General features: G+C 66.4%; 56 protein-coding genes and 1 pseudogene (2 of these 57 only partly in view). 16 read left to right on the top strand and 41 right to left on the bottom strand.

The genetic code is table 11. The annotated features are described in order from the left end of the window. From rplB to P9A17_RS04940, 6 genes are all read right to left on the bottom strand, one after another. Positions 1–48, bottom strand: partial view of a 50S ribosomal protein L2 gene (gene rplB, locus P9A17_RS04965; protein ID WP_278037479.1) — the 5' portion only. The gene continues 792 nt to the left of window position 1, outside the view; the window shows 48 of its 840 coding nt (coding positions 1–48); it begins with the start codon at positions 46–48; its stop codon lies beyond the left edge, outside the window. Between the two features lie 21 nt (positions 49–69). Then, on the bottom strand, positions 70–372 hold the full coding sequence (rplW, locus tag P9A17_RS04960) for a 50S ribosomal protein L23 (RefSeq protein WP_278037478.1): 303 nt from the start codon (positions 370–372) through the stop codon (positions 70–72). Then, a complete protein-coding gene (gene rplD, locus P9A17_RS04955; protein ID WP_278037477.1) occupies positions 372–1,025 on the bottom strand; it encodes a 50S ribosomal protein L4 in 654 nt (217 codons plus the stop codon). Before rplD ends, rplW begins: the two co-directional genes overlap by 1 nt. Continuing rightward, complete coding sequence (gene rplC, locus P9A17_RS04950) at positions 1,025–1,675, bottom strand: 50S ribosomal protein L3 (protein WP_278037476.1); 651 nt, start codon at positions 1,673–1,675, stop codon at positions 1,025–1,027. Before rplC ends, rplD begins: the two co-directional genes overlap by 1 nt. Before the next feature lie 14 nt (positions 1,676–1,689). Further along, complete coding sequence (gene rpsJ, locus P9A17_RS04945; RefSeq protein ID WP_003883485.1) at positions 1,690–1,995, bottom strand: 30S ribosomal protein S10; 306 nt, start codon at positions 1,993–1,995, stop codon at positions 1,690–1,692. A gap of 337 nt (positions 1,996–2,332) precedes the next feature. Then, positions 2,333–3,877 (bottom strand): carboxylesterase family protein, encoded by a 1,545-nt coding sequence (locus tag P9A17_RS04940; RefSeq protein WP_278037475.1) that lies wholly within the window; start codon positions 3,875–3,877, stop codon positions 2,333–2,335. Positions 3,878–4,003: 126 nt separating this feature from the next. Between P9A17_RS04940 and P9A17_RS04935 the strand changes: the two genes are divergently transcribed. Further along, positions 4,004–5,254, top strand: coding sequence for a cytochrome P450 (locus tag P9A17_RS04935; protein WP_278037474.1), 1,251 nt, complete (start codon positions 4,004–4,006; stop codon positions 5,252–5,254). Here the strand turns inward: P9A17_RS04935 and P9A17_RS04930 are convergent. Continuing rightward, positions 5,220–5,840: a TetR/AcrR family transcriptional regulator gene (locus P9A17_RS04930; protein WP_278037473.1), complete on the bottom strand. Its 621-nt coding sequence runs from the start codon at positions 5,838–5,840 to the stop codon at positions 5,220–5,222. The genes P9A17_RS04935 and P9A17_RS04930 overlap by 35 nt on opposite strands. Before the next feature lie 89 nt (positions 5,841–5,929). Between P9A17_RS04930 and P9A17_RS04925 the strand changes: the two genes are divergently transcribed. Both P9A17_RS04925 and P9A17_RS04920 read left to right on the top strand, forming a co-directional pair. Continuing rightward, positions 5,930–7,498: an MFS transporter gene (locus P9A17_RS04925; RefSeq protein ID WP_278037472.1), complete on the top strand. Its 1,569-nt coding sequence runs from the start codon at positions 5,930–5,932 to the stop codon at positions 7,496–7,498. 2 nt (positions 7,499–7,500) lie between these two features. Then, positions 7,501–8,160: an aspartate/glutamate racemase family protein gene (locus P9A17_RS04920; protein WP_278037471.1), complete on the top strand. Its 660-nt coding sequence runs from the start codon at positions 7,501–7,503 to the stop codon at positions 8,158–8,160. Here the strand turns inward: P9A17_RS04920 and mftG are convergent. From mftG to mftA, 7 genes are all read right to left on the bottom strand, one after another. Continuing rightward, on the bottom strand, positions 8,144–9,553 hold the full coding sequence (gene mftG, locus P9A17_RS04915) for a mycofactocin system GMC family oxidoreductase MftG (protein WP_278037470.1): 1,410 nt from the start codon (positions 9,551–9,553) through the stop codon (positions 8,144–8,146). The two genes, P9A17_RS04920 and mftG, sit on opposite strands and share 17 nt — an antisense overlap. Then, a complete protein-coding gene (gene mftF / locus P9A17_RS04910) occupies positions 9,553–10,965 on the bottom strand; it encodes a mycofactocin biosynthesis glycosyltransferase MftF (protein ID WP_278037469.1) in 1,413 nt (470 codons plus the stop codon). Before mftF ends, mftG begins: the two co-directional genes overlap by 1 nt. Next, on the bottom strand, positions 10,962–11,705 hold the full coding sequence (mftE, locus tag P9A17_RS04905) for a mycofactocin biosynthesis peptidyl-dipeptidase MftE (RefSeq protein ID WP_278037468.1): 744 nt from the start codon (positions 11,703–11,705) through the stop codon (positions 10,962–10,964). The genes mftF and mftE overlap by 4 nt, the downstream gene beginning before the upstream one ends. A gap of 112 nt (positions 11,706–11,817) precedes the next feature. Then, entirely contained in the window at positions 11,818–13,002 is a 1,185-nt protein-coding gene (gene mftD / locus P9A17_RS04900; protein ID WP_278037467.1) for a pre-mycofactocin synthase MftD, read from the bottom strand. Between the two features lie 2 nt (positions 13,003–13,004). Further along, entirely contained in the window at positions 13,005–14,180 is a 1,176-nt protein-coding gene (mftC, locus tag P9A17_RS04895; protein ID WP_278038609.1) for a mycofactocin radical SAM maturase, read from the bottom strand. A gap of 2 nt (positions 14,181–14,182) precedes the next feature. Then, the gene (gene mftB, locus P9A17_RS04890) at positions 14,183–14,485 is read right to left on the bottom strand and encodes a mycofactocin biosynthesis chaperone MftB (RefSeq protein WP_278037466.1); all 303 of its coding nucleotides are present in this window, start codon (positions 14,483–14,485) and stop codon (positions 14,183–14,185) included. 2 nt (positions 14,486–14,487) lie between these two features. Next, on the bottom strand, positions 14,488–14,580 hold the full coding sequence (gene mftA, locus P9A17_RS04885) for a mycofactocin precursor MftA (RefSeq protein WP_278037465.1): 93 nt from the start codon (positions 14,578–14,580) through the stop codon (positions 14,488–14,490). Positions 14,581–14,682: 102 nt separating this feature from the next. Here mftA and mftR point away from each other — a divergent pair, with 102 nt between their 5' ends. From mftR to P9A17_RS04870, 3 genes are read left to right on the top strand one after another with little or no spacing between them, the layout of a single operon-like run. After that, positions 14,683–15,300, top strand: a complete 618-nt coding sequence (gene mftR, locus P9A17_RS04880) for a mycofactocin system transcriptional regulator (RefSeq protein WP_278037464.1) — start codon at positions 14,683–14,685, stop codon at positions 15,298–15,300. A 16-nt stretch (positions 15,301–15,316) separates the two neighbouring features. Beyond that, positions 15,317–15,832 carry a sigma-70 family RNA polymerase sigma factor gene (locus tag P9A17_RS04875; RefSeq protein ID WP_278037463.1) on the top strand — a complete coding sequence of 172 codons (516 nt, stop codon included), beginning with the start codon at positions 15,317–15,319 and terminating at the stop codon, positions 15,830–15,832. Then, positions 15,829–17,103, top strand: a complete 1,275-nt coding sequence (locus P9A17_RS04870; RefSeq protein ID WP_278037462.1) for a VOC family protein — start codon at positions 15,829–15,831, stop codon at positions 17,101–17,103. Before P9A17_RS04875 ends, P9A17_RS04870 begins: the two co-directional genes overlap by 4 nt. On the opposite strand, the gene P9A17_RS04865 is transcribed toward P9A17_RS04870, so the two are convergent. Beyond that, the gene (locus tag P9A17_RS04865) at positions 17,085–17,216 is read right to left on the bottom strand and encodes a hypothetical protein (RefSeq protein WP_278037461.1); all 132 of its coding nucleotides are present in this window, start codon (positions 17,214–17,216) and stop codon (positions 17,085–17,087) included. The genes P9A17_RS04870 and P9A17_RS04865 overlap by 19 nt on opposite strands. A gap of 30 nt (positions 17,217–17,246) precedes the next feature. After that, a pseudogene (locus tag P9A17_RS04860) lies at positions 17,247–17,324 on the bottom strand (hypothetical protein); the annotation flags it as partial. Between P9A17_RS04860 and P9A17_RS04855 the strand changes: the two are divergent. Continuing rightward, complete coding sequence (locus tag P9A17_RS04855; protein WP_278037460.1) at positions 17,316–17,486, top strand: hypothetical protein; 171 nt, start codon at positions 17,316–17,318, stop codon at positions 17,484–17,486. The pseudogene P9A17_RS04860 and the gene P9A17_RS04855 overlap by 9 nt on opposite strands. On the opposite strand, the gene P9A17_RS04850 is transcribed toward P9A17_RS04855, so the two are convergent. The 3 genes from P9A17_RS04850 to P9A17_RS04840 form a co-directional block, all read right to left on the bottom strand. After that, entirely contained in the window at positions 17,483–18,985 is a 1,503-nt protein-coding gene (locus tag P9A17_RS04850) for an HNH endonuclease signature motif containing protein (protein WP_278037459.1), read from the bottom strand. The genes P9A17_RS04855 and P9A17_RS04850 overlap by 4 nt on opposite strands. Positions 18,986–19,056: 71 nt before the next feature. Next, a complete protein-coding gene (locus P9A17_RS04845; RefSeq protein WP_278037458.1) occupies positions 19,057–20,238 on the bottom strand; it encodes an FAD-dependent oxidoreductase in 1,182 nt (393 codons plus the stop codon). 64 nt (positions 20,239–20,302) lie between these two features. Next, positions 20,303–20,749 carry an Lrp/AsnC family transcriptional regulator gene (locus tag P9A17_RS04840; protein ID WP_278038608.1) on the bottom strand — a complete coding sequence of 149 codons (447 nt, stop codon included), beginning with the start codon at positions 20,747–20,749 and terminating at the stop codon, positions 20,303–20,305. Between the two features lie 120 nt (positions 20,750–20,869). Here P9A17_RS04840 and ddaH point away from each other — a divergent pair, with 120 nt between their 5' ends. Genes ddaH through P9A17_RS04825 form a run of 3 tightly spaced genes read left to right on the top strand, consistent with a single transcriptional unit; the run spans position 20,870 to position 23,942 of the window. Next, complete coding sequence (gene ddaH / locus P9A17_RS04835; protein ID WP_278038607.1) at positions 20,870–21,712, top strand: dimethylargininase; 843 nt, start codon at positions 20,870–20,872, stop codon at positions 21,710–21,712. 5 nt (positions 21,713–21,717) lie between these two features. Further along, entirely contained in the window at positions 21,718–22,920 is a 1,203-nt protein-coding gene (gene rocD / locus P9A17_RS04830) for an ornithine--oxo-acid transaminase (protein ID WP_278037457.1), read from the top strand. Beyond that, complete coding sequence (locus P9A17_RS04825) at positions 22,917–23,942, top strand: nitronate monooxygenase (protein WP_278037456.1); 1,026 nt, start codon at positions 22,917–22,919, stop codon at positions 23,940–23,942. Before rocD ends, P9A17_RS04825 begins: the two co-directional genes overlap by 4 nt. A gap of 9 nt (positions 23,943–23,951) precedes the next feature. Here the strand turns inward: P9A17_RS04825 and P9A17_RS04820 are convergent, their stop codons facing one another. The 11 genes from P9A17_RS04820 to P9A17_RS04770 all read right to left on the bottom strand — a co-directional run bounded on the left by P9A17_RS04820 (position 23,952) and on the right by P9A17_RS04770 (position 33,932). Then, complete coding sequence (locus P9A17_RS04820) at positions 23,952–24,809, bottom strand: mycofactocin-coupled SDR family oxidoreductase (protein WP_278037455.1); 858 nt, start codon at positions 24,807–24,809, stop codon at positions 23,952–23,954. Between the two features lie 42 nt (positions 24,810–24,851). Beyond that, positions 24,852–25,679 carry an SHOCT domain-containing protein gene (locus P9A17_RS04815; RefSeq protein WP_278037454.1) on the bottom strand — a complete coding sequence of 276 codons (828 nt, stop codon included), beginning with the start codon at positions 25,677–25,679 and terminating at the stop codon, positions 24,852–24,854. Between the two features lie 25 nt (positions 25,680–25,704). Further along, positions 25,705–26,496 (bottom strand): cutinase family protein, encoded by a 792-nt coding sequence (locus tag P9A17_RS04810; RefSeq protein ID WP_278038606.1) that lies wholly within the window; start codon positions 26,494–26,496, stop codon positions 25,705–25,707. 147 nt (positions 26,497–26,643) lie between these two features. Beyond that, a complete protein-coding gene (locus P9A17_RS04805) occupies positions 26,644–27,438 on the bottom strand; it encodes a hypothetical protein (RefSeq protein WP_278037453.1) in 795 nt (264 codons plus the stop codon). Positions 27,439–27,635: 197 nt separating this feature from the next. After that, positions 27,636–28,826: an elongation factor Tu gene (tuf, locus tag P9A17_RS04800; protein ID WP_278037452.1), complete on the bottom strand. Its 1,191-nt coding sequence runs from the start codon at positions 28,824–28,826 to the stop codon at positions 27,636–27,638. An 82-nt stretch (positions 28,827–28,908) separates the two neighbouring features. Then, positions 28,909–31,011 carry an elongation factor G gene (fusA, locus tag P9A17_RS04795; protein ID WP_278037451.1) on the bottom strand — a complete coding sequence of 701 codons (2,103 nt, stop codon included), beginning with the start codon at positions 31,009–31,011 and terminating at the stop codon, positions 28,909–28,911. Between the two features lie 77 nt (positions 31,012–31,088). Next, positions 31,089–31,559 (bottom strand): 30S ribosomal protein S7, encoded by a 471-nt coding sequence (rpsG, locus tag P9A17_RS04790; protein ID WP_278037450.1) that lies wholly within the window; start codon positions 31,557–31,559, stop codon positions 31,089–31,091. Then, on the bottom strand, positions 31,559–31,933 hold the full coding sequence (gene rpsL, locus P9A17_RS04785) for a 30S ribosomal protein S12 (protein ID WP_003929602.1): 375 nt from the start codon (positions 31,931–31,933) through the stop codon (positions 31,559–31,561). Before rpsL ends, rpsG begins: the two co-directional genes overlap by 1 nt. Before the next feature lie 271 nt (positions 31,934–32,204). After that, positions 32,205–32,783, bottom strand: a complete 579-nt coding sequence (locus P9A17_RS04780) for a TetR/AcrR family transcriptional regulator (RefSeq protein ID WP_278037449.1) — start codon at positions 32,781–32,783, stop codon at positions 32,205–32,207. A 56-nt stretch (positions 32,784–32,839) separates the two neighbouring features. Continuing rightward, complete coding sequence (locus P9A17_RS04775) at positions 32,840–33,373, bottom strand: DUF3558 domain-containing protein (protein WP_278037448.1); 534 nt, start codon at positions 33,371–33,373, stop codon at positions 32,840–32,842. A 1-nt stretch (position 33,374) separates the two neighbouring features. Then, positions 33,375–33,932: a DUF3558 domain-containing protein gene (locus P9A17_RS04770; RefSeq protein WP_278037447.1), complete on the bottom strand. Its 558-nt coding sequence runs from the start codon at positions 33,930–33,932 to the stop codon at positions 33,375–33,377. Positions 33,933–34,023: 91 nt separating this feature from the next. On the opposite strand from P9A17_RS04770, the gene P9A17_RS04765 reads away from it, so the two are divergent. Together P9A17_RS04765 and P9A17_RS04760 are read left to right on the top strand one after the other, a co-directional pair. After that, complete coding sequence (locus P9A17_RS04765; RefSeq protein ID WP_278038605.1) at positions 34,024–34,377, top strand: DUF3060 domain-containing protein; 354 nt, start codon at positions 34,024–34,026, stop codon at positions 34,375–34,377. Positions 34,378–34,379: 2 nt separating this feature from the next. Then, the gene (locus tag P9A17_RS04760; protein ID WP_278037446.1) at positions 34,380–34,772 is read left to right on the top strand and encodes a DUF3060 domain-containing protein; all 393 of its coding nucleotides are present in this window, start codon (positions 34,380–34,382) and stop codon (positions 34,770–34,772) included. A 3-nt stretch (positions 34,773–34,775) separates the two neighbouring features. Here P9A17_RS04760 and P9A17_RS04755 read toward each other — a convergent pair whose 3' ends face one another. From P9A17_RS04755 to P9A17_RS04735, 5 genes are read right to left on the bottom strand one after another with little or no spacing between them, the layout of a single operon-like run. Then, on the bottom strand, positions 34,776–35,534 hold the full coding sequence (locus tag P9A17_RS04755) for a crotonase/enoyl-CoA hydratase family protein (RefSeq protein ID WP_278037445.1): 759 nt from the start codon (positions 35,532–35,534) through the stop codon (positions 34,776–34,778). Continuing rightward, a complete protein-coding gene (locus tag P9A17_RS04750) occupies positions 35,531–36,244 on the bottom strand; it encodes a PaaX family transcriptional regulator C-terminal domain-containing protein (RefSeq protein ID WP_278037444.1) in 714 nt (237 codons plus the stop codon). The genes P9A17_RS04755 and P9A17_RS04750 overlap by 4 nt, the downstream gene beginning before the upstream one ends. 11 nt (positions 36,245–36,255) lie before the next feature. Further along, complete coding sequence (locus P9A17_RS04745; RefSeq protein WP_278037443.1) at positions 36,256–37,194, bottom strand: crotonase/enoyl-CoA hydratase family protein; 939 nt, start codon at positions 37,192–37,194, stop codon at positions 36,256–36,258. Beyond that, entirely contained in the window at positions 37,191–38,819 is a 1,629-nt protein-coding gene (locus tag P9A17_RS04740) for an acyl-CoA dehydrogenase family protein (protein WP_278037442.1), read from the bottom strand. The genes P9A17_RS04745 and P9A17_RS04740 overlap by 4 nt, the downstream gene beginning before the upstream one ends. A gap of 50 nt (positions 38,820–38,869) precedes the next feature. Next, positions 38,870–39,412 carry a hypothetical protein gene (locus tag P9A17_RS04735; protein ID WP_278037441.1) on the bottom strand — a complete coding sequence of 181 codons (543 nt, stop codon included), beginning with the start codon at positions 39,410–39,412 and terminating at the stop codon, positions 38,870–38,872. A 154-nt stretch (positions 39,413–39,566) separates the two neighbouring features. On the opposite strand from P9A17_RS04735, the gene P9A17_RS04730 reads away from it, so the two are divergent. The 3 genes from P9A17_RS04730 to purU are packed head-to-tail and all read left to right on the top strand — an operon-like array spanning position 39,567 to position 43,197. Further along, positions 39,567–40,613, top strand: a complete 1,047-nt coding sequence (locus P9A17_RS04730) for a class I SAM-dependent methyltransferase (protein ID WP_278037440.1) — start codon at positions 39,567–39,569, stop codon at positions 40,611–40,613. A gap of 6 nt (positions 40,614–40,619) precedes the next feature. Further along, positions 40,620–42,305 carry a glycosyltransferase gene (locus tag P9A17_RS04725; RefSeq protein WP_278037439.1) on the top strand — a complete coding sequence of 562 codons (1,686 nt, stop codon included), beginning with the start codon at positions 40,620–40,622 and terminating at the stop codon, positions 42,303–42,305. Positions 42,306–42,309: 4 nt separating this feature from the next. After that, the gene (gene purU / locus P9A17_RS04720) at positions 42,310–43,197 is read left to right on the top strand and encodes a formyltetrahydrofolate deformylase (protein ID WP_278037438.1); all 888 of its coding nucleotides are present in this window, start codon (positions 42,310–42,312) and stop codon (positions 43,195–43,197) included. A 64-nt stretch (positions 43,198–43,261) separates the two neighbouring features. On the opposite strand, the gene P9A17_RS04715 is transcribed toward purU, so the two are convergent. Then, positions 43,262–45,556, bottom strand: a complete 2,295-nt coding sequence (locus P9A17_RS04715; RefSeq protein ID WP_278037437.1) for a PGRS repeat-containing protein — start codon at positions 45,554–45,556, stop codon at positions 43,262–43,264. 688 nt (positions 45,557–46,244) lie between these two features. Between P9A17_RS04715 and P9A17_RS04710 the strand changes: the two genes are divergently transcribed. Continuing rightward, positions 46,245–47,087 carry an FkbM family methyltransferase gene (locus P9A17_RS04710; RefSeq protein WP_278037436.1) on the top strand — a complete coding sequence of 281 codons (843 nt, stop codon included), beginning with the start codon at positions 46,245–46,247 and terminating at the stop codon, positions 47,085–47,087. 2 nt (positions 47,088–47,089) lie between these two features. Here the strand turns inward: P9A17_RS04710 and P9A17_RS04705 are convergent, their stop codons facing one another. The 5 genes from P9A17_RS04705 to P9A17_RS04685 all read right to left on the bottom strand — a co-directional run. Continuing rightward, positions 47,090–47,842, bottom strand: a complete 753-nt coding sequence (locus P9A17_RS04705) for a deoxyribonuclease IV (RefSeq protein WP_278037435.1) — start codon at positions 47,840–47,842, stop codon at positions 47,090–47,092. A gap of 37 nt (positions 47,843–47,879) precedes the next feature. After that, positions 47,880–48,779: a phytanoyl-CoA dioxygenase family protein gene (locus P9A17_RS04700; RefSeq protein ID WP_278037434.1), complete on the bottom strand. Its 900-nt coding sequence runs from the start codon at positions 48,777–48,779 to the stop codon at positions 47,880–47,882. 132 nt (positions 48,780–48,911) lie between these two features. After that, on the bottom strand, positions 48,912–52,871 hold the full coding sequence (locus P9A17_RS04695) for a DNA-directed RNA polymerase subunit beta' (protein ID WP_278037433.1): 3,960 nt from the start codon (positions 52,869–52,871) through the stop codon (positions 48,912–48,914). Between the two features lie 35 nt (positions 52,872–52,906). Then, a complete protein-coding gene (locus P9A17_RS04690) occupies positions 52,907–56,422 on the bottom strand; it encodes a DNA-directed RNA polymerase subunit beta (RefSeq protein WP_278037432.1) in 3,516 nt (1,171 codons plus the stop codon). A 270-nt stretch (positions 56,423–56,692) separates the two neighbouring features. After that, positions 56,693–57,112: the 3' end of a hypothetical protein gene (locus P9A17_RS04685; protein WP_278037431.1), read on the bottom strand. 1,296 nt of this gene lie beyond the right edge of the window; only the last 420 of its 1,716 coding nucleotides appear in the window; its start codon lies beyond the right edge, outside the window; it ends in the stop codon at positions 56,693–56,695.

The raw sequence follows: 57,112 nt of genomic DNA, 5'->3' as shown, positions 1-57,112 counted from the left end.
CGAACCGCGACGGCCCGGGGTCGTCGGCTTGTACTTGCGAATAGCCATCTTCTAAATCTCCCTGCCGGACTACGCCGGCGCTCCGAACAGATCGATGGGCTTGCTTCCCGCGGCCAGCGTGACGATGGCGCGCTTGGTGGACTTGCGCTGGCCGTAGCCGGCGCGGGTCCGCTTGCGCTTGCCCTGTCGATTGGCCGTGTTCACCGAATCGACCTTGACCTTGAAGATCTTCTCGATCGCGATCTTGATCTGGGTCTTGTTCGAGTCGGGGTGAACGATGAACGTGTAGACGTTGTCCTCGATGAGTCCGTAGGACTTCTCGGAGATCACCGGGGACAGGATGATGTCGCGGGGATCGGTCACGTTTGCCATCAGGCCGACACCTCCTCAGTCTTCGTATTCGCTGCGATGAACGCGTTGAGCGCCTCGACGCTGAACACCACGTCGTCGGCCTTGAGCACGTCGTAGGTGTTCAACTGGTCCGGCGAGATGACATGCACGCCAGGCAGATTGCGCACGCTCAGCGTGCTGGTCTCGTCGGCGCGACCGATGACCACCAGGACTCGATTGCGCTCGGTCAGCGTCGCCAGGAACGCCTTCGCGCTCTTGGTCGACGGGGTCTGACCCTCGACGATCTCGGTGATCGCGTGAATCCGGTCGTTGCGTGCCCGGTCCGAGAGCGCTCCGCGCAGTGCAGCGCGGATCATCTTCTTCGGGGTCCGCTCGCTGTAGTCGCGCGGCTGCGGGCCGTGGACGACGCCGCCACCGGTGAACTGCGGTGCACGGGTCGAACCCTGACGGGCGCGGCCGGTGCCCTTCTGCCGGTACGGCTTCTTGCCACCGCCGGAGACCTCGCCACGCGTCTTGGTCGCGTGGGTGCCCTGGCGCTTGGCGGCCAGCTGCGCGTTGACGACCTGATGCATCAGCGCGATGTTGGGTTCGACATCAAAAAGTGCAGCAGGCAGGGTGACGTTTCCGTCCTTCTTGCCTGCCGGCGTCAGAACGTCAATTTTCTTGTCAGCCATTACTTCTCGCCTCGCTTGATTGCGGTGCGGACAACTACCAGACCACCGTTGCGGCCGGGGATGGCGCCCTTGATCAACAGCACGCCGTTCTCTGCGTCGACCTTGTGCACCTTCAGGTTCTGGGTCGTGACGCGGTCGCTACCCATGCGGCCCGACATGCGCGTGCCCTTGAAGACGCGGCCCGGGGTGGCGCAGCCACCGATCGAGCCCGGCCGGCGGTGCACAGCCTGCGCACCGTGGCTGGCGCCCTGGCCCTTGAAGCCGTGGCGCTTCATGGTTCCCGCGAAGCCCTTGCCCTTGCTGGTGCCGGTCACGTCGACGTAGGCGCCGTCGGCGAAGATCTCCGCCGTCAGCTCCTGGCCGACCTCGTACTCCGCGGCGGCCTCGTCGTCGAGACGCAGCTCGGCGAGGTGGCGGCGCGGGTTGACACCGGCGGCCGCGTACTGGCCCGTCACGGGCTTGTTCACCTTGCGCGGGCTGATCTCGCCGTAGGCGAGTTGCACGGCGCTGTAACCGTCACGCTCCTGGGTGCGGATGAGCGTCACGACGTTCGGGCCGGCCTTGACGACCGTCACCGGGACGACTTTGTTGTTCTCGTCGAACACCTGCGTCATGCCCAGCTTGGTACCCAGAATGCCTTTTCTTGCCATGGTTCTGGAATCTCCTACTGGATGTTGACGTCGACGCTGGCCGGCAGATCGATGCGCATGAGTGCGTCAACCGTCTTCGGCGTGGGGTCGAGAATGTCGATCAGCCGCTTGTGTGTACGCATCTCGAAGTGCTCCCGCGAGTCCTTGTACTTGTGCGGGGACCGGATGACGCAATACACGTTCTTCTCGGTCGGCAGCGGCACAGGGCCGACCACGCTGGCGCCCGTACGGGTGACCGTCTCGACGATCTTGCGCGCAGAGGCGTCAATCGCCTCATGGTCGTAGGCCTTGAGCCTGATGCGGATCTTTTGTCCCGCCACGCTTCTCCTACCTTCACTACTAACGGGCCCGATTCGAACTCGGGCCTGGCTGTGCCGCCGCTGTTTACCTGTCTGTGGTTCACCGGCCCCCGCGGTCGGGTGTGTCGCCCGCACGCACACTCATTCGCGGCAGATTTGTCGCGATCGAGGTGGGGACCGGATGCGCCCCGCTAGGGGCGCCGGTCGCATGCCCGAACCGGCCAAACCGGCTCAAGGCAACCCGAACAGTATGCCTGACGATCCCGCCTGCTCCAAATCCCTGGTGGAGGGGCTCGAGCGTGGGACCTGTGTACGCAAAACCGCCCTCAACCGTACATAACGCCCACGCTGGCGTCGGTTAGCGCAGTCCGTCCCAGAAATCGCAGTGATGCTCGCGGCCGAACTCGTCGACCATCCGGTCACCGTCCGGCTGCAGGGACAGGACACCGCCGCTCAGGTTCTTCCAGTCGCCGCCCGGTTCGCCCGTCTTCACGAACGAGGCCCAGTAGTCGATCATGCGGTCACCGAGCGCGAACTGCGCTTCGTCCGGTGGCGGTGCCCCGCCGACGTCGAAGAGGTAGCGCAGCTCGAGTGAATGACTCGCACCGACCGGGAACGGCAGCGTCCGCAGCGGCTCGGGTGCCGGGGCATCGCGGTCGTTGAACTCGTAGAAGTAGACGTCCTCATCACGAGAGAGGTCCCCGGCCCACCGTTGCGCCGGGCACGCCAGCACCCCGTCGGTGACGGTGGCCGCGTAGGCCAGCGCGACGTCCGGGTAGCCGGTCAACGGATAGCGCCCCTCCACCGCGGCGGCATCGGCGCCGTAGGTCTGCGCCAGCAGACGCGGATAGTTGCCGGCCGTGTAGTCACCGGCTCCCCGCAGTTTCTGCAGCGCGACGAACAGCGTCCACTCATCACGCGTCGTACCCATCAGCACCGGCACCCGCGCGGCCCGGGCCTCGGCGAATGCGGCGACAGGATCCGTCGGCAGCGCAGCCGTCCCGGTCACCGGCCCGCTGAGCTGGTCTTCGCCGATGTCGTAGTACCAGATCGGGGTGCGCAGCCGGTTGGCGGGAAGCGCCCGCAGGCACTCGCCCGCAGTCGCCGGATCGGGGCACCCTACCTGCGCGGCGTAGTCGAGGCTGCGCTGTTGCGCGACGGGCAGGCCGACCTGCGCCTGGCACAGGGAGCTCATCATGATCGCGGCGTCGAACAGTCCCTGCGATCCGGGCGCCACCAGGTGGTCGCACACCGACATCGCACCCGCGGACTCCCCCGCGATCGTCACCCTGGCGGGATCGCCGCCGAACGCGCCGATGTTGTCCCGAACCCAGCGCAGCGCCGCCTGCTGATCGGCCAGCCCGTAGTTTCCGACCGCACCGGGCGCCCCCAGCGCGGGATGGGCGAGGAAGCCGAGTGTCCCGAGCCGGTAGTTCACGGTGACGACGACGATGTCGCCACGAGAGACCAGCCGACGCGAGTCGTAGATCCCGCCGCTGCCTGCGACGAAGGAGCCGCCGTGGATCCACACCATCACCGGGCGGGGCTTGTCAGACTCGCCGGCCGGGGTCCACACGTTGAGGCTCAGGCAGTCCTCGTCGGTCTGCCTCCCGAGTTCGATGTCGCCGTTGAGGTCCTGCATGCAGCGCGGGCCGAAGGCAGTCGCGTCGCGCTCCCCCTGCCATGCCGGCGCCGGCTCCGGATCCTTCCATCGCAGCGGGCCGACAGGTGGTGCGGCATAAGGGATTCCGGCGAACAGACGATGATCCTCGGCGACAGTGCCGCGCACGGCGCCCGCCGCCGTCTGCACGACGGCCGGATCCGATGGCGCCGGCGGAGGTGCGGCGTCGTCGCGCGCGCTGGCACATCCGGCGACAAGCAGAAGCGCCATCAAGGCGGACATGAGGCGCACAACTCCCGAGCTTAACGGCGACGATCCCGCTGGCCCCTTTCGCAAAGTGGCGGCCGTCACATAGACTGGCGCGAGTTGACACCCGTCAAGTTTCCTGACAGCCCCGAAGGAGATGGCATGACCACACCCACCATGGATGAGCACGCCAAGGTGCTTGCCGACCCGACGGCGTATGCCGACGACGCGCGGCTGCACACAGCGTTGACGCATCTGCGGGCCAACGAGCCTGTCGCGTGGGTGGACCTCAAGCCGTACCGCCCCTTCTGGGCGATCACCAAGCACGCCGACATCATGGCGATCGAGCGGGCCAACGACCTGTTCCTGTCGGCGCCGCGCTCGCTGCTGGCCACCGCGCAGGCCGACGACTACATGAAGGAACAGCTCGACGCAGGCGTGGGCCTGCGCACGCTGATCCACATGGACGACCCCCACCACCGCAAGGTACGCGCCATCGGCGCCGACTGGTTCCGCCCGAAAGCCATGCGCGACTTGAAAGTTCGCGTCGACGAGCTTGCCAAGCGCTACGTCGACCGGATGCGCGACATCGGCCCCGAGTGTGACTTCGTCACCGACATCGCGGTGCAGTTCCCGCTGTACGTCATCATGTCCCTGCTCGGCCTGCCCGAAGAGGACTACGGCCGCATGCACTCACTGACGCAGGAAATGTTCGGCGGCGACGACGACGAGTACAAGCGCGGCGTCAGCCCCGAAGAGCAGATGGCGGTGCTGCTGGACTTCTTCACCTACTTCGCCCAGCTGACGGCGTCACGGCGGGAAACCCCCACCGATGACCTGGCCTCGGCGATCGCCAACGGCACCATCGACGGCGAACCGATGTCCGACATCGACACCGCCTCCTACTACGTCATCGTCGCCAGCGCCGGCCACGACACCACCAAGGACGCGATCTCCGGAGGGTTACACGCCCTCATCGAGAACCCGGGCGAACTGGACCGGCTGCGCAACAACATGGACCTGATGCCGACGGCGGTGGAAGAGATGATCCGCTGGACGACGCCCGTCAAGGAATTCATGCGCACCGCTGCCGAGGACACCACGGTCCGCGGCGTGCCGATCGCCAAGGGCGAGTCCGTCTACCTGGCCTACGTGTCGGGCAACCGCGACGAAGAGATCTTCGACGAGCCGTTCCGCTTCGACGTCGGCCGGGAACCCAACAAGCACTTGGCGTTCGGCTACGGCGTGCATTTCTGCCTCGGCGCCGCGCTGGCGCGTATGGAGATGAACAGCCTGTTCACCGAGCTGATCCCGAGGCTGGAATCCATCGAGCTCGCGGGCGAGGCCGAACTCGCGGCGACGACGTTCGTCGGCGGGCTCAAGCACCTGCCGGTTCGGTACTCGCTTCGCTGAACTTGAGGAATCCGTCGACGGCGGCGACCGCCACCGCGCGGTAGTCGAACTCGGTGAGCGTGCTGATGCGGCCGAACGCGAGGGGCCCGATCAGCAGGGCGAACGCCATCGTGCGGTCGACGGTCCCGAGTTCGGCGGCCCCCTGTGGACCGTCGAAGATGGCGTCGAACGGCGCGGAGTACTGCTCTGCGATCCGTTCCCTCAGCGAGCGCACGCCGTCAGTCCCCCCGCTGGGCACCTCTCCGATGTCGGGGCCCAATGACAGCCACGCCATCGCGGTGAGGGTCGTGGGCGCTTCGGCGATCGACCCGGCCCATTCCGCGACGACGGCGAGCAGACGGTCCCGCAGGCTGCCCTCGGCCGGCGGCATCGGCGGTGGCGGGATGAGGCTCATGAAGGCCGCAGCGACAAGGTCGTTCGAGCTCGGGAAGTGGCGGTAGAGGGTCGCGCGCGCCACGTTGGCTTTGCGCGTGACGGCGTCGATCGTCACCGCTCCCGGGCCGCCGGCACGCAGCAGCGCCGTTGCCGCGTCGAGCAGGCGGGCCCGTGACCGGGCCGGCCGCGGATCGCCACTTACGGCGGTCATGGTTTCCTCCACCTCCAGAGCGGGAACAGGACTGATGGTCTCCGTCCGAGACTGATAGTCTCAAAACTCCCAGCCGAGAGAGGAACGACGTGGTCGACACCCTCGCGCGCTCAGACCAGGATATCCACGGCGAAATGGCGACGTTGTCCCGGAAAGCGCGCATCTGGCTGCTCACCGTCGCCAGCCTCGACGTGCTGATCGTCATCTCGTCGATGGTGGCGCTGAACGCGGCGCTTCCCGACATCGCCGTGGAGACCTCGGCGACACAGACACAATTGACCTGGGTGGTCGACGGATACACCTTGGCGCTGGCGTGCCTGCTACTCCCCGCGGGGGCAATCGGCGACCGCTACGGCAGGCGCGGGGCGCTGCTCGCGGGCCTGGCCATCTTCGCGCTGGCGTCGCTGGCACCGGTGTGGTTCGCCAGCCCCACGCAGATCATCATCACCCGCGTGGTGGCGGGCGTCGGTGCCGCGCTCATCATGCCCGCCACTTTGTCGCTGTTAACCGCCGCCTTCCCGAAATCGGAGCGCAACAAGGCCGTTGGCATCTGGGCCGGTGCAGCAGGCTGCGCTGCGATCGTCGGCTTCCTCGGCACCGGCGTTCTGCTGCATTTCTTCGCGTGGCAGTCGATCTTCTACGCCTTTGCTGCGGCTGGCCTCCTGATGTTTGCGCTCACCTGCACGATCGGGTCGTCCAAGGACGAGACCGCAACGCCCATCGACTGGTTGGGCGGTGGGCTGATCGCCGCGGCGATCGCGGTGTTCGTGCTCGGCATCGTCGAGGCGCCCGTTCGGGGGTGGACCGACCCGGTGGTTGTGGGCTGTGTCGCGGGCGGGGTGGCCATCGCCGCGTTGTTCGCCGTGGTCCAGCTCCGACGCAGCCATCCCCTGCTCGACGTGCGCCTGTTCCGCAGGCCCGACTTCGCGACCGGCGCGGTCGGCATCACGTTCCTGTTCCTCGCCAACTTCGGCTTCTTCTTCGTCGAGATGCAGTTCATGCAACTCGTGCTGGGCTATACCGCGCTGCAGACCGCGTTCGCGCTGGCTCCGCTGGCACTGCCGGTACTGGTGTTCAGCGCGACGATGCACCTCTACCTGCCCAAGATCGGCCTGCGGACCGCGGTGAGCGTCGGCCTCCTCCTGATCGCCGCCGGCTTGTTCTGCATGCGGTACCTGGAGGCGGACGCGACGTTCTTGGATCTGGCCTGGCCGATGCTGATCGCCGCTTCCGGCATCGGACTCTGCACGGCGCCAACGACTTCGGCGATCATGAACGCCGTGCCCGACGAGAAGCAGGGCGTTGCGTCGGCGGTCAACGACGCCACGCGCGAGGTCGGCGCCGCCGTCGGTATCGCCGTCGCGGGATCCATCCTCGCCGCCGTTTATCACAGCTCGCTGGCACCCAAGCTCGACGCGTTCCCCGACCAGATCCGCCAGACCGCGACCGATTCACTGGCCCACGCGCTGGCCATGTCCGAGCAGATGGGACCCCAGGGCGCCCAACTCGCCACACTGGCGCAGACGGCGTTCCTGCACGCCGCCGATCAGGCGCTCCTCGTTCTGTCGGCGGTACTGGTCGCGGGCGCGGCGTTCGTCGCGGTCTGGTCACCGGGACGCGACGGCAAGCAGTGGAGGGTGTTGCGCCGTAACCTGTGAGGGTGCGGCTGCTGCTCGTCAACCCCAACACCACCGCGTCGATGACGGTGGCCATCGCCGCCAGCGCGTCGGGCATCGCACGCCCCGGGACGGTCGTCGAAGCGCTCAACCCCGTCGACGGGCCGCCCAGTATCGAGAACGATGCCGATGAAAAGCGCAGCGTTCCAGGACTTCTCGATATCCTGCGAACCGCACAGCAGCGCCCCGTCGATCAGCGACCCGACGCCTACGTGGTGGCCTGCTTCGGGGACCCCGGCCTCGTGGAGGCCCGCGCCCTGCTCGATGTGCCCGTGCTCGGGATCGCGCAGGCGGCCATGCACGCGGCGGCCCTGGCGGCGGGGAGCTTCTCGGTGGTGACGTCGATGTCGGCGACGATCGAGCGGGCCTGGCAACTGGCCAAGGACTACACCCCGAACCAGTGTATGGGGGTGTACGCCTGCGATATCCCGGTGCTGCGTATCGATTCCGACCCCACGACCATCGACCCGATCGGCGCATTGTGCCGCCGGGCGCTCGATCAGGACGACAGCAGGGCCATCGTGCTGGGCTGCGCCGCGATGGCACCGTATGCGCCCGAGCTGACGCGACGCCTCGGCGTGCCCGTGATCGACGGCGTCGTGGCGGCGACGGTGCTCGCCGAGGCCCTCACCGCCCTGCGCTGACGAACTCGGCGGCGCGGTGCCCCGCCATCACGATGGTCGCATGCGGCCCGCGACTGGGAATGTCCGGCAGGATCGAACCGTCCACGACCCACAGGTTCTCCATCCCGTAGACGCGGCACCGCTCGTCGACGACGACGCCCATCTTCGCGGTCCCGCACAGGTGCTGAGAGGTTGACCAAGAGGCCCCGACTTGCACTGTGGCACCGGCGAGTTCGTGCGCCAGTTGCATTCCGGCACGCAGCCGTTCGGTATCGGCGGAGGCGCTGTCGTAACGGTGCTCGATGACGGGGTCGACCGCAGGATCGGCCGACGCGATGGTCACCCGCCCCCGCGACTGCGGCCGCATCAGCGCCACCCCGATGTGCGGTTGGTCTGCCGGGTCGTCGTGATGCCCGTTCGTCATGGCCCCGAAGCCCGCGGTGTACGGCCGGATCTCGAGTCCGTCCGTCGTCAGCACCGCCTCCAGAGGCGGCACCCCGTGCGTGGGAGGCCACGTCACCGGCAGCACCCACTCCGGGTGGTCGATCGTATCGACGCCGACGGGCAGATCCAGGACGGTGGGAACGCCGGCGTCCCGCAGCACCGTCGAAGGTCCGACGCCGGACACCATCAGCAGCTGCGCCGACGCGATGGCCCCGGCGGACAGCACGACGCGTGCCGCGCTCAATGTCACCGGGCCGTCGGGTCCGACGCAGTCGACCCCGGCCACGCGCCCCTTCGCGAACCGCAGCCGAACGACCTTGGTGTCGGTCAGGACGGTCAGATTCGGGCGCCCCAGCGCCGGGTGCAGGAATGCCCCGCCCGGACCCACACGCGTGCCGCCCTCGATGTTCAGCGGCACGGCGCCGATGCCGGACGGCAGCGGGTGGCGCCGCGTCGAACCGTTGAGGTCGTCGATCCAACCGAACCCCGCGGCGCGGACCGATTCGACGAATGCCGCTGTGCAGCCGTCGAATTCGGCGACACGCCGCACGCTGATCGGACCGGCGGAGCCGTGCAGAGGACCGTCGAAGTCCCGATCGGTCTCGATCGCCCGGTAGTGCGGCAGGACGTCGTCCCACGTCCAGCCCGCCAGTCCCCATCCGTCGACGTCGGTGGGCAGGGCACGGCAGAAGTAGCCACCGTTGACCGCGCCCGAACCACCCACCACCGCACCGCGCAGGATCTGCACATCGCGCCTCGGCTCGTCGGTCAACACCGTCCGATACCGCCGGATCACCGAGCTCGCGACGCCGATCGGCAACCGCAGCCCGTCGCTGATCTGGCTGCCCACCCGCGGATCGGTGGGCCCGGGACCGGCCTCCACCACCGTGACGTGGCACCGCTCATCGGCGGAAAGCCGTTCTGCCAGCACCGAACCCGCGCTACCGGCCCCGAGGATCAGGACATCCACTAGGTCCGGATCTGCGGCTTGAGTGCGCCGGCGTGCCGCTCGCGCACGACACCGGTCCACAGACCGAGGCCGTAGGCGATGTCGTCGAGTCTCTTGAGCAGGACGTAGGTGAACAGCCCGACGCGTTTGGTGTCCTCGTCGGCGTTGCCGTTGCGGGTCGCCCAGTCGAACACGCCGTCGAGCACGGCGGCCACCACAACCACCCGCCTACAGCGTTTCGACAGCACCGCGGCGACGAGCGCGATCGGCCAATAGTGGCGACAGATCGCCGACGCCAGCTGCAACGCCGCAGACCACAGCCCGTGGGCGGCCACGACCGCCACCTCCATGGGTTCGGTCTGCACGCTCGACAGCGACTTGGCGATGCGGCGGCCGGTGATCGCGGCGACGGCCACCGAGGACAGGTACCCGATCCCGGAGCCGATCGCGACAAGCATCCAGACCACGAGCGTCCACCCTGAGATGACCAACGGTGCAGTCTTGCCGGGATGACGAATCGTCAGCGGGGCCGCCGAACCGCCGTAGAAAGATTTACGGGCGAACCACTTTCGCAGTTCGGTGCGGTGATCGTGGGCGACCAGGGCGATCGGCTCGTAACGCAGCCGCGCGCCCGCCTCGTTGAGGCGCCAGCACAAATCGACGTCCTCACCGGAGGCCAGCGACTCGTCGAACCCGCCGACGTCGAGGATCGCGACGCGCCGGCAGATGATCGCGGCGCTGGGCACGTAGGACACGGTGCCGAACGGGATCACCGGGGCTTCCCGCAGCCCCAGGTCGAGCGACGAGCGCACAGCCTCGTAGCGGGCGACGACGCTGTCGGACTGCTCGAGCGCGACGATCCGCGGAGCCACCAGCGCCACCGCCGGGTCGCAGAAGTGACCCAGCAGCGCTTCCAGCCACCCTTTACGCGGCACCACATCGGAGTCGAGGAACGCCACGTAGTCGGTGGCGCACAGCGCCAGACCGGCGTTGCGCGCCGCGGCAGGCCCCTTGCTCCTGGCATTCCGCACGATCCGCAGGTCGCAGTGCGCCGACGCGAAGTCCGCGTGCTGCACCGGCCGCGACGATCCGTCGTCGACGATGACGACCTTGAGACCGCGCAACGCCGCGACCAGCCTGGTCAATCCAGAAGAATTGTCCCGCACCGGGATAACGACGGTGACGTCGCGGTGCGACGGGCCGCTCAGTGGACGCGGGTGAGCGACGGTGGCGTCGAGCAGGGTGCGGGCCAACTGCGCACTGACCGCGTCGTGCACCTCGAGCCTGCCCCCGTTGAGCATCGTCTGGGCGGCGGGTGCCAGGCGGAGCAGCCGGGTCGGTGAGCCACCGAGCAGCGCCGCGCCCTCACCGAGGACGCGCACACGCCGGTCCACCTGGACGGCGAACCCGTCAGGGAGTCGCGGCCCCGTCATGTCAACATCCCCTCGCGATCAGGCGCCCAACGAGTGACGCGGATCGAACACGCGTCCACCATTTCGGCAAAGATCTTCCTCCCCTCGTCCGCCGTCGCTGTCGTGGGGTCCCCCAGGACTCCCAGCGAACTCACGGCCGCAACTCCCCCACGTCGCATCTCCGGCAGCAGTTCCGCCAGCGGAGCGCGGTTCCCCGGTACCAGCTCATCTTGCCTCACGGCGTCCGGCGAAATATGTAGCAATACGGATGTTTCGGTATGCCCGGCATGCGCATCGGCGTTGCTGGACACGCATGAGCACCATCCCGCGTCGCGGCCCTCGTACCTCAGCAGGGCCACCGCACGTCGCAGTGCCTCGACATTGCCGCCGTGGCCGTTGACGAACACCAGCCGCGACGCCCACCGGCAGGCGGATCGGGCGAATTCGGTGAGAAGTTCCGCCAGTGCCGGTGTGCCAATCGACACCGTCCCCGCAAAGCCCTCGTGCTCCCCGCTCGCGCCGTACGCGATGGCGGGGGCCGTCATCCAATGACCTTCAACCTGCGCCCGCAAGCGCGTGACGAGGGCCTCGGCGACCGCGGTGGCGATGCGGGTGTCGGTGTCCAACGGGAGATGGGGTCCGTGCTGCTCGGTGGAACCAACCGGGATGACCAATGCCGCAGACGTGTCATGGAGCTGTCTCGACGTTGAGTTCCCGAGCTCACGGGGGAAGACCACGCGACGATGGTAGGCCGAATTCACCTGGCGTGCGCCAAATGTTGGCGCATGCGTGGCATTTGATTTTCCGCGGTTTGCGGGCGCTTGCGACCTCGCGTTCACGCCTGCCCCCTGAGCCACGCCAGCCTCAGAGAAGTCAGGCTCCCAGGGTGCGGGTGAACCCCTCCGGGATCAGGATGTCCTCGCGCGTCAGCTCGTGGATCGATGATTTGCCCAGACCCCGCAGCGCCGAGTCGATGCCGCCGCTCATGATGTCGAGGACGTTCTCCACGCCGGCCTGTCCGTTGGCCGCAAGGCCCCACAGGTATGCCCGGCCGATCATGACCGCGCGAGCACCCAGGGCGACGGCTTTCACGACGTCGCTGCCGCGCCGGATTCCGCCGTCCAGCAAAACCTCGACCTGATCGCCGACCGCATCGGCGATCGCCGGCAGGCAACGGATCGCCGCAGGCGTCCCGTCGAGGTTGTTGCCGCCGTGATTGGACACGGTGATCGCCGAAACGCCCGCATCCACAGCCCTTTTGGCGTCGTCGACGCGGACCATGCCCTTGAGCAGGAACGGCCCGCCCCACTGCTCGCGCAGCCAGGCCACGTCTTCCCAGGTCGGCGGCGGAGTGCCCATCCATTCGCCGTAGGCCTCGAAGAAGGTGGGGCCCGGTTCACCGGCCCGGCCCTGGTTGGGAACTCGCAGGTCCGGCGGGCGCAGATGCTTCCCGAAACTCCACAGCCAGCGCGGCTTGGTGAGTACCTCGGGGCTCATCTTGATCATGGTCTTCAGATCCATCTGCTCCGGGATCTTCGGACTGCCCCAGTCGCGACCGTGGCTGAAACTCCAGTCGGTGGTCAGGATGAGACCCTTGGCGCCCGCGGCCCGCGCACGCTCCATCCGTGCGGCGATGGCATCGCGGCTGCCGAGCCAGTAGATCTGGAAGAAGATCTTGTCGTTGACCGCAGTGACTTCCTCCATGGGCTTGCTCGCGAACGACGACAAACCCATCGCGGTGCCGCGCGCGGCCGCCGCGCGGGCGACGGCCACCTCACCGTCGGGGTGCACCGCCTGCACACCCGTCGGCGAGATGATGACGGGCAGCGGAATGTCCTGTCCCATCACGGTTGTCGCCATCTCACGCTTTTCGGTGGCACCGATGACGTGCGGGGCGAAGCCGAGTTCGGCGAACGACTCGACGTTGTCGGAGACTGATACGCCCTTCTCGCTCGCCGAGATCAGCGACGAGTAGGCCGACTTCGGGAGGCGTTTCTTCGCCCGCTGCTGGGCAATGGCGACGGTTTCGAACCAGGTATCACGAGCCAGGAGGGGCATGGTCAGACTGGACTTTCGTTGCAGAATTTTTTCGGGGGGACGGTGAGGAGCTTCAGCGGGATCGGGCCCTTGCGGCCACCCGCGCGGGAGTGATCCACGCTGGACTTCGGCTTGTCACGTTCGAGCGCCAGGGCCGGCTCGCCGTATCCCTGGACGCATTCGGGATCGGGTCCGTCCATCGGCAGGCCTGTGAAGAACTTGGCGGCCATGCAGCCGCCGCGGCACGCGTCGTAGTGGTTGCACCCACTGCAGGCACCGGCCGATTGCGGCTCCCGCAGCTCACGGAACAGTTCGGAGTTCTGCCACACATCTTGAAAACCGTTGCTGGTCAGGATGTTTCCGGCGAGAAACTTGTCGTGGATGGCGAACGGGCAGGCGTACACGTCGCCGACGGGGTCGATCAGGCACACCACGCGTCCGGCGCCGCACAGGTTCAGGCCGGCCAGGGCGCCGGGCTCACCGAGGCCCGACAGGTGGAAGAACGAATCGCCGGTGAGCACGCGCTCACCGCGGGCCACCAGCCAGTCGTAGAGCTGGACCTGCTGCGCCGGGGTCGGATGCAGATCGTCCCAGACGTCGGCACCGCGGCCCGACGGCCGCAGGCGGGTGATGCGCAGTGTCGCGCCGTACGTGTCGGCGAGCGCCTTGAAGTCGTCGAGCTGGTCGATGTTGTGGCGGGTCACCACCACCGAGATCTTGGCGTCCTTGAAGCCCGCCTCTTTGAGGTTCTCCAGCGCGCGCACGGCCATCGCGAACGAACCGGGGCCGCGCACGGCGTCGTTGACCTCGGCGGTCGCGCCGTCCAGTGAGATCTGGACATCGACGTAATCGCTGGCGGCCAGTTTGGCGGCCACCTCTTTGTCGATGCGCACGCCGTTGGTGGAGAACTTGACGCCGACATGATGTTCGGTGGCGTAGTCGACGAGTTCCCAGAAATCGCTGCGCACCGTCGGTTCACCGCCACCGATGTTGACGTAGAACACCTGCATGCGCTCGAGCTCGTCGATGATCGCCTTGCACTGCTCGGTGGACAGCTCGCGCGGATCGCGCTTGCCCGACGACGAAAGGCAGTGCACGCACGACAGATTGCAGGCGTAGGTCAGCTCCCACGTCAGGCAGATGGGCGCGTCGAGACCGCGCTCGAACTGGTCGACGAGACGGGGCACCGGGGCTGCCAGTGTCATGCGTTCTCTCCTTCGGGGTCGGCGACGAGCATCTTCGATGCGACGAGCACGCCAAGGGCGTGGAGGTAGGGCGCCTGATCGACGTCGTCGATTCCTGCGGCGCGGCAAGCGGATCGAGCGTCGGGGTGATCGGACAGCGAGTTGATCACCTCGACGATCGTCCGGTTCTTCAAAAACGACAGCTTACGGGTTCCGAAGTGGTAGAGCAGCGCGCCGAAGGGCTCGGGCCGCACCGCCACCTGCGGGTGCAGACGCCACCGCAGGTTGGGGTCGAACGTCGTGTCCGTCGGCGCGCTCATGCTCAGTAGACCCCGCACATCCCGTCGATCGAGACCTCTTCGACGAGGCTCTCGGTCACCAGTTCTTCGGTTTCGGCCTGCGGATTCTGATCCATTGATGTCGCCTTTCTTCGGACTGGACCCCGGATAGGGTCTCGACATTTGTGACGTAGGTCGCTAACAATAAGGCACCGAGTGCCGAAACGGAAGAGGGGAATGTGACCGACGCCTCCAAGCCGCGCGTGGGCCGTCGTCGCTCGACCAGCTGGGAGCACATCAGCGACGTCGCGATCGATCTGTTCATGGCGCGCGGATTCGACGAGGTCAGCGTCGACGACGTGGCCGCGGCGGCCGGAATCGCCCGCAGGACCCTGTTCCGCTACTACCCCTCCAAGAGCGCCCTGCCGTGGGGCGACTTCGACGCCCATCTCGACCTGATGCGCGGGTTGTTGGCCGAACTGGACCCCTCCGTGCCGATCCGGGACGCCTTGCGCACCGCGCTGCTGGCGTTCAACGACTTCGACGACGCCGACCGGCACCGCCAGCGCATGCGCCTCATTCTGGAAACCGAAGCGCTGCAGGCTTATTCGATGACGATGTACGCCGGCTGGCGCGCCGTGGTGGCGACGTTCGTCGCGGGGCGGCTCGGCGTGGCCGAGTCTTCACTGGTCCCGCAGACCGTCGCGTGGACGATGCTGGCCGTGTCGCTGTCGGCCTACGAATACTGGCTGGCCGACGAGTCGGCGTCACTGGCCGTCTCGCTGGGCGACGCATTCGACCTACTCGCCTCAGGCCTCGCCGATATCGAAATTGGGGTGTCGGAGTTCGGTCGCTGACGGCGACGATAGAGATGTGACCACCGAATCGGAGGGCGACACCGCTCCCCGGGCGCTGCTCGCGCTGTACGACGAAGCCCTGCCCGCCGTCTACGGGTACTTCGTCCGGCGGTGCGCAGACCGGGGAACGGCCGAGGACCTCACGTCGGAAACCTTTCTGGCGGCGATGGACGCCGCCAGAAAGCCGACGCCGCCGGCGCTGTCCGTGCCGTGGCTGATCGGCGTGGCGCGGCACAAGCTTGCCGACCACTACCGGCGCCGCCACTCGGTACCCGTAGCCGACGTGCCGGAACCGGGCGACCCCATCGACGGGTGGGACGCCCACCTCGACCGGATCGTCGCCGAGCAGGTGCTGTATCGCCTGCCCGAGCAACACCGCACCGTGCTGGCGCTGCGCTACCTCGACGACTGCTCGGTGGGTGAGTGCGCCGAACTCATCGGCCGCACGGTGCACGCCACGGAGGCGCTGCTGGTGCGGGCGCGACGGGCATTCCGAGCCCACTACCCACAACCGGAAGGAGGACTGCCGTGACCGACCCCCTGGATGTACTGCGCGGCGACGACCTCCCCGTCGACCCCGACCCGGCGTTCGCGGCGCGCCTGCGCGCGCGGCTTGAGTCGGCCGCGAATCTCTTTGAACAGCAACCTGATCGAACACGAGGAGTGATCATGAGTGGCACCGATACGACTCTCGCCGAGCTGACTTCGCAGCCCGATGTCCAGCTTGGCGCCGCAGTCCCCTACCTGACCGTCGCCGACGCCCGCGCCGCCATCGACTGGTACGTGGACGTGCTGGGCGCGCGCGTTGTCGGCGACCCGGTCGAGATGGACGATGGCCGCATCGGCCACGCCGAACTCGCCGTCGCCGGAGGCGTGCTCTACCTGGCCGACGAGTATCCCGAGATCGGATTGAAAGCCCCTTCACCCCAGTCGGTTTCGGTGAGCCTGATGCTGACCGTCGACTCGACCGACCGGGTTCTCGAGCGTGCACGCGCGCAGGGTGCGCAGGTGCAGCGTGAGCCGTATGAGGACTACGGTTCGCGCAGCGCCGCGATCGTCGACCCGTTCGGGCATCGGTGGATGCTCACCGGCCCGATGACCGGCGCGGCGGTACCGATCCAGCACGGCGACGTCGGCTACGTCTCGGTGTGGACGCCGGATGCCGAACGGGCGGCGCAGTTCTACGGACACGTGCTCGGTTGGGTCTACGACCCAAAGACGCACATGGTGACCAACACCGGACAGCGCATCGGCATCTTCTCGATCGCCGGGAAGAACACGCTGTTCTGCTGCTACGCCGTCACCGACCTCGACGGGGCGCGCGAGAGCATCCTCGCCGGCGGCGGAACGGTCGACGAGGTCGTGGAATTCGATTTCGGATCGGTGATGGGGGCGACGGACTCGGCGGGCATGGAGTTCGCCGTGTACCGGCCTCTGCCTGGCGATCCGCGACCCTTGCTGAACGGAGGAGGCCCGGGCGAGCTGTCCTACATCACCTACCAGGTGCCGGATTCCGCGGCCTTTAAAGCGTTCTACAGCCGGCTGCTGTTCTGGACGTTCGAACCGGGCCACATCGGAGACGGCTGGCAGGTCGCTTCGACGCACCCGATGGCGGGGGCGGCAGGCGGCAGCGATGCACCGGTGACGGTGCCGATGTGGACGGTCGCCGACATCGAGCTCGCAGTCTCCCGCGTGCGCGAGGCCGGGGGCACCGTGATCGACGAGCCGTCACAACAGTCGTACGGGAAGTCCGCGCTGTGCACCGACGACCAGGGCACCCGGTTCTACCTCGGCGAGCACTGACCGAACGTCACGGTCAGGCTCTGCGGGCCGCGGATCGCGGGGGTGTCGCGCCAGGTCGGGTCGCCATCCAGGGTCGGCGCGCGCGCCAGGACGTGCTGGAGTGCGACGGTCATCTCGAGGCGGGCAAGTGCCGCGCCGAGACAGAAGTGGGCGCCGTAGCCGAACGTGATGGGTGCAGGGCCGCCGCGTTCCTGTCGGAAGTCGTTGGGCGCGTGGAAGATCGCCGGATCACGGTTGTCCTCGCCTCCCTGGGCATCAACAGCATCCTTGGAGCCCGTTTTGCGACAAGGCTTTTCCGCGAGTCCGAGGTGCGCATCAGCGACGAGGAATACCTCGGTGAGTGGACGGCGATACTTGCCGCCCGGGTGAAGGCCGAGCGCTAGAAAGGCGGTGGATCGTCGCCGTAATCGGGTGGCGGTTGCGGCCCGCGGGATTGTTGCTCGAAAGCGTTTTGCGCGGCATTGAATTCGCGCTCGGCTTGAATGCGCGCAGCCCTGTCGGCGGCCCGGGTGCGCTGCCGTTTCGGCATCTGATCGATCTTGTCCGGATCCGGCGGCGGCTCAGCCAGTGGCGGCAATGCCGCCGTCGTCGTGTCCCACGCGGGGAAGAACAGCCGACTGCCGGGCACGGTGGTGTAGGTCTTCCCCGCCGGTGTCGTCCAGATGACAGTGCCATCGGGCAACTGCCGATCGTGCCAGCCGTCAGGCCCGCCCCAGAAAGTCTTCATCAGATGATGGGTTCGACACTTGCAATGCATATTCGAGGCATGGGTTGGGCCGTAGGGGTGCGGGACGACGTGGTCGATGTCGCAACGTTCGGCAGGAACATCGCACCCCGGGAACCGGCAGAACAGGTCCCGGGCGCGGATGAATGCGGCCAGCTTGGCCGAGGGCTCGTAGTGCGGTTCCGGATCGGGGCCGGGCAACCACAACGGCTTGATCACCGCTCCCGAGCGGATGGCTTCCGCCAACGCCGCGATCGGCAGGACCTGCGACCCAGGCATGAGCGCCAGCCCCAAATCTTTCGAACAGGGCGCGGCGTTCTGCTGTTCGCGATCTTCGGCGGCGATCAACTGCTTCGCGGTGTCGACAGCAGCCTGATCGGCGATAACGCGAATCACCACAGGGGATTTCACGGGGCCGTTCGCGGCGCACTTTGCGGATCCGCACCGGCACGGCAGGTGGTCTTCGCCGCGACCGATCGCTCCCATCGCGTCAGACCGGCGCTCCCCCATCGGCCGCGGATCCGCGTCACACAGGCCGTTGACGAGTCTGGCGATACGCGCCTTGTATGCCGCGGCGTCGGGCGGCAGCAGTAGACCCCAGACGGATGTAGCCGCGTTGGGGTCGTCATGGGCTCCGATGTGTACATCGCGCTTCTTGAGTACTTCCTTGGCACGGCTCACCGCGTCGGGGTCGTGGCGCTCGATCTCAGCGTTGATCTTCTGGATCAGTTTCTCGTCGGACAGCGGCCCCCACTTCTCGGCCTTGGCGGCCAGTGCCGCATCGACGATGGCGATGATCTCATCGGTGACGAGGCGCGTGCGCCACGTGAGTTCGGCGATCAACCGACTGCTCAACCTGCCCTCCAGGTAGAGCGCGGCCACCTTGGGCAGCCGGTAACGCAGCGCCGTCGCGATGCACATCTGGGCCGAAGCGCGTTGCTGGCTGATCGACAACGAGGCGCCGACCTGGCACGCGGCGTTCTTCCACGAATCGAAGGCCCAGAGGCCGCGTTCGTCATCCCAATCGACGGTCTGCTCGACCAACTCGGCTATCGCGGCCAACTTGCGCGCACCGGCCCGGGCTTCCTCCTGCGCATCCTGCTCGATGGCGGCGATCAGGGCCGGCTCATCCAGCTCGGCGCGCATTCTGTCGAACATGTGTTCGATTCTACGTGCACCCACCGACAGGTCGGCACACTGATTTCAGCCAACGGCCGAAGCTGTTGCAGCTACCCCAACAGATCCGAAATCGGAGCTCCCGCAGCGATCTTCGCCCGAACCTTCATCACCTTGCCGGGGAATCCGCCACCGACGACTCCGACCACGACACCGTCGCGCTCGTAGTAGGCGAGGAACTTGCGACCGTCGTCCTCGACGATGTGGACGGTATCGGTGGCCTCGGGCTCACCGAGCGCCTGGATCTTGACGTCGTACTGGTCGCTCCAGAAGTACGGGACCGAGACCGCGGCGGGCGGCTCCTGGCCGAGCAGCGACGGCACCAGCACCCGTGCCTGATCGGCGACGTTGCTCCAATGTTCCACGCGCACTTGGCCTCCTACGGTGTCGCGCCACGACGCCACATCGCCGATCGCCCACACATTGGGCGCACTCGCGCGACCCACCTCGTCGCACACCACACCGTTGTCGATCTCGAGGCCGCTGCCATCCAGCCACTCCGTCGCCGGGTGCGAACCGATCCCGACGATGACGATGTCAGCGTCGAGCTCGGTGCCGTCGCTCAGCGTCACCTTGCGCACCCGGTCGTCACCGCTGACATCGGAAACGCCGACGCCACAACGGACGTCGACCCCTTCCGCGCGGTGCAGCCGCGTCACCAGATCGCCGATCTGCTCGCCCAGCACGGACGCCAGCGGCGCCGGCTGCGGCTCCACCAGGGACACCTCGACGCCCAACTTGCGCAAGCTGGCCGCCACCTCGCAACCGATGAATCCCGCGCCGACGACGACCGCGCGACTCGCGGAGCCGGCCTCGCGGCGCAGCGCCAGACTCTCGTCGAAGTTGCGCAGCACGTGGATCCCGGGCAGGTCGGGAAATGACCGGATCCGCTTCGGCACAAGGCCGGTCGCGATGATCAGCTCGTCATAGCCGATCTGCGACCCGTCGGCCAGCGTCAGCGTCTTGGCTGCAGTGTCGACGGACTTCGCACCGTTACCCAGTGCCACGGTGATGTTGTTCTCGGAATAGAACTCGGCGGGCTTCAGCGTGACGTCGTCCGTCTCGGCGCGCAGCACTTCCTTGGACAGCGGCGGCCTGTCGTACGGCAGATGGTCTTCGTCGCTGACGATGGTGATCGCGCCGGCGTACTCAGATCGGCGCAGCTGCTCCGCGGTACGCGCGGCGGCGAGCCCGCCACCGACTATGACAACGCCGGAATCCCCTGATGTGCCCACTTGGGTTTTTTACACGATGCCGCCGAACTGATGCGCGCCACCCCACGAGCACGTGCTCAGCTTCTTACCCCGGTGAACGCTCGATGATGTTCGACAGGACGACGATGCTTTCACTGCGCTCGATGTCTGCACTGGCGCGAATCCGTTCCAAAGCCTCCTCCAAATGCCGCATGTCGCGGGCCAGCACATGCAGCATTGCGTCCGCTGTCCCCGTCACCGTCGCGGCGCCGACCACCTCCGGAATGTCCTTCCAGGCGGCACGCAATTCCGCGGGCGCGATCGTGCCGTGGCAGAAGACCTGCACGTACGCCTCGGTGGTCCAGCCGAGTGCGTTGCGGTCGATCACTGCGGTGAACCCCCTGATCACACCGTTGTCCACCATGCGGTCGACACGTCTCTTGACAGCGGGGGCCGACAGGTTCACCTGCAGTCCGATCTCGGCGAAGGTGGCCCGCGCGTTGTCCGCGAGTTCGGCCAGAATTCGCTCGTCGGTCTCGTCGAGACGGTCCATGTTCACCTCTGCACAATAAATCACTGCAAACAGCTCGATGGCGCAATGAATCTAACTTAGACACGCAAGATTCGTCGATTGATTGCGTCACAGAGCCCTCATATCGTTGATCCCATGACGATGGACATCGCCGCTGCCCAGGTAACCGACACCGCGACCGAGCGTTCTACCCGTACCCGCCGCTACCTCATGACCGCGCCCACGTTCTTTGCCGTCGAGTACGTCATCAACCCGTGGATGGACGCCGCCACCCCCGTCGACACCGACCGCGCCCTGTCCCAGTGGGATGCGCTGCGCGGGACCTACCTCGACCTCGGCCACAGCGTCGAGCTCATCGAACCGATGGCCGGACTTCCCGACATGGTCTACGCCGCCAACGGCGGGACCATCGTCAACGGCAAGGCCGTCGTCGCGCGATTCGCACACGCCGAGCGCGCCGGCGAGGCCGTCGCCTACGCCGAGTGGATGGCCCGCAGCGGCTACGAGCCGTTCGAGACCCGGCACGTCAACGAGGGTCAGGGCGATTTCCTCACCGTCGGCTCCGTCATCCTCGCGGGCTACGGCTTCCGCACCGACCGCCGCGCGCACGACGAGGTCGCCGCACACGTCGGGATGCCGATCGTCAGCCTGGAGCTCGTCGACCCCCGCTTCTATCACCTCGACACCGCCCTGGCCGTCCTCGATGACGCCACTATCGCCTATTACCCACCGGCGTTCGCTCCGGAATCCCGCGTCACGTTGGCCCGGATGTTCCCGACGGCCATCGAGGTCGCCAGCGCCGACGCCTACGTGCTCGGCCTCAACGTGGTGTCCGACGGTCTCAACGTGGTGCTGCCCGCGGCTGCCACCGGATTCGCCGACCAGCTGCGCAACGCCGGATTCGCGCCCGTCGGGGTCGATCTGTCCGAGCTGCTCAAGGGCGGCGGATCGGTGAAATGCTGCACGCTGGAGGTACATTCGTGACAATCATGACGTCAAGAACCGAGGCGATGATCGAGCTCGATGCGCGCCACGTCGCGCACAACTACTCGCCGCTGCCTGTCGTCGCCGCCACTGCCGACGGCGCCTGGATCACCGACGTCGAAGGTCGCCGGTATCTCGACTGCCTGGCCGCGTACTCGGCCGTCAACTTCGGCCACCGCAACCCCGAGATCATCGCCGCTGCGCACGCGCAGCTCGACGCGGTGACGTTGGTGAGCCGGGCGTTCCACTCCGACCGCCTCGCCCCGTTCTGCGAAGCGCTGGCCGGACTGTGCGGCAAGGACATGGTGCTGCCGATGAACAGCGGCGCCGAGGCTGTCGAGAGCGGCATCAAGGTCGCGCGAAAATGGGGCGCGGACGTCAAGGGCATTACCAACTCGAATATCATTGTGGCGCAGAACAACTTCCACGGACGCACCACAACGATCATCAGCTTCTCCGACGACGAGACGGCTCGCCGGGGCTTCGGGCCCTACACCCCGGGATTCCGGTCCGTCCCCTTCGGAGACGCCGACGCTCTCGCGCGCGCCATCGATGACGAGACCGTCGCCGTCCTGATCGAGCCGATTCAGGGTGAGGCCGGAATCATCGTGCCGCCCGACGACTACCTGCCGCGCGTGCGCGCCCTGTGCACCAAGCGCGACGTGCTGATGATCGCCGACGAGATCCAATCGGGCCTCGCACGGACCGGACGGACGTTCGCATGCGACCACTGGGACGTGGTCCCTGACATCTACCTGCTGGGCAAAGCACTCGGCGGCGGTGTCATGCCGCTGTCCGCGGTGGTCGCGGACCGCGACGTCCTCGGCGTGCTGCATCCCGGCGAGCACGGCTCGACCTTCGGCGGCAACCCGCTTGCCGCGGCGATCGGCGCCACGGTCGTCGCGATGCTGGGGCGTGACGAATTCCAGCAGCGCTCAACGGAACTCGGAATGCATCTGCACTCCCGATTGCGGGGAATGATCGGGCGTGGGGTCACAGCTGTCCGCGGCAAAGGACTGTGGGCCGGCGTCGACATCGACCCGGCCTTGGGGACGGGCAAGCAGATCAGCGTCCGGCTCGCCGAGCGGGGCGTGCTCGTCAAGGACACGCACGGATCGACGCTGCGGTTCGCACCGCCGCTGGTGATCACCGCCGACGAAATCGACTGGGCCGTCGATCGATTCGCCGAGGTACTGTCTCAGGGGTGAGCGCACTACAGAATCTGGGTCTCGAACTGCCCGTGCTCCCCGCACCGATGGCCGGTGGAGCGACGACGCCCGCGATGGTGATCGCCGCCGCCCGCGCCGGGTCGCTGGGGCAACTCGGCGCCGGGTACAAGAGCGCCGAGGCCCTGGCCGCCGAGATCGCCACCGTGCGCGAGGCGTCGATTCCGTTCGGCGTCAACGTGTTCGCGCCGAATCCCGTGCCGATCTCGCAGCCGGACTATCACCGGTATGCCGCCGAGATCCAGCGCGAAGCGGACCGATTCGGTCTCACCCTGCCCGCCGAACCGATCGAGGACGACGACGCCTTCGACGCCAAGATCGACCTTCTGCTGAGCGCTCCGGTGCCCGTCGTCAGCTTCACCTTCGGGCTGCCGGAACTGCAGACCGTCCAGGCCTTGCAGAAGGCCGGAACCGTCGTCATCCAGACCGTGACATCGCCCGAAGAGGCCGCACTGGCGGCGGCGATCGGGGTGGACGCGCTCGCGGTCCAGGCCAGTATCGCCGGCGGACACTCAGGCACCCTGACCCCCGAACGGCTGCCCGAGGCCGTTCCCGTCGACGAACTGGTCCGTCGGGTGCGCGCCGCAGTGGCGCTGCCCCTCCTCGCCGCGGGCGGCCTGTCGACCCCGCAGGACGTGCGCGCGGTGCTCGGGGCGGGAGCCGAAGCCGCGGTGGTCGGCACCGCATTGTTGCGCGCCGACGAGAGCGGCGCGTCGGCCACCCACAAGCTTGCGTTGACGGATCCCTCTGCGCCACCGACGGTGCTCACGCGGGCCTTCACCGGACGTCCCGCGCGCGGGATCCTCAACGGATTCATCGAAAAGTACGAGCCTTCGGCACCTTTGGGGTACCCGGCCGTCCACTATCTGACCAGCCCGCTGCGCAAAGCTGCGGCGGCCGCCGGCGAGCCGGGACTCGTACACCTATGGGCCGGAACGGGATACCGGCACGCCACCGCGAAACCCACCGCGACGATCCTGGCGCGGCTGGCCTCTGCGGCCTGAAACTGCGGCCTAGTACTTGGCGGTGCCGCGGTCCACGGCGATCTGGGACCCGGAGATCGTGGCCGACCCGTCACTGGCCAGCCACGCCACCACGTCGGAGACCTCGTCGGGCGTCATGAATTCCTGCAGGCCCGGCTTGCCGTCGTGCGCAACGGGTTTGTACGGCATCGGCGAGAAGCTGTGCAGGAACGCCGGGTACTTGCCGAAGATCTTCATCATCTCTTCGGGTTCCACCATCGGGGTGTCGATCGAGTACGGGTGGATCGAGTTGACCCGGATCCCGAACTCCCCCGCCTCGATCGCCAGCGCGTTGGTGAGCGCCACCAGACCGTGCTTCGATGCGGCGTAATGCGCATTGCCCGGGGTGGCCTTTGTCCCCGCCGACGAGCTGACGATGACGATGGAGCCGCCATTGCCCGCCTCGATCATCGCGGGCAGGACGGCCTTGATCGTGCGCCACGTGCCGTTGAGGTTGACGTCGATGACGCTGTCCCACTGCTCCTCGGACATCTCCCAGATGCGGCCCCAGCTCAGGATCCCCGCGTTGGCGACGACGATGTCGAGCCGGCCGAACTGCTCCACACCGTCGGCGACGAGCTGCTGCTGCGCGGCGAGATCGCGGATGTCCACCTCGCGGGCAAGGGCCTTGCGGCCGGTGGCCTCGACGAGACGCACGGTCTCGGCCAGGTCCTCCGACGTGGGCATCGGATACGTGACCGCCTCGGAGACCGGCTTGCAGACGTCGATGGCGATGATGTCGGCGCCGTCGTTGGCGAGGCGGACCGCGTGGGACCGGCCCTGACCTCGTGCCGCCCCGGTGATCAGAGCGACGCGGCCTTCGAGTGGTGCACCTGATGACATGGGCATCAGGCTAACAGCAGAACTAGAACGCGTTCTAGAGTCCGGGAATCAGATGTCGGCGATGATCTGCTGGCGCTTGGCGGTGTACTCGGCGTCGGTGATCGACCCGGTTGCCCGCAACGTCTCGAGCTCCTGAAGGCGTTGCGCGGTGGTCGCTTCGGCGGGCGGCGCGCTGTAGGAAGCGGCGGCCGGCACCGGAGGCGGCACGGCCTGCTGCGCCGCGGCACGGCGGACGATGGACTGCACCTGTGCTCGGGCGGTCGGGTTGGAACGAAGGTCGATCATGTTGTTCATGCTGATGCCGTTGGACTTGAGCACCTGCAGGATCTCCATCAGCGGCTCCGTCTGCCCCGTCAGGTCGTAGGTCCTGTTGTCCTCCGCGACGCTGAACGTCGCGGGCATCAGACCGCCGACCAAAGCGCTGCGCTCCCAATCGATCTGGTAATCGTTGGTCGCCGGGTCGACCAGCGCGACAAGCTTGCGGTTCGTGATCATCGGCAGCCTGCCCACCGACGCCACCACCTGATCCTGCGTCGAGAACGGCGTGATCCCCGGCCCGGACACCTGAAGGTCGATCTTCACCAGAGGCTGGTCGTTGATGCGGGTGTTCGTCTCGTGGATGCCGACGACCTGGGCCAGCGCCAGCACCCCGGTGGCCTCCAGAGCTTTGGTCTTGGCGGCCGACCTGGCCCCGAAACCGGTGATCGCCACAGCGATGAGGACGTCGACGACAGTGATCAGCAGACCCGTCCACAACATCCATTCCAGCATCGGGTCGGCACCGGTCGCGAAATAGATGACCAGGAAAATCGGGCCGACGATGCCGCACAACAACGCGAACAGCTGGATCTTGACATAGCGCCAGAACGTGGACACCGCGACAGATTAGCGCCAAACGGGGTCAGGAACCCGCTGTTACCTGCACCGGAAGCGCGACGGGATTCGGCAGCAAGGCCGGGCGCTGCGCAACGAGCTGATACAGCGGGGCGGTCCATGAGTCCATCGCGGCTGTGCTGCGTGCATAGCTGGTGTGGATGGCCACCGCGGCCGGATTCATCTCGTCCTCGGCGTCAGGGTCGTAGTCGCACACCGCATCACCGATATTGCAGACGCTGATCGTGCGGGCACCCATCGTCACCGGCAGCGGTGCGGGAGCGTGCGCGAGAATCGGCCAGTCCTGCGCGACGCCCTTGCCCGCCCCGGGCACCGAGACCACGGAACCGATGTTGATGGTCGGGTCCTCGGGCAGGCGATCGCCGTCGGCGACCAGCAGTGCGGCCGCGAGGTTGGGGCTCACATCGAGGGCATGCAGATTGCGGTGCACCACCATCGCGCCCTGGGAGTAGCCGGCGAGGACGACCTGCGAGGTCGGGCACTGCGCCACGAAAGCCTGATACTGCTCACCGAGCGCGGTGGCACCGGTGTCGACGCTACCCATGAAGCCGAGCCAGTCGAGCGCACCGCCATCCTCGGGGACGGCGGTGGCCGGGTAGTTGACGGCCTCCGCCGTGATCGTGCGGCCGCTCTGCTGTACGTAAGCGGCGAAGTCGCGGTAGGACTTGTACATGACGCGGCCCATGCCGCCGTCAGCGGTCAGATCCCCGGCGCGCTCACCCGAACCGGCCGCGCCGATCCAGTGAACATCCGGGCATGCAGGCTGTGCAGATGCCGTTCCGGCGGACAGACCGAGCATGGCAGCGCCGCCCACCAGGACAGAGCCTGCGAAGGCGGCGATACCACTGAAAATGCTTCTCACTACGTGAACCTCATAACTCACCCCGGCCGACCCCTCGACAGCCGTCGCCACATACATCGGCTCGCCCGGAGCGGGTGTTACAGGTCAGAAGTGGGGGATGATCCTGTCCCAGTGGATCAGAGGCGGCCGCGGTGGCGGAATCTTCGTAATGTCCAGCTCACGCGGCCACTGCGGCGGCGGGATCTTCGTGACGTCCAGTTCGCGTGGCCACTGCGGCGGCGGGATCCTGGTGATGTCCAGCTCGCGGGGCAATTGCGGAGGCGGGATCCGGGTGAGCGCCGCGAGGGGGTCTGTCGGCCGCTGGTTGTTCATGGCCGACGCGACGATCGCGTCACCGATCAGGTTCAGGGTGCCGCCGCCGACCCAGCCGGCAGTGCCCGTCACCGCGCCGATGATCGCGTCGATGCTGAACCCGGGATTCACCATGACGTTCGGGGTCAGGTTGATCGGAGGCAGCGCGGCGGGGCCCGCGAACGGCCACACCGGCATCCCCCCTTGCGGCGGCGGAGGCGCGCCATCGGGGTTGCGGGCCGGCGCGGTGGCCGCCATCGGGAAGTACTGATTGAGCGGACGGTCCCAGTTGATCGAATTCGACCTCGGCGCAACCGGTTCCGATGGAGCCGCCGTCATGGTGATCGGTGCGGGCGCCGCCGGCTGCGGGGGTGGCGGTGGTGGTGCGGCTGCGGGGGTCACTCCGGCGGCCACGCTCGTGCGTTCGGCAGGCGTCGGGTCGTCGGAGACCTTGTCGACGGTCCACACCAGCGTGGCGATCGTCGCCACGGAGACGGCCGTCGACACGCAGGCGATGATCTTCCAGGGATCGACCCGGCGTCTGCGCTCAGGCACCGAGATCGGTTCTGTTTCATCTACGTTCGACATCGCGTCGGTCACGCTATCAAGGCGGCCGTTGCTTTGGGGGGCTACCTATTGCAGCCGGCGAGCGTGCGCCAAATGCCAGATTTCGCGGCGCGTCAGCGTGCAGACACGCGCGCTCGCGGTGCAAGCCGGATACCGCGAAAACGACAGTGGCGCCCACCCTTTCGGGTGAGCGCCACCAATCGTTGGCTGAGACTAGATCACTTGTGGATCTTGGTCACGCGGCCGGCGCCGACCGTACGGCCACCCTCGCGGATCGCGAAGCGCAGGCCCTCGTCCATGGCGACGGGCTGGATCAGCTTGACGGAGATGTCGGTGTTGTCACCGGGCATCACCATCTCGGTGCCCTCGGGAAGGGTCACCACGCCGGTCACGTCCGTCGTACGGAAGTAGAACTGCGGGCGGTAGTTGTTGAAGAACGGCGTGTGGCGGCCACCCTCGTCCTTCGACAGGATGTAGACGCTGCCGTCGAACTCGGTGTGCGGCGTCGTGGTGCCGGGCTTGACCACAACCTGGCCACGCTCGACGTCCTCGCGCTTGATGCCACGAACCAGCAGACCGACGTTGTCGCCCGCCTGGCCCTGATCGAGCAGCTTGCGGAACATCTCGACACCGGTGACGGTCGTCTTGGTGACGGTCGGGCGGATGCCGACGATCTCGACTTCCTCGTTCACGTTGATCACGCCACGCTCGACGCGACCGGTGACCACGGTGCCGCGGCCGGTGATCGTGAAGACGTCCTCGACGGGCATCAGGAACGGCTTGTCGGTCTCGCGGACCGGATCCGGGATCGACTCGTCGACAGCAGCCATGAGCTCCTGAACCGACTTGACCCACTTCTCGTCACCCTCAAGCGCCTTCAGGGCCGAAACCTTGACGACCGGGGCGTCCTCGTCGAAGTCCTGGGCGGCCAGCAGTTCGCGGACCTCCATCTCGACGAGCTCGATGAGCTCCTCGTCGTCGACCATGTCGGCCTTGTTCAGCGCGACCAGGATGTAGGGCACGCCGACCTGGCGGGCGAGCAGCACGTGCTCGCGGGTCTGCGGCATCGGGCCGTCCGTGGCGGCGACCACGAGGATTGCGCCGTCCATCTGGGCGGCACCGGTGATCATGTTCTTGATGTAGTCAGCGTGACCGGGGGCGTCGACGTGCGCGTAGTGACGCTTCTCGGTCTGGTACTCCACGTGGGAGATGTTGATCGTGATACCGCGCTGACGCTCCTCGGGCGCATTGTCGATCTGGTCGAATGCGCGCGACTCGTTCAAATCGGGGTACTGGTCGTGCAGAACCTTGGTGATTGCTGCAGTGAGAGTGGTCTTGCCGTGGTCAACGTGACCGATGGTCCCGATGTTGACGTGCGGCTTCGTCCGCTCGAACTTCGCCTTCGCCACTTCTGTGTCCTCCTGGACTTGTTGGTGCTCTTACAAAGCAGTTGATGTGTTCAGTTGTGCGGTCCTCGCGAGAGGCTACCGGTTACTGTCCGGTGGCCTTCGCGATGATCTCCTTCGACACGGCCGCCGGAACTTCGGCGTACGAGTCGAACACCATGGAGTAGTTCGCCCGGCCCTGGGTCTTCGACCGCAGGTCTCCGACGTAGCCGAACATCTCCGACAGCGGCACGTGCGCCTTGACGACGCGGGCACCGCTGCGCTCCTCCATGGCCTGGATCTGACCACGGCGAGAATTCAGGTCGCCGATCACTTCACCCATGTAGTCCTCGGGTGTGGTGACCTCGACGGCCATCACCGGTTCCAGGATGACCGGCTGCGCCTGCGCGGCAGCCTTCTTCATGACCTGGGATCCGGCAACCTTGAAGGCCATCTCAGACGAGTCGACCTCGTGGTACGCACCGTCGAGCAGCGTCAGCTTGACGTTGACCAACGGGTAGCCGGCCAGCACGCCGTACTGCATGGCGTCCTGCGCACCGGCATCCACCGACGGGATGTACTCGCGCGGGATACGACCGCCGGTGACCTTGCTCTCGAACTCGTAGGTGGCACCGTCTTCGCCGGTGAACGGCTCGATGCTGACGAGAACCTTCGCGAACTGACCCGAGCCACCCGTCTGCTTCTTGTGGGTGAACTCGACCTTCTCGACCGCGCGCTTGATGGTCTCCTTGTAGGCCACCTGCGGCTTGCCGACGTTGGCCTCGACCTTGAACTCGCGACGCATGCGGTCCACCAGGATGTCCAGGTGAAGCTCGCCCATACCGCCGATGACGGTCTGGCCGGTCTCCTGGTCCAGGTGCACCTTGAACGTCGGATCCTCTTCGGCGAGCTTCTGGATGGCCGTTCCCAGCTTCTCCTGGTCGCTCTTGGTCTTCGGCTCGATGGCCACCTCGATGACCGGATCCGGGAACGTCATCGACTCCAGAACGATCTGCTCGTTCGGGTCGCTCAGCGTGTCACCGGTGGTGGTGTCCTTGAGGCCGATCACGGCGTAGATGTGGCCGGCGGACGCCGTCTCGACCGGGTTCTCTTTGTTGGAGTGCATCTGGAACAGCTTGCCCAGCCGCTCCTTCTTGCCCTTGGTCGAGTTGACGACCTGAGAACCCGAATCGACCTTGCCCGAGTACACGCGGACGTAGGTCAGCTTGCCGAAGAACGGGTGCGTCGCGACCTTGAACGCCAGGCCGGAGAACGGCTCGTCGGCGGACGGCTTACGAGAGATGATCTCGTCTTCCTTGCCGGGAGCATGGCCTTCGGCTGCGGGGACGTCCAGCGGGGTCGGCAGGTAGTCGATGACGGCGTCGAGCATGGGCTGCACGCCCTTGTTCTTGAACGCCGAACCACACAGCACGGGGTAGCCGGAGCTGGTCACGGTCAGCTTGCGCAGACCGCGCTTGATCTCCTCGATCGTGAGCTCTTCGCCGCCGAGGTACTTCTCCATCAGGTCGTCGTCGGTTTCGGCGACGGCCTCGATCATCGCGGTGCGGTACTCCTCGGCCTTCTCCTGCAGATCGGCCGGGATGTCGACGACGTCGTACTTCTCGCCGAGCTTGGTCTCGCCACGCCACACCTTGGCCTTCATCTCGACCAGGTCGACGACGCCCTCGAAGTCACCTTCGGAGCCGATCGGCAGCTGGATCGGGACGACGTTGGCACCCAGGCGGTCCTTCATCGTCTGCACCGAGAAGTAGAAGTCGGCGCCCAGCTTGTCCATCTTGTTGACGAAGCAGATGCGCGGCACGTCGTACTTGTCGGCCTGACGCCAGACCTGCTCGGACTGCGGCTCGACGCCCTCTTTACCGTCGAACACCGCGACCGCGCCGTCGAGCACGCGCAGCGAACGCTCCACCTCGACGGTGAAGTCGACGTGGCCGGGGGTGTCGATGATGTTGATCTGGTTGTCGTTCCAGAAGCAGGTGGTCGCAGCCGAGGTGATCGTGATACCCCGCTCCTGCTCCTGCTCCATCCAGTCCATCGTCGCGGCGCCGTCGTGCACCTCACCGATCTTGTAGCTGATACCGGTGTAGAAGAGGATGCGCTCGGTTGTCGTCGTCTTGCCGGCATCGATGTGCGCCATGATGCCGATGTTGCGGACCTTCGTGAGGTCGGTCAGCACGTCCTGTGCCACGGCTAAGTTCCCACTCTTTCGCTTGCTCGGTTGCTGTCGTCTTGCACACCTGCGGCGCCTTTACCGCAGGTGTCGAATCACCAGCGGTAGTGCGCGAAGGCGCGGTTCGCCTCGGCCATCTTGTGGGTGTCCTCGCGTCGCTTGACGGCGGCACCCAGGCCATTGCTCGCGTCGAGGATCTCGTTCGCGAGGCGCTCGATCATCGTCTTCTCGCGGCGGGCCTTGGAGAAGCTGACCAGCCAGCGCAGCGCCAGCGTGGTGGACCGGTCGGGGCGGACCTCGACGGGCACCTGGTAGGTGGCGCCACCGACGCGGCGGCTACGGACCTCAAGCGAAGGCTTGACGTTGTCCATGGCCCGCTTAAGCGTCACGACCGGATCGGTGCCGGTCTTGTCGCGGGCCTGCTCGAGCGCACCATAAACAATGCGTTCGGCCAGCGATTTCTTCCCGTCCAGCAGGACCTTGTTGACCAGCTGGGTGACCAGCTGGGATCCGTAGACCGGATCGTTGACCAGCGGACGCTTGGGTGCGGGGCCCTTGCGCGGCATCAGCTCTTCTCCTTCTTGGCGCCGTAACGGCTGCGGGCTTGCTTGCGGTTCTTGACGCCCTGGGTGTCGAGCGAGCCGCGGATGATCTTGTAGCGCACACCGGGGAGGTCCTTCACACGACCACCGCGAACGAGCACCATCGAGTGCTCCTGCAGGTTGTGGCCTTCACCCGGGATGTAGGCGGTGACCTCGACCGCGCTGGTCAGGCGCACGCGCGCGACCTTACGAAGCGCCGAGTTCGGCTTCTTCGGGGTCGTCGTGTACACGCGAGTGCACACGCCACGGCGCTGCGGGCTGCCCTTGAGGGCCGCGGTCTTCACCTTGGCGATCTTGTCGCGGCGACCCTTACGGACCAGCTGGTTGATGGTTGGCATGTACCGGCTTTCTGTGTTGCTTCGTCTAGCTACGTCTTAAGTTCTCTGTACTGCTGCTATGCCCGCGCTGGTTCCCCCGCGGCCGGGCGTGTCGCATGCGGCCACCGTGGATTCTCGGATAATTTCCAAGGCACCCCACGAGGCGGGACGTGCGCATTAGCCCGGCGTGCAGGCATGCTGATGCCCGCAAAGGACACAAGCGCCCTATCTGCCAGGCACGAACGTCCACAATACCAGGGCTACATACCTCGACAAAACCCGCTGACCTGCGCTATCGGGACTGCATACCCGATGCGAGCCGCATGACCATGTCGGTGAACACGGCATCGGTGTCGATTCCGCTCATCACTCCGGTCATCTCCAGCAGCACGAAGCCGTGCATCGCCGACCAGAACTCGAGCGCGGCGAAGAAACCTGCCTCGTCGTCGAGGCCGTAGGACGCCAGCACTGCGATGACCGGCGCGGCCGCCGCGCGGGTGACCTCGGTGAACTCCGGGTCATCACCCCCGCCGAGCGGCATCCGGGTGAACGCGGAGTACCGGCCGGGATGGTGATGGGCATAACTGCGGTAGGCGCTGGCCATCACGACGACCGCGTCGTCGGGGTTGCGGCCCTGGCCGACCGTGTTCAGCATGTCGATGATGTCGCCGACGACGCGCATCCGCACCGTGCGGCGCAGATCGTCGAGGCTGTGCACGTGGTTGTACAGCGACGGCCCCTTGGTGCCGAGCTGATTGGCCAGCGCGTTGATCGTCAGCGCGTCCCAGCCTTCCCGGTCCAGGAACGTCAGCGCGGCGTTGACGATGGAATCACGGCTCAGCTTCGCCGAACGCGGCGGCCGAGCTGCCATGTCGCCATCCCCCTCGGATCGTCAGTCAACCCAGGGCTGCCGGGTCAGCGAGCACTCTAGTTCACGCGCTGTTGGCTCAGCTGCGCCAGCTGTTCGATGATCGAACACAGATCAGGCATGGTTTGTGAATTCATCGTCTGGATCGACCACGTGATCACATCGCCACCCTTGGCCACATAGATGCTGCACGCGGTGTCGTCGTAGGCCTTGAATCCCTTGTTGTCGTCGATGGACAACTCCGTCAGCGTGCGGCCGGCGAGCTCTTCGAGTTCCCGCTCGGTGTCCATGTCGCTGCCGCGGTACCACCACGTCGAGATGCCCATCCCGGCACCGAAGTTGTCGATCATGCTGTTCTCCTGCCAGAAACACCCGGCATCGCTGACCACGGCAGGCAGGTAGAGATCAGATCCGGCGGCCGCGGCGACGTCGCCATCGGTGACGCCGTTGCAGTCGACGCTCTGGAAGCCCTCCCCGGACTGCTGCGCCGGGCCCTCGGCGGTTTCGTCGGCCTGGTCCGGTGCGCCGCATCCGGCCAGCAGGACACCCAGAGTCAGCGCCGCACAGATGCGGCCGGCAGTTCGTGCACGCATGTCACAGGTCCGAGCGCAGCGTCGCCGACAGCAGCTTCTCGGCGTCGAGACAGGGGTCCCCGGAGGATTGCCCGCGGTACTGCACCCACCAGCTCAGCACTCCGCTTCCCGCCGCGGCGGTCGCCGAGCAGGCCGCCCCCGTCGTGTCGCGACGCGCCAGGAACGCCTTGTGCCGCTCCACGACGACGTCGGTGACCGCCGCGCCCCGGGCCGTGGCGACACCGCGCTCCCGCGCCAGACTTCCGGCGTCGAACCAGGAGAAGATCACGTCGACGGTGGTGGTCTCATCGCGCTTGCCGCGCATCAGGATGTACTGGCAGACCGCGCCGCTGTAGGGCCGCGTGACATCGTCGGCGCCCAACGTGGATTGCACGGTGGTGTTGTCGAGCAGACCACATCGCTCGTTCTGGTAGCCGTAGCTACGGCCGGGATCGGGGACACCGGGGTCGGACCTCTGCGCCGTTCCCGTCACCGTCTGCGAGCAGCCCACCAGGGTCGCTGTCGCTGTGACCGCCACCATGACTTTCCGCATGAAAACCTGCACCACACGTTGACGCATCGCCGCTCACGCTACTCGTCTCCGTGATCCACGACAGCGTGAGCGAACGACGTCGTAGGCTGCGGGGGTGACTGCAACGGCTGTTGGACGAATGCTGGCTGTGGGTGCGCTCGCGGTGTCGGCCGCGCTGACGTCGGTGTCCCCCGTGGCACACGCCGAGAACGGCGACACCCACATCACCGGGCAGGGCATCGTCCGGACTTTGAATTGCAATGATTCGACGCTGTTCGTCATGGGCACCGGCAACCAGATCTTCGCCCTCGGCAACTGCTACGCGGTGACGGTGCAGGGGTCCTCCAACGTGATCGTCGCCGACAACGTCGTCAACGACATCACCGTGTACGGCTTCGACCAGACCGTCTTCTACAAGACCGGCTCCCCCTTCGTCTGGGACCGCGGACGTGAACTGGGGATGACAAACCGCATCGATCGGGTACCCGCCTAGACATGCTGGTTCGTCTGGGCGTCTTCCCCGTCGTTGCTCTCTCCTTTGTTCTGGCGGGGTGCGGGTCCGGCGGCTCCGACAACCCGACCGTGACGGCAGGCACCTCCGGCGCGCAGGTCGAGATCGGCAACACGATCAACTACGGATCCTTCGGCACAACCACCGAGATCGACTGCGCCGACGGCAAATCGCTCAACGTCGGAGGGTCCAACAACACCCTGACCGTCACGGGGACATGCGCGGGCGCCAACATCGGCGGCGCCGACAACAAGATCACGTTCGACAGGGTCGACGGCGAGTTGTCGGTCGTCGGCATCAACAACACCGTCACCTACCGCGACGGCGAACCCACGATCAACGACACCGGCAGCAACAACAGCGTCACCAAGGGCTAGCTGTCAGGCTTTGCTGCCGTGCCTGCCCGCCCCCTTGGCGAACCGGGCAGCACCCGCCAGCGACTCCACGGCGACGCGCGACAGGCTTCCGAACTCGACGTCCATCGCCTCGGCCTCCGTCATGCCCCATTGAGTGAGCACCGACATGCGATCCGAACGAAGACACTGCTGAGGCAGAGCAGCCAGTTCTGCGGCGAGCTCCTCGGCTTTCGCGCGGGCCTGCCCCGTCGGCACCACGCGGTTGGCCAGCCCGATCGCCAGCGCCTCCTCGGCGTGCACGGCGCGTCCGGTCAGGATCAGATCCATCGCGCGGCTGTGACCGATCAGACGGGGCAACCGAACAGTGCCGCCGTCGATCAGCGGGACGCCCCAGCGCCGGCAGAAGACGCCCATCACGGCATCCTCTTCGACGACGCGCATGTCGCACCACAACGCCAATTCCAGACCGCCCGCGACAGCGAAACCACTGATCGCCGCGATGACGGGTTTGGACAGCACCATGCGACTCGGCCCCATCGGGCCCGGACCGGTGCGGTGCACAGGGTTGGAGTCCGCGGTGCCCATCGCCTTCAGATCCGCTCCGGCGCAAAAGGTTCCGTTGTCACCCCACAGGACGGCGACGGCCGCGGACTCGTCCTTGTCGAACTCGTCGAACGCGGCGTGCAGCTCCATGGCTGTCGGCCCGTCGACCGCGTTGCGCGCCTGCGGCCGGTCCATGATGACCGTGGTGACGGGACCGTTCTTCTCAACCTTGACACTCATCGGGCCTCCATCAGTTCTGCACCGTCGCGTCGCGCGACGAGTTCGGCGGCGAAATTCTGATAGGCGCTGCGCAACTGCGCTCCCGGCCAGCCGGCAGGCAGCAGCTCGTCGGGCAACACCGGATCGGTCAGCAGATGGCGCACGATGGCCGCCGCGACGGTGAACCGGCCGGGAACATCTCCGGCTCCGGCCATCTCGGTCAGCAGGCGAGCACCGGTGTCCGACCAGTCGGACAGATCCCACAGCTGCGCGGCGAGTTCGGCCGAATCACCGTCACGCGCCGCCAGGACGCGCACCCGGTTCCGGACGTCCTCGCCGAGATCCAGCGCCACGTTGTCCGGACGCATCCAGACGCCTTCGCGAAGTTCGGCAAAGCGTTTGTCCTGCAGGGTGTTTCGCAGATTGGCGCGGGTCTTGGCATCGTTGCCCGTGCTCGTGATCACGAGCGCCACCCAGCTGCCGTCCCATGCGTGACTCGTCGGAGTGATGGCACCGTCCTGCCTGCGCTGGCGGGCCAGCAGTCGATCCGAGAGCCGGTAACCGTCCTCGGAACGCACCAGGTCGCCGGCACTGACCATCCGCGTCAGCGCCACCCGCACCGTCGACTCTCTGATCTCGAAATCACTGGTGAGACGGATCAATTCGGCAGCAGTCGCCCAGGCCGGGTGCGCGCCCAGCAGCACGCTCAGCACGACAGAACGCGCCGTCATCCGCTGCACGGTCACACCCCGGAGGTCGAGCGCCCGTGATCGCCGAAGGGCTCGTCGCGCCGGCGCACCGCATCACGGAAGCCGTGTTCGCGGGCCTGCGCGACGAAGTCGTGCCCCTCAGGAGTGTGCCGGGCGATTCCGTCGAACACCGTGGAGATCATCGCGCTGTTGGCGACCCCCTGGCTGTAGAGCGCGCTGTTCATCGCGAGCTTGACCATGATGAGCTGGTTGACGGGGACCGCGGCGATGCGCTCGACGAGACGCTCGGTGCGGTCATCCAGGTCGGCAGGATCCGGCGCCTCGACCGCGAGACCCCACTCGGCTGCCTGCGCGCCGGTGATCGTATCTCCGGTCAGCAGAAGACGTTTCGCACGCTGATCACCGAGCCGATGCGCCCACAGGCCGGCGGCCGGAACACCCCACACGCGCGTGGGCGGGTAGCCGATCTTGGCGTCCGCCGCAGCGATCACCTGGTCGGCGTGCAACGCGATGTCGGTACCTCCGGCCACGCAATAGCCATGGATCTTGACCACCGTCGGCTTGTCACAGCGCATCAGGCTGGAGAAGCCGCGGACGAAGCGGCTCATCATCTGGTAGTCGACCATCGGGTCCCACGGCTGGTCGGGCAGATGGTTGATCGCCTGCGTCTTCCCGGACAGCACCGTGCCCTTGTAGGGGTTTCCGCCACCTGCCGACGACGCCCCCTCGGCATACGCCGACAGGTCGAAGCCCGCGCAGAACCCCTGGCCGCGGCCCGAAACCAGGATCACGTGCACATCCGGGTCCAGGTCGGCACGCTCGACGAGCGCCGAGAGTTCCAGTGGAGTGTCGGCGATGATCGCGTTTCCCTTGTCCGGCCGGTTGAACGTGATACGGGCGACGCGGTCGGTGACCTCGTAGGTCATCGTCTTCAGGTTGTCGAAGTCGACGGGCCTGATTGCGTGCGTCACGATTTGACCAGCGCGCGCTCGATGATCGGCGCCAGGTCCAGGCCCGTCGGCAACGTGCCGAAGGCACCACCCCACTGCCCGCCGAGCCTGCTGGTCAGGAACGCTTCGGCGACCGCGGGGTTGCCGTGGCGCACGAGCAGCGAACCCTGCAGAGCCAGCGCGATGTCCTCGGCTACCTGGCGGGCGCGGTACTGGACCGACTCGAGGGCGGCGAGTTGGTGCTTGAGGTGTTCGACCCGGGAGTCCAGACGGGGGTCGTGCCCCTGTGTCCCGGCAAGCTCGTCGAAGAGCACGTCGATGCACTCGGGCCGGGTTGCCATGGCGCGCAACGTATCCAGTGCGCTGACGTTGCCCGATCCTTCCCAGATGCCCATCAGCGGCGCCTCCCGGTACAGGCGCGGCATGCCGGAGTCCTCGACGTAACCGTTGCCGCCCAGGCACTCCATCGCCTCGGCGGCGTGCGGGGTCGCCCGTTTGCACACCCAGTACTTGGCCGCCGCCAAACCGATTCTGCGCAGCAGTGTTTCGCGCTCGTCACCCCTGACTGCGCGGTCGGTGGCTCCGGCCATCCGCATCGCCAGCATCGTGGCGGCCTCAGCCTCGACGGCGAGGTCGGCGAGCACGTTGCGCATCAGCGGCTGGTCGATCAGGTAGGACCCGAACGCCATGCGGTGCTGCGCGTGGTGGGTGGCCCGCATCAGCCCGTTGCGCATGCTCGTCGCGCTGCCCAGCGTGCAGTCCAGCCGCGTCAGGTTGACCATCTCGATGATCGTCGCGACCCCGCGGCCCTCCTCCCCCACCAGCCACGCCGTCGCGCCGTCGTACTCGACCTCACTGGAGGCGTTGGCGTGGTTGCCCAGCTTGTCTTTCAGACGTTGCAGGAACATCCGGTTTCGGCTGCCGTCAGGCAGGATCCGCGGCAGGAAGAAGCAGCTCAAGCCGCCAGCAGCCTGGGCCAGAACGAGGAAGACATCGCACATCGGGGCGGACGTGAACCACTTGTGGCCGCGCAGCGCGTACGTGCCGTCGCCATTCGGGGTCGCCTGCGTCGTGCCCGCGCGCACATCGGAGCCGCCCTGCTTCTCCGTCATCGACATGCCCGCCGTGATGCCCGGCTTCGTCGTCGGCACAGCCAGTTCGGGGTCGTAGACCCGGCTGGTCAGCAGCGGTTCGTAGACCGCGGCCAGTTCGGGATTGTGGCGCAGCGCGGGCACGACGGCGTACGTCATCGATATCGGGCAGACGTGGCCGGGCTCCGGTGTCCACACCGAGGTCTTGGCCGCCCGGACCACGTGGGAGCCGGGGCGGTCGTCGGCCCACGGCGCCGCGTGCAGGCCGTGACCCACGGCCACGGTCATCAGCTCGTGATAGGCGGGGTCGAATTCGACCTCGTCGACGCGGTGGCCGTAGCGATCGTGGGTGTGCAGCACCGGCCGGTTGCGGTCGGCGAGTTCACCCCAGCGCTGCGCCTGGGTGGAACCGCCGAGGGCGCCCAGCGTCCACACCTCGTCGGCACCCCATTCGCCGCCTTCGCGGATCAGCGCCTCGGCGAGGACCGGCGTCGACGCCGGGTTGAAGTTCTCCAGCGGTGGAACCTGATTGGTGACGACATGCGTGTCCTGCATGTCCCCACTGTTACATCAAACGAACGATCGCACAAGAACTGTAATACGGCCTAGCTGCCGCCGCAGAGCTGGGCGAGTTTGTCGCGAGCCTGCTCTGCTGCCAGATAGCGGCCGGCTTGGAGTTTGTCGTCGTTCGCTATACCGGCGAGGGCGTTGATGCCGAGCTGCTGCAGGGTGGTGCCGAACGATCGCGCGGCATCGGCGAGATCTGCAGGAGCGTCGGTGCCGATCTGGCTCAGCAGATAGTCACCACCACCCAGCATCGCCAGACGCGCATTGCCCGCAACCGCTTCAACTGCGGCGGGCTCAGGTCCGATATTGGCGTTGGTCTGCAGTTGTACGGCCATGGCGACGACGTGCCCCGCCGTGCAGACACGCTCCTTGGCATCCCCGGAAAGCGGTGTGCCCTCGGCGGTAACGCCCACCGGCTCAGGCGTGCTCACCAGCGCCCACACCGCCAGAGCCACAGCAATCAGCGCTACCAGCAACGCAATTGGGCCGGTTTTCGAGTTGGTGATAGTGACCTTCTGCGCTTTGCGCGATACCCGAGATTCGGTGCGCGCTTCCGTTGAGTCGTCTCTGCGATCGGTCACGACGCGATGGTAAAGGCATAAGGCGGCACCCCGTGTGGAGAATGTCGAAAAGCGACATTTCGGCGACCCGATCGACACCTCGACTTACGTTCCTCCGCAATGGATGTGTTGTGTATTGTCAGCCGTCGGGGATGCGATTCTTAGGGGTGTATTGATGTCGATAGACACGACGTACATGCGCGACGCAATGACGCGTCGACTGCTGCGGCGAGGCGTTTCGAGTGGGCAGATCACTCTGCCGGCGGTACCGGCGCTGCTTGAGGAATACGTTTCGCTGTGCAGCAAGACCTTTGCCGCGCTCGGGCGGAAATTCTCGACAGCCGAGATCGATCACTTGAGATCTTTGCTTGCGAAAGAATTGGGCAACGCTTTCGCTGCCTCGAATCGGTCCAATATCGTCATTTCCTATGAGGCGCCCATTGGGACGGTGCTGAATTACCACATCCTCCCTCAGGCCACCTCGCTCGCCGACACCTACGACAACTGGGTCGCCACCCGCAAACCTCCGCTGTTCGGCACGCACCCTGACGCCAGAGTGTCGGCGCTGGCCGCCGAGGCAGGCGATCCGACGACGGCCCGTGTCCTCGATATCGGTGCAGGCACAGGCCGCAACGCGCTTGCGCTGGCACGCGGCGGACATCCGGTCGACGCCGTCGAGCTGACGCCAAAGTTCGCCGAGATCCTGCGACAAGAGTCCTACAAGCATCTGCTGAACATGCAGATCATCGATCGCGACATCTTCGACACACTCGACGACCTGCAGAAGGACTACCAGCTGATCATCCTTTCGGAGGTCACGCCCGACTTCAGGAATGTCCAGCAGCTGCGCGCGGTGTTCGAACTCGCCGCCGAATGCTTGAATCCCGGTGGATCCCTGGTGTTCAACGTCTTCATGCCCCGTCCCGGCTACATGTCCGACGATGCGGTCAACCAGCTCGCCCAGGCAGCGCGTGAGCTCGCGCAGCAGGTGTACTCCGGGATCTTCACGGGCGAAGAGATCGACGTCTGCGCGGCCGGGCTACCGCTGCGGCTGCAAACGAACGACTCCGTCTACGAGTACGAGAAAGCCAACCTCCCGGTCGGCGTCTGGCCGCCGACCGGTTGGTACGCCGAGTGGATCAGCGGCCAGGACATCTTCGACGTCCCGCGCGAGCAGTCGCCTGTCGAAATGCGTTGGCTGGTCTACCAGAAGACGGGATAGCGTCCCATGTCCGGCTCCGCGCCCGCGATCTGCCTGAACATGATCGTGCGCAACGAGGCGCACGTCGTGCACGAGGTTCTTGACTCCGTCGCCCCATTCATCAGCTCGTGGGTGATTGTGGACACCGGATCGGACGACGGCACGCAGGACAAAATCCGCGACCACATGGCCGGCCTGGGCATCCCGGGAAAGCTGCACGAACGGCCCTGGGTGAACTTCGGGCACAACCGCAGTGAGGCGATCGACCTTGCCCAGGGCCACGGGGACTACATCTGGGTGATGGATGCCGACGACTTGCTCGTCGGCGCACCGGATTTCAGCGACCTCACCGCTGATGTGTACCAGCTCCATTACGGCCCCGATGTCTCCTACTGGCGGCGCCAGCTCTTTCGCGACGGACTGCCGTGGAAATACGTCGGTGTCCTGCACGAGTACGCGGACTGCGACCAGCCCTACGATGAGCATCGGCTACAGGGTGACTACTACATCGAGTCGCGCCGCATCGGCGGCCGAAACCTCGATCCGCAGAAGTACGCCCGCGACGCCGAGGTCCTGCTCGCCGAAGTCGAGCGCAACCCCGACGACCCACGGTCGGTCTTCTATCTCGCTCAGAGCTACTACGATTACGGCGATTTCGCGAACGCCCACCGCTGGTATTCGCGGCGCTCCGAGATGGGCGGCTTCGACGAAGAGACCTATTACTCGCTGCTGCGTGTCGGAGACACCCTGCTGAACCTCGGCAAACCGTGGCCCCTGGTGCAAGACGCCTACCTTCGCGCCTGGGAATACCGTCCGACGCGCGCCGAAGCCTTGTACGTGATTGCGCGGTGTTACCGCGATCAGCAGCGATACCAGCTCGGCTATCTGTTCGCCGAACGCGCGGCGGCCATTCCGCTACCGCAGCAGGACGTCCTGTTCGTCAACGCCGAGATCTACAACTGGCGTGCCCTCGACGAACAGGCGGTCTCTGCGTCGTGGATCGGCAAGCTCGAAGAGTCTTTTCGCCTCTGCCGTCGACTTCTCCAGCGGGCCGACATCCCGGAGGACGATCGGCAGCGCATTGCGTCCAACAGGGACGTTGGCGTCCCTGCGGTAATCGAGACGGCCACCGCATTCCATCGCGATCTGGCAATAGTCGGTCAAGACGGCGACATCACCATCACCATCGTTGGCGGACCGGACCGGGACGCGACGGAACGGACACTGAATTCGTTGCTGTACAGCTGTTCCGACTTTTCACGAGTGCGACGCGTCCTCATCGTCGACATCGGCATGTGGGCCGAGGACCACGCAGCACTCACGCAGAAGTACCCCTTCGTGGATATTCAGCCCGCACCGCCCGGCGTGCAACTGTGCCAGATCCGCGAGTCGGTCGACACCCGCTTCTGGTTGAACCTCGGGCTGGGATGGCATTTCTTCGGTTCGGACGACTTCTTTGATCGGCTCGCGGCGATCCTCGACACGGAGGCGGGCATCTACCAGGTGGGGATCAATTACGGCGATGCAGAACAGTTGACGGGTTCTGTTGCGCCGCAGAGCTCTACCCGCCACGGGGGCGTTTCCGGCCGCTACGTCTTGACGGGGACCGCCGCGAACGGACCCGCCATGTTCGATTGTGACCGCTGGGACGGGACCCAGACCGACTTGGGCACAGCCACCCTCGACGAAGTGCTGTGCATCCGCCAGAGATGAGCCGATGACCGAACACACCGGTACCGAAATTCATGCACCTCGCGATATCGGCCGACTGCTGCTGCGCTGCGAAGACCGGCCAGGCCTCGTCGCCGCGGTAAGCAGATTCCTGGCGGAGACCGGTGCCAACATCATTTCACTTGACCAGCATTCGACAGAGCGCTCCGGTGGAACTTTCATGCAGCGCACCATCTTTCACCTGCCCGGGCTGACCGCAGCCCGCGACGGACTGGAGCGCGAGTTCGTCGAGAAAGTGGCTGGACCCTTTCACATGGACTTCCGCCTCACCGAAGCGGCCAAACCGAAGCGCGTGGCGATCATGGCTTCGAAAGAGGACCACTGCCTCCTCGATCTGCTGTGGCGAAATCGGCGGGGCGAGCTCGACATGTCCGTCGTGATGGTCGTCTCCAATCACCCCGACCTTGCCGACGCGGTCCGGCCGTTCGGCGTGCCGTTCATTCATGTCCCGGCGCGCAAGGACATTCGCGAGGAGGCCGAGCGGCGTCAACTCGACCTTCTGCGGGGCAACACCGACCTCGTAGTGCTGGCTCGCTACATGCAGATCCTGACGCCGAGCTTCATCGAACAGGTCGGCTGTCCGCTGATCAACATTCACCACTCGTTCCTGCCCGCATTCATCGGCGCATCACCATACCGGCGGGCGAAAGAGCGCGGCGTCAAACTTGTTGGCGCCACGGCACATTACGTCACCGATGATCTGGATGAGGGTCCGATCATCGAGCAGGATGTGGTTCGGGTCGACCATCGACACAGCGTCGACGACCTGGTCCGGCTCGGTGCCGACGTGGAACGCGCCGTGCTGTCGCGAGCGGTGTTGTGGCACTGCGAAGATCGCGTGATCCGCTTCGGCAATCAGACCATCTGCCTCTGAACGACGTGCCAAAGGGGAAGGCCCCCCTCCCGAAGGAGGGGGGCCTACCCGATCGGTTGTCGGACTAGTCCGAGTCACCGGCGCTGCCGCCGGCACCTCCGCCGCCGCCTTCGCCGCCGCCACCGCCGGCACCACCGCCGCCGCCGGTACCGCCGCCGCCACCGGATCCACCGGTGCCCGAGCTGCCGCCGGAGCCACCGTTGCCGCCTGCGCCACCGGCGCCGCCGGCGCCGCCCTTGCCGCCTGCGCCGCCCTTGCCGTCCGACGTTCCCGGAGTGCCGTTGCTACCGCCGGTGCCGGCCGTCCCGGATGAACCGGAAGCACCGTCGCCGCCCTTGCCTCCGGCCGCACCGGTTGCACCCTGGGCACCGGTCGCACCTTCAGCGCCGGCCGAACCGGCCTTGCCGGCACTACCTGCGGCTCCGGTCGCACCTGCGGCTCCACTGGCACCGGTGGCGCCTGTGATACCGGGAGCACCCGAGGCACCCTGCGCACCGGTCGCACCCTGGGCGCCGGTAGCACCACTCGCGCCTGCCGCGCCGGTCACGCCGCCCTTACCGGCAAGTCCGGAACCGCCGAAGAGGCCGCCCTTGCCTGCCTGACCGGCCGTACCGGCCTGACCGCCTGCACCACCGGTGCTGCCGCCCAGACCGCCCTTACCGCCCGCGCCGCCGTTGCCGCCGAGACCGCCGGCACCTCCGGCGCCACCGTCACCACCGAGTCCACCAGCACCGCCGGTGCCACCGGTACCACCGGTGCCACCCGTGCCGCCAGTGCCACCCTGGCCACCTGCGCCGCCGACGGCTCCAGCGCCACCGGTACCGCCGGTTCCGCCGGTGCCACCCTTGCCGCCGGTTCCACCGGTACCGCCGACCCCGCCGAGACCGCCCTGGCCACCGAACCCGGTCCCGAGGTCGCCGCTGCCGCCGGCACCGCCGGTGCCACCGGTTCCACCGGTGCCACCAGTTCCACCGGTGCCACCCTTGCCGCCGATACCACCGACGCCGCCGTTACCGCCGGCACCGCCGGTTCCACCGGTTCCACCGGTGCCACCAGTTCCGCCGGTGCCACCCGTACCGCCGGTGCCACCCACGCCACCTGTGGCGCCAGCGCCGCCGACGCCGCCCTTGCCGCCCTGAGCGCCTGTGCCACCCGTACCGCCGGTGCCACCCGTACCGCCGGCGCCACCAGCACCACCGGTACCGCCGTTACCGGCGTTACCGGCGTTGCCGCCCTTGCCGAACAGGCCGCCGCTGCCGCCGTTGCCGCCGTTGCCGCCCTTGCCGCCGACACCGCCGGTGCCGCCCTGGACCTGAGGTGCATCACCGCCGACACCGCCGGTTCCGCCGGCCGAGCCTGCGCCACCGGCCTTGCCGGTGCCACCCTTCTGTCCCTGGCCGCCGACACCACCGACACCGCCGGTGCCACCGACGCCACCGGTGACGCCAACACCGCCGGTGCCACCAGCGGCACCGTCTCCACCGGCGCCACCGACACCGCCGGCATCGCCCGCGACGCCTGTCGCGCCGGTTCCACCGGTTCCACCGGTTCCACCGGCAGCGCCCGTTCCACCAGTGCCGGTGCCACCTGCAGCACCCGTGGCGCCCACGGGCCCGGCAGCTCCGACCCCGCCTGCGGTACCAGCCGCACCAGCGCCACCCGTGGTGCCTGTAGCACCGGTCGAGCCAGCCTTGCCGGTGGTACCAACCGTGCCAACGCCACCAACGGTTCCGGCTGACCCCACTCCGCCCGCGGCGCCGGTCGAGCCCACCTGTGTCGCGTCATCGCCGTTGCCACCGTCGGCACCCACCGTTGCACCGGCCTGGCCGTAGACGCCCGCATTTCCGGACGGGCCAACCGCGCCGGTCGCACCGGTTGCACCGTTACCGCCGTTACCGCCGTTACCGCCGCGCCCGAACAGAGCCAGGCTGCCTGCGTTACCGCCGTTACCGCCGTCGGCCCCGAATCCGCCGTTACCGCCGTTGCCGCCGTTACCGCCGAAGAGGCCGCCGTTACCGCCGTTACCGCCGGCGACCCCGGCGATCTCGCTGTTCCAACCGCTACCGCCGTTGCCGAAGAGGATGCCGCCGTTCTGGCCGGTTCCGTCCTGGCCGTTGCAGATCAGGCCACAGGACGTGCCGCTGAGATCAACGAGGCCGGAGACGAGGTTGTTGGGCGCCGGATTGCCGGAGCCGCCGAAGGTGACCTGGTACCACGGTTCCGTTGCGTCCGAGCCGGTCGACGTCAACTGAATGGCGGCGGAGATGGGTCCCGGCCCCCCGGGCGGCGCGAGGAACATCATTCCCGCGGCCACCATTCCTGCGCCGGCGAGGCCGGTGGTGATTACAGGGCGGACCACACTCTTGGTACCGCCAGACTTTTGCTTACGTCGATTGGACAAGGCGAACAACCCCCTAAAGAGAAACCCGATCGGTGTCTGCAGGAGCGCAGACGCACGGAAGTTAACACCCGAAAATCCCTGTTCGAAGGTTTTCTGCACGTGAACTTTTGTGAAGTTTGCGATATCAAGTAGCTATCCGAAAGATTCTGTGCATAGGGAAGTTTTTTCGGCAACGTAAGTTTGCTGAAGCGCTCTGCATCCGTAGTAAAAACGCAAGGTCAGATGCTATGGACAACCCGTCACACCTGTGCTTTGGCTGAGAAAACTTGTGAGCCGATGGCCCGTAGTTGACAACACGTCAACAGCGACCGGCGGGCAAATTGGTCTGGCGTTGCGATCGGCGGTGTCCGTCGCGTTCTCGCAACATGATCCACGGTCAGGTGCGGGCCACCCGGTCGAGGACACGTTGATCACTCAAAACCGCGTTCCTGCAACACTGTCCGGCTCTCAAACAGCGAGTAGGACGTTCGGATGACAACCGCGAGCAGCAAAGGTGGCATAAGCGTGCTAATAGTTGCCTGCAAGCTGTGAGACATCCTCTGCTGTACAGATAACGAAGCAGCACCGGAAGCGGCGTCGCGCCGGCACGCTACATTCGTGACGCACTTGCCACCGGGTTCCTGGACACCGCACGAAGGCGATTCCCATGAGCACTGCTTTTCGAGATCTTCTCGCCCCCCAGCGCCTGATCGACGTCGTGGACGTCGGCGCCAACCCCATCGACGGCGAACCGCCCTACGCGCCCATCCTGACCGCGGGACTCTGCCGCGTCACCGGGTTCGAACCTCAGGCAGACGCGCTACTGGCGCTGCAACAGAACAAGGGGCCCTACGAGAGGTACCTCCCCTATGCGGTGGGCGACGGCGGCGAACACACCCTCAACATCTGCAGCGGATCGGGGATGACAAGCCTTTTCGAGCCCGATGAAGCCACGCTCAGCATGTTCGAGGTGCTGGCCCCTTACGCACACGTGGTCAACCAGGTGCCGCTCGCCACGCAACGCCTGGACGACATCGACGAGATCGTCGACATCGATTTCCTCAAGATCGACATACAGGGCGGCGAACTCGCCGTCTTTCAGAACGGCCGGACGAAGCTGTCCGGCGCCGTCGCGATCCAGACCGAAGTGTCATTCGTGACGCTTTACAAGGACCAACCCGCCATGGGCGACATCGACATCGAACTCCGCAGACAAGGTTTCGTCCCGCACTGCTTCGCCGCGGTGAAGCGCTGGCCGATCGCCCCGTACGTGGCCAACGAGGACCCACGCCGGCCCGTCAATCAACTTCTGGAAGCCGACATCGTCTACGTCCGCGACTTCTCTCGCCCGGATCTGCTGAGCGACGAACAACTCAAGCACCTCGCTCTGATCGCCCACCATTGCTATGGCTCAACCGATCTCTCGCTGCGCTGCGTCATGCTCCTCGAACAGCGAGGATCCCTGGATGCCGGCGCACAACAGCAGTACCTGGGGCTGCTCGCCGGCTGAAGCTACTTGACGTGCTCGCGCAGGAACGCGATGTCGTCCTTGCGGCCCTCGTCCGACGTCTCGCAGATGACGGGCGCATTCGCCGCGTTCACCACGGCCGCCAGCAGCTGCGGGTCGATCTGACCCGTCCCGAAGTTGGCGTGCCTGTCCGCGCCCGACCCAGCGGCGTCACGCGAGTCGTTGCAGTGCACCAGGTCGATGCGGCCCGTGATGCCTTTGATCCGCTCCACGGCGTCGATGAGCGCTTCGCCGGCGGCCCACGCGTGGCAGGTATCGAGGCAGAAACCGATACCGGTGTCGCCGATGTGGTCCCACAGCTTGGCGATCGTGTCGAAGTGCCGAGCCATCGCGTGGTCGCCGCCGGCGGTGTTCTCCAACAGAACCTGCACGTCGGTCTCCAAGTAGTCCAGCGCCTTCGCCCAACGCTCGAAGCCGGCGTCCATGTCGTTGTCGTCGGCGTGGCCCCCGTGCACGATGACGGCGGTGGCCCCGATGGCTGAGGCGGCATCGCAGGTGTCCTGCAAGATCTTTCGAGACGGAATGCGCACGCGATTGTTGGCCGACGCGACATTGATCAGGTACGGCGCGTGCACATAGATCGGCATCGACGAGGCCTTGAGCACCTCGGTGTCGTCGCGAGGCGGTGGCTTCTTCCAGCTCTGGGGATTGCCGAGGAAGAACTGTACGACGTCGGCGCCGTCGGCCTCCGCCGCCGCCAAGGGGTCATCACCGTGGACATGCGAACCAATGAGCACGACGCCCACTCTAGGCGGGCCCGGTGACAGCGTCGGGTCAGCCTCGGATCGAGATGGGGACGCGGGGCATGTAGCTGTCGAACAACCTCGTCGCGACGGCCGCGACGTCGTCGCCGAGCGGGTACATGTGCCGGTACTGCAACACCTGCTTGCCGATCAGCCCGAGTCGCTCGGTGAACGTCGGCATGCGGCCGGGGTCGAGCAGAGGGCTGTTGAACGGCGCCCGGTCGCCGCGCTGGAACTCGAACGCGGCGCTGATCCTCGCCGCCGTACCCAGCCGGCTCCCCCTGCTCCCCCAGTGCAGAACCGCCTGATTCCACGCCAGCAGGCTGCCCGCAGTCGCCGGTAGCGCTCGGATGTCCTGCGGGTTGAGCACGACGTTGTTGCCCTCTCCGTCCCAGCGGCGCTCGACGAAACGCGGATCATGGTGTGCGGGAAGCACATACATGCAGCCGTTGAGCGGCGTGGCATCGGTGAACGGCAGCCACACGGTCAATGTGTGCGGCGAGTTGTCGGGGTCCAGAGTGGGCTGCACGCGATCACGGTGCGGGCCCCACCCGCACGCGTTCTCGTTGGGCTGCACGTACCAGACCCAGAAGTCGGGCAGCGCCCGATAGTCCTCGCCGAGGACCGTCGTCAGGAACTCCGACAGCCCCTGGAATGCCAGCCACATCTCGTCGTAGACGAACGCGAACGGCAACGGGATCCCGCGCTGCCACAACGTGGCAACGGCATCGCGGATCGGCGCGGTGCAGGCTTCGCCGAACGCGTCGGGAACCTGGACGTAGCCCTCCCGCTTCAGGTCGGCCATGAGCGCACCGGTGTCGCCGACGGCGGCACCCGCCGGGGTCGCGGTTGCCTCGATCGTCATGTGCGGGCACAGGTCGCGCCAGAACTCCCGACGCTCGACCTCGTGCGCGGACAGCGTGCTCAACATGTCCGTCACGGTAGCGCAGAAGGTTTGCTGTTCAGGCCGGTTTGTTCCAGAGGCTCACCTGGTGATTGCGTGTGCAACAAGGCTCGCACCACGAAAAAGCCCCCGCCGAAGCGGGGGCTCTTCCGTCGATGACTACCGGTAGTCGGAGTAGCCGTAATCGTCCAGTGGCACCGCAGCGCCGGTGGCCTGGCCGAAGTCCGGGCTGTAGTACTGATCCTCGTAGGACGGGATCGTGTACGCCGCAGCACGGGCCTCTTCGGTCGGCTGAACCTGGATGTTGCGGTACCGGTTGATGCCGGTGCCGGCCGGGATCAGCTTGCCGATGATCACGTTCTCCTTCAGACCCTGCAGCTTGTCGCTGCGGCAGTTGATCGCCGCATCGGTGAGCACGCGGGTGGTCTCCTGGAACGACGCCGCCGACAGCCACGAATCGGTCGCGAGCGACGCCTTCGTGATACCCATCAGCACCGGACGTCCGGCCGCGGGCTCGCCGCCCTCGGCCACGACGCGACGGTTCTCGGTCTCGAACTCGCCACGCTCGGTCAGCGAACCGGGCAGGAACTCCGTCGAACCCGAATCGATGATCGTCACGCGACGCAGCATCTGCCGGACGATGACCTCGATGTGCTTGTCGTGGATCGACACACCCTGTGCGCGGTACACCTCCTGGACCTCCTTGACGAGGTGGATCTGCACCTCGCGGGGGCCCTGGACGCGGAGCACCTCGTGCGGGTCGGCCGAGCCTTCCAGCAGCTGCTGTCCGACCTCGACGTGGTCGCCGTCGGTCAGCAGACGCTCGGAGCCGTCGTCGTGCTTGAACACCTTCAGACGCTGACGACGCGAGAGCTTGTCGTACACGACCTCCTCGCCCCCGTCGTCGGGAACGATGGTGATCTTGTAGAACTTCTCGCTCTCCTCCAGGCGAACCCGCCCGGCGACGTCGGCGATCGGTGCACGGTTCTTCGGCACGCGGGCCTCGAACAGCTCCTGGACACGCGGCAGACCACCGACGATGTCGGCGCCACCGGTGACACCACCCTGGTGGAAGGTACGCATCGTCAGCTGCGTGCCGGGCTCACCGATGGACTGCGCGGCCACGATGCCGACGGCCTCGCCGATGTCGACCAGCTTGCCGGTCGCCATCGAGCGGCCGTAGCACATGGCGCAGACGCCGGTGCCGGTTGCGCAGGTCAGCACGGAGCGGACCTTGACCTCGGTGATGCCCGCGGCCAGCAGCGCATCGATGGCCGGGTCACCGAGGTCGTGCCCACGCTCGACGACAACGTTGCCGCTGCTGTCGACCGCGTCGGTGGCCAGGGTCCGCGCGTACGCAGACGTCTCGATGTGCTGATCACGAACCAGCGCCCCGTCTCCGGCGGCCTGCAGTTCCGCCAGCGTGACGTTGATGCCGCGCTCGGTCTCACAGTCGGTCTCGCGCACGATGACGTCCTGCGACACGTCGACGAGACGACGGGTCAGGTAGCCCGAGTCGGCGGTACGCAGCGCGGTGTCCGCGAGGCCCTTACGGGCGCCGTGGGTGTTGATGAAGTACTCCAACACCGTCAGGCCCTCACGGAATGAGGACTTGATCGGACGCGGGATGAACTCACCCTTCGGGTTGGTCACCAGACCCTTCATGCCCGCCAGCGTGCGGGTCTGGGTCAGGTTGCCCGTCGCGCCGGACTTCACGATCGTGATGATCGGGTTGTCGGACGGGTAGTGAGCCTCCAGCGCTTTACCGACCTCTTCGGTCGCGTCCTGCCAGATCTTCACCAACGCTTCGTTGCGCTCGTCCTTGTTGAGCTTGCCGCGCTGGTACTGCTTCTCGATGCTGTCGGCTTCCGCCTCGTAGCGCTCGAGGATCTCGGTCTTCTCCGGCGGCACCAGCACGTCCGCCATCGACACGGTGACACCCGAACGGGTGGCCCAGTGGAAACCGGCGTCCTTGAGCTTGTCGACGGTCTGCGCCACGACGATCATCGGGTAGCGCTCGGCCAGATCGTTGATGATCCGGGCCTGGACCTTCTTGTGCATCTGCTCGTTGACGAACGGATAGCCCCTCGGCATCAGCTCGTTGAACAGCACCCGACCCAGCGTCGTATCGGCGGTCCAGGCGTCGCCCAGATTCCAGCCGTCGGGGAAACGCTCGGCCTCGACGTCGGCAGGCGGACGCAGCTGCGTCAACCGGATCCGGATCTTGGCCCGCGGGCTCAGCGCACCGCGATCCATCGCCATGATGGCCTCGGCCGGCGAGCTGTACACACCGGACTCCGGCTGATCCTTGCCGGCAGCGGTGAACGCACCGGTGTCGCCGTCGATCTCGGTGGTCAGGAAGTACAGACCGGTCACCATGTCCAGACGGGGCATGGCCAGCGGCCGACCCGACGCCGGGGACAGAATGTTGTTCGACGACAGCATCAGGATGCGTGCCTCGGCCTGCGCCTCCGCGGACAGCGGGAGGTGCACGGCCATCTGGTCACCGTCGAAGTCGGCGTTGAACGCCTCACAGACCAGCGGGTGCAGCTGGATGGCCTTGCCTTCGACCAGCTGCGGCTCGAAGGCCTGGATACCGAGGCGGTGCAGGGTAGGTGCACGGTTCAGCAGCACCGGGTGTTCGGCGATGACCTCTTCGAGGACATCCCACACCTGGGGACGCTGACGCTCGACCATGCGCTTGGCGCTCTTGATGTTCTGCGCGTGGTTCAGGTCGACGAGACGCTTCATCACGAACGGCTTGAACAGCTCGAGAGCCATCAGCTTCGGCAGACCGCACTGGTGCAGCTTCAGCTGCGGACCGACGACGATGACCGAACGGCCCGAGTAGTCGACGCGCTTACCGAGCAGGTTCTGACGGAAGCGGCCCTGCTTGCCCTTGAGCAGATCGGACAGCGACTTGAGCGGACGGTTGCCGGGCCCGGTGACGGGACGGCCGCGCCGGCCGTTGTCGAACAGCGCGTCGACCGACTCCTGAAGCATGCGCTTCTCGTTGTTGACGATGATCTCGGGAGCACCGAGGTCGATCAGTCGCTTGAGGCGGTTGTTGCGGTTGATGACGCGGCGGTACAGGTCGTTGAGGTCGGAGGTCGCGAAGCGGCCACCGTCGAGCTGAACCATCGGGCGCAGTTCCGGCGGGATCACCGGGACGGCGTCGAGGACCATGCCCATCGGCGAGTTGCGGTTCATCTGGAACGCCGCGACGACCTTGAGCCGCTTGAGTGCGCGCAGCTTCTTCTGGCCCTTGCCGTTGCGGATCGTGTCGCGCAGGCTCTCGGCCTCGGCCTCGATGTCGAACGTCTCGATGAGCTTCTTGATCGACTCGGCACCCATGGCGCCTTCGAAGTACTCGCCGTAGCGGTCCTGCAGCTCGCGGTAGAGAAGCTCGTCGACGATCAGCTGCTTGGGAGCCAGCTTCGTGAACGTCGTCCAGATCTCGTCGAGACGCTCCAGCTCGCGACCGGCACGGTCACGCAGCTGACGCATCTCACGCTCGCCACCGTCGCGCACCTTGCGGCGCACGTCGGACTTGGCGCCCTCTTCCTCGAGCTCCTTCATGTCGGCTTCGAGCTTCTGCGCACGAGCTTCGAGGTCGGCGTCGCGCTGATCCTCGATGGCCTTGCGCTCGACGGCCATCTCGGCCTCGAGCGTCGAGAGCTCGTTGTGGCGCATCTCGTCGTCGACGGCGGTGATGACGTAGGCCGCGAAGTAGATGATCTTCTCGAGATCCTTCGGGGCCAGGTCGAGCAGGTACCCCAGACGCGACGGGACGCCCTTGAAGTACCAGATGTGCGTGACGGGTGCGGCCAGTTCGATGTGGCCCATCCGCTCACGTCGCACCTTGGCGCGGGTCACCTCGACGCCGCAGCGCTCACAGATGATGCCCTTGAACCGGACGCGCTTGTACTTGCCGCAGTAGCACTCCCAGTCGCGAGTCGGTCCGAAGATCTTCTCGCAGAACAGGCCGTCCTTTTCCGGCTTCAGCGTGCGGTAGTTGATGGTCTCCGGCTTCTTGACCTCACCGAAGGACCAGTTACGGATGTCGTCCGCGGTCGCGAGACCGATGCGGAGTTCATCGAAGAAGTTGACGTCGAGCACGTAACTTCCTTTCCCCTTGCGGGTGTAGTGACTATTTAGGCCAGATCTTCGACAGAGGCGGATTCGTTGCGCGACAGGTTGATTCCGAGGTTGGCAGCAGCACGCTCCAGGTCCTCGTCGTCTCCGTCACGCATTTCGATCGCCGCGCCGTCCGAAGACAGCACCTCAACATTCAGGCAGAGCGACTGCAGCTCCTTGAGAAGCACCTTGAACGACTCCGGGATGCCCGGCTCGGGGATGTTCTCGCCCTTGACAATGGCCTCGTAGACCTTGACGCGGCCGACGGTGTCGTCGGACTTGATCGTCAGCAGCTCCTGCAGCGTGTAGGCGGCGCCGTAGGCCTGCATGGCCCAGCACTCCATCTCGCCGAATCGCTGACCACCGAACTGCGCCTTACCACCGAGCGGCTGCTGGGTGATCATCGAGTACGGGCCGGTCGAGCGCGCGTGGATCTTGTCGTCGACGAGGTGGTGCAGCTTCAGGATGTACATGTAGCCGACCGTCACCGGGTACGGGAACGGTTCGCCACTGCGTCCGTCGAACAGCACGGCCTTGCCGTCGGCGTTGACCATCGTCTCGCCGTCGCGGTTGGGCAGCGTCGCACCGAGCAGACCCTGCAGCTCACCTTCCTGGGCACCGTCGAACACCGGGGTGGCGACGATGCTGTCGGCCGGGGCCGAGAGCATGTTCTCGGGCAACCTCGACGCCCATTCCGGTAGTGCGTCTGCGCCGCCGTTTGCAACCGAGATGTTCCAGCCGGCCTTGGCGACCCACCCGAGGTGGGTTTCCAGGATCTGGCCGATGTTCATACGACGCGGCACACCGTGGGTGTTGAGGATGATGTCCACCGGGGTGCCGTCGGGCAGGAACGGCATGTCCTCGACGGGCAGGATCTTGCCGATGACGCCCTTGTTGCCGTGGCGTCCGGCGAGCTTGTCGCCGTCGGAGATCTTGCGCTTCTGGGCCACGTAGACGCGGACCAGCTCGTTGACGCCGGCGGGCAGCTCGTCGTCGTCCTCGCGCGAGAACACACGGATGCCGATGACCTTGCCGGACTCACCGTGGGGCACCTTCAGCGACGTGTCGCGAACCTCGCGGGCCTTCTCACCGAAGATGGCACGCAGCAGGCGCTCCTCCGGGGTCAGCTCGGTCTCGCCCTTCGGCGTGACCTTGCCGACGAGGATGTCGCCGTCGCGGACCTCGGCGCCGATGCGGATGATGCCGCGCTCGTCGAGATCGGCCAGCACCTCATCGGAGACGTTCGGGATGTCCCGGGTGATCTCCTCGGCGCCCAGCTTGGTGTCGCGGGCATCGATCTCGTGCTCTTCGATGTGAATCGAGGTGAGCACGTCCTCTTCGACCAGACGGTTCGAGAGGATGATCGCGTCCTCGTAGTTGTGACCCTCCCACGGCATGATCGCCACGAGCAGGTTCTTGCCCAGGGCCATCTCACCGTTCTCGGTGCACGGACCATCAGCGAGAACCTGGCCCGACTCGACACGCTGCCCGGCGTCCACGATCGGACGCTGGTTGGCGCACGTGCCGTGGTTGGAGCGGGCGAACTTGCGCATCCGGTAGGTGTGCCGGCTGCCGTCGTCGGCCATCACGGTGATGTAGTCGGCGGAGACCTCCTCGACCACACCGGCCTTGTCGGTCACGACCACGTCGCCGGCGTCGATCGCGGCGCGCAGCTCCATACCGGTACCGACCAGCGGAGCCTCGCTGCGCACCAGCGGAACGGCCTGGCGCTGCATGTTGGCACCCATCAGGGCACGGTTGGCGTCGTCGTGCTCGAGGAACGGGATCATCGCCGTCGCGACCGACACCATCTGGCGCGGCGAGACGTCCATGTAGTCGACCTCGGTGGCCGAGACGAACTCGACCTCGCCGCCCTTACGGCGAACCAGGATCTTCGCTTCGGTGAAGCGGCTGTCACCGTCGAGCGGCGAGTTGGCCTGCGCCACGACGTGGCGGTCCTCCTCGTCGGCTGTCAGGTAGTCGATCTGGTCGGTGACCTGGCCGTCGATGACCTTGCGGTACGGCGTCTCGATGAAGCCGAACGGGTTGACCCGCGCGTACACCGACAGCGAACCGATCAGGCCGATGTTCGGGCCCTCAGGGGTCTCGATCGGGCACATGCGGCCGTAGTGGCTCGAGTGGACGTCGCGGACCTCGAGGCCGGCACGCTCGCGGGACAGACCGCCGGGGCCCAGCGCCGACAGACGGCGCTTGTGGGTCAGACCCGACAGCGGGTTGTTCTGGTCCATGAACTGCGACAGCTGCGATGTGCCGAAGAACTCCTTGATCGCCGCCACGACGGGACGGATGTTGATCAGGGTCTGCGGCGTGATCGCCTCGACGTCCTGGGTGGTCATGCGCTCACGCACGACGCGCTCCATACGCGAGAGACCGACGCGGATCTGGTTCTGGATCAGCTCGCCCACGGTGCGCAGACGACGGTTGCCGAAGTGGTCGATGTCGTCGACCTCGACGGGAACCTCGGAGCCGCCGGGGGCGGTCATCGTCTGGTCGCCCTGGTGCAGCCGCACCAGGTACTCGATGGTCGCGACGACGTCCTCTTCGGTCAGCGTCGAGCTGGTGATCGGCGCGCCGACGTTGAGCCCGAGCTTCTTGTTGACCTTGTAGCGACCCACGCGGGCCAGGTCGTAGCGCTTCTCCTTGAAGAACAGGTTCTCCAGCAGGGTCTGCGCGGACTCCTTGGTCGGCGGCTCGCCCGGACGCAGCTTCCGGTAGATGTCCAGCAGGGCCTCGTCGGTGCCTGCGGTGTTGTCCTTCTCCAGCGTGCTCATCATGATCTCGGAGAAGCCGAAGCGCTCCACGATCTGCTCGTTGGTCCAGCCGAGCGCCTTGAGCAGCACGGTGACGGGCTGACGACGCTTGCGGTCGATGCGGACGCCGACGGTGTCGCGCTTGTCGACGTCGAACTCCAGCCATGCACCGCGGCCGGGGATCACCTTGACGCTGTGCAGCGTCTTCTCGGTGGACTTGTCGATGCTCTCGTCGAAGTACACACCGGGCGAACGGACGAGCTGCGACACGACGACGCGCTCGGTGCCGTTGATGATGAAGGTGCCCTTTTCGGTCATCATCGGGAAGTCGCCCATGAAGACCGTCTGGCTCTTGATCTCGCCGGTGTTGTTGTTGATGAACTCGGCCGTGACGAACAGCGGGGCCGCGTACGTCATGTCCTTGTCTTTGCACTCGTCGACCGGCGCCTTGACCTCGTCGAAGCGCGGGTCCGAGAAGGACAGCGACATGGAGCCGGAGAAGTCTTCGATCGGGGAGAGCTCTTCGAGTACCTCCTGCAGACCGCCCTTGGGGTCTACATCACCGCGGTCGACAGCACGCTGGAACCAATCCTCCGCACCGATGAGCCATTCGAAGGACTCGGTCTGTACGTCGAGAAGCCCCGGAACCTCGAGCGGCTCACGGAGCTTTGCGAAAGAAATACGGTTTGGTGCTCCGGGAACGGAGTTGTTGATGGTTGACTCGATCTGGCGGGACCCTGCCAAGATGCATCCTTCCAGCACCTCACGCGGCTTACCGGAACCGGAACACCGGACCGTTGACCGCTCATCTGCGTCGGTTCGGCTGGCTTCGCTCAGCCTTCCGGACGCACGGCACGCGACAAGATCTCTGAGCAGGGCTCAGACGAAATCACGGCGGTCAGTGCGAATGAGGGTGGGCAGGGCGCAGCCAGCGCAACGTCCAACGATAGCGCAGGACGGTCTATTCCTCAACCCTCGAGGCAGCAACGTGTGGTACGGAACCGTCGGCGCTGGCTGGCACGCTGATCTTCGTTATCCGTGTACACATTGCTGGCCAATAGACTGGCCCGCTTTCGCCCTTCCGTCAAGAGATAACGCGGTGTTTGGCCCGACCATTTCTGCATCATCGTGTTCCGGGTCGTCGGCGCAGGTGGCGAAGTCGATGCCGAACAGGATCTTCGCGCCGAACGTGAACAGCCAGTCGATGATCGTCTGCTGCTGGGCCGGGCCCGGCAGAACGTAGGCACCCGCGGTGCCGCTGCTGGTCTCGATCTCGAAAGTCTCGTTCGGTGCGCCGTAGAAACCGGACGTCCGGGTACCGGTGAACATGTCGTTGAGCCAGCCCGCGCTGATCATCTCGGCGGCCTTGACGTTTGCCGGCTTCGGCCAGCCGGTGACGAGGTTCATGGCGACCTGCACGAACAGGTTGCCGCCGGTCATCGCGTCGCCGTG

Source organism: Mycobacterium sp. 236(2023) (assembly GCF_029623955.1).
Taxonomy (GTDB): domain Bacteria; phylum Actinomycetota; class Actinomycetes; order Mycobacteriales; family Mycobacteriaceae; genus Mycobacterium.
This window is presented reverse-complemented; position numbering and strand designations above follow the sequence as displayed.

Excerpts from the sequence above, each read along its gene's own strand:
- P9A17_RS04780 (WP_278037449.1), bottom strand. The coding sequence starts at position 32,783 with ATGGCAGCTCGGCCGCCGCGTTCGGCGAAGCTGAGCCGTGATTCCATC.
- P9A17_RS04940 (WP_278037475.1), bottom strand. The coding sequence starts at position 3,877 with ATGTCCGCCTTGATGGCGCTTCTGCTTGTCGCCGGATGTGCCAGCGCG.
- P9A17_RS04725 (WP_278037439.1), top strand. The coding sequence starts at position 40,620 with ATGTCCGGCTCCGCGCCCGCGATCTGCCTGAACATGATCGTGCGCAAC.
- rocD (WP_278037457.1), top strand. The coding sequence starts at position 21,718 with ATGACGTCAAGAACCGAGGCGATGATCGAGCTCGATGCGCGCCACGTC.
- P9A17_RS04810 (WP_278038606.1), bottom strand. The coding sequence starts at position 26,496 with ATGCTCGGTCTGTCCGCCGGAACGGCATCTGCACAGCCTGCATGCCCG.
- P9A17_RS04700 (WP_278037434.1), bottom strand. The coding sequence starts at position 48,779 with ATGTTGAGCACGCTGTCCGCGCACGAGGTCGAGCGTCGGGAGTTCTGG.
- mftB (WP_278037466.1), bottom strand. The coding sequence starts at position 14,485 with ATGAGCGCGCCGACGGACACGACGTTCGACCCCAACCTGCGGTGGCGT.
- P9A17_RS04840 (WP_278038608.1), bottom strand. The coding sequence starts at position 20,749 with ATGGACCGTCTCGACGAGACCGACGAGCGAATTCTGGCCGAACTCGCG.
- P9A17_RS04820 (WP_278037455.1), bottom strand. The coding sequence starts at position 24,809 with ATGCCCATGTCATCAGGTGCACCACTCGAAGGCCGCGTCGCTCTGATC.
- rpsG (WP_278037450.1), bottom strand. The coding sequence starts at position 31,559 with ATGCCGCGCAAGGGCCCCGCACCCAAGCGTCCGCTGGTCAACGATCCG.
- P9A17_RS04760 (WP_278037446.1), top strand. The coding sequence starts at position 34,380 with ATGCTGGTTCGTCTGGGCGTCTTCCCCGTCGTTGCTCTCTCCTTTGTT.
- mftA (WP_278037465.1), bottom strand. The coding sequence starts at position 14,580 with ATGGATCAGAATCCGCAGGCCGAAACCGAAGAACTGGTGACCGAGAGC.
- rplC (WP_278037476.1), bottom strand. The coding sequence starts at position 1,675 with ATGGCAAGAAAAGGCATTCTGGGTACCAAGCTGGGCATGACGCAGGTG.
- P9A17_RS04805 (WP_278037453.1), bottom strand. The coding sequence starts at position 27,438 with ATGTCGAACGTAGATGAAACAGAACCGATCTCGGTGCCTGAGCGCAGA.
- rpsL (WP_003929602.1), bottom strand. The coding sequence starts at position 31,933 with ATGCCAACCATCAACCAGCTGGTCCGTAAGGGTCGCCGCGACAAGATC.
- P9A17_RS04740 (WP_278037442.1), bottom strand. The coding sequence starts at position 38,819 with ATGCAGGACACGCATGTCGTCACCAATCAGGTTCCACCGCTGGAGAAC.
- mftF (WP_278037469.1), bottom strand. The coding sequence starts at position 10,965 with ATGACGGGGCCGCGACTCCCTGACGGGTTCGCCGTCCAGGTGGACCGG.
- P9A17_RS04710 (WP_278037436.1), top strand. The coding sequence starts at position 46,245 with ATGAGCACTGCTTTTCGAGATCTTCTCGCCCCCCAGCGCCTGATCGAC.
- mftD (WP_278037467.1), bottom strand. The coding sequence starts at position 13,002 with ATGCCCCTCCTGGCTCGTGATACCTGGTTCGAAACCGTCGCCATTGCC.
- ddaH (WP_278038607.1), top strand. The coding sequence starts at position 20,870 with ATGGACATCGCCGCTGCCCAGGTAACCGACACCGCGACCGAGCGTTCT.
- P9A17_RS04765 (WP_278038605.1), top strand. The coding sequence starts at position 34,024 with ATGCTGGCTGTGGGTGCGCTCGCGGTGTCGGCCGCGCTGACGTCGGTG.
- P9A17_RS04850 (WP_278037459.1), bottom strand. The coding sequence starts at position 18,985 with ATGTTCGACAGAATGCGCGCCGAGCTGGATGAGCCGGCCCTGATCGCC.
- rplW (WP_278037478.1), bottom strand. The coding sequence starts at position 372 with ATGGCAAACGTGACCGATCCCCGCGACATCATCCTGTCCCCGGTGATC.
- P9A17_RS04865 (WP_278037461.1), bottom strand. The coding sequence starts at position 17,216 with ATGACCGTCGCACTCCAGCACGTCCTGGCGCGCGCGCCGACCCTGGAT.
- P9A17_RS04770 (WP_278037447.1), bottom strand. The coding sequence starts at position 33,932 with ATGCGTCAACGTGTGGTGCAGGTTTTCATGCGGAAAGTCATGGTGGCG.
- P9A17_RS04930 (WP_278037473.1), bottom strand. The coding sequence starts at position 5,840 with ATGACCGCCGTAAGTGGCGATCCGCGGCCGGCCCGGTCACGGGCCCGC.
- purU (WP_278037438.1), top strand. The coding sequence starts at position 42,310 with ATGACCGAACACACCGGTACCGAAATTCATGCACCTCGCGATATCGGC.
- P9A17_RS04750 (WP_278037444.1), bottom strand. The coding sequence starts at position 36,244 with ATGACGGCGCGTTCTGTCGTGCTGAGCGTGCTGCTGGGCGCGCACCCG.
- P9A17_RS04730 (WP_278037440.1), top strand. The coding sequence starts at position 39,567 with ATGTCGATAGACACGACGTACATGCGCGACGCAATGACGCGTCGACTG.
- P9A17_RS04935 (WP_278037474.1), top strand. The coding sequence starts at position 4,004 with ATGACCACACCCACCATGGATGAGCACGCCAAGGTGCTTGCCGACCCG.
- P9A17_RS04755 (WP_278037445.1), bottom strand. The coding sequence starts at position 35,534 with ATGAGTGTCAAGGTTGAGAAGAACGGTCCCGTCACCACGGTCATCATG.
- rplD (WP_278037477.1), bottom strand. The coding sequence starts at position 1,025 with ATGGCTGACAAGAAAATTGACGTTCTGACGCCGGCAGGCAAGAAGGAC.
- P9A17_RS04775 (WP_278037448.1), bottom strand. The coding sequence starts at position 33,373 with ATGCGTGCACGAACTGCCGGCCGCATCTGTGCGGCGCTGACTCTGGGT.